The sequence below is a fragment of the Paenibacillus sp. USHLN196 genome, from assembly GCF_037144955.1.
Taxonomy (GTDB): Bacteria; Bacillota; Bacilli; order Paenibacillales; family Paenibacillaceae; genus Paenibacillus; species Paenibacillus xylanexedens_C.
The window spans coordinates 1-57,671 of the sequence record NZ_JBBCYH010000015.1 but is presented as its reverse complement, the minus strand read 5'-3'; the positions used below and the strand labels follow the sequence as shown (position 1 = coordinate 57,671).

The window sequence follows — 57,671 nt, the reverse complement described above, 5'->3', positions numbered from 1 at the left end:
GTGGGAACGATGCCGGAATGGACTTCTTTTCGTTACGAAGGCAACGATCTTGGCTTAACATATACTCGTGCAGCAAGTACTTTTAAATTGTGGGCACCTACGGCACAACAGGTTTATATATTGGTTTTTGAAGATGAAGGGCATTACAACGATAGTGGCAAAGTACAGGATCACGAAGGTGGGCAGGAATATTCTCTGACGCGCGATGCGGACGGGATATGGAGTTTGGAGCTTAACGGCGATTGGGCAGGACATTTTTATATGTACCGTATTATACATGATGATCAGCGGATTGAAGTAGTTGTTGATCCTTATGCCAGAGCGGTAACGGCTAATGGGCAACGAACGGCTATTATAGATCCGGAGACCACCAATCCGGTCGATTGGGACCTGGATGTCAAACCTGCTTTTCTGCGTCCGGTGGATGCTGTCCTATATGAGTTGCATGTACGTGATTTCTCCTCCGACCCCCATGCGGACATTCCGTATAAGGGAAAATATTTGGCGTTCACAGCATCTGGACTCACTGATAGAGCGGGGAATAGCATTGGGGTAGACCATCTTGCCGAACTGGGAGTTACTCATGTGCATCTTTTGCCTGTAGCGGATTATCAGACAGTGAATGAACTCGCTGCGGCGGATGTGGGTTCAAATGTCAGAGTACCATACAACTGGGGGTATGATCCCCAGCATTATAACGTTCCCGAGGGTTCGTATGCGACTGATCCTCGTGATCCTGCGGTTCGCATTCGGGAGTTCAAATCACTTGTTCTATCACTGCACAGACAAGGCATTCGTGTTGTGCTTGACGTTGTCTATAATCATACGTATAGCGTGGAAGAAGGACCTTTTAATCGAATTGTACCCGGGTATTATTACCGTTATCGGGCGGATGGCACCCTCAGTAATGGTTCTGGTGTAGGCAATGAATTGGCGACAGAACGCCCAATGGTGCGAAAATATATTCTCGATTCTCTCCGATACTGGGCAGAAGAATATCATGTGGACGGATTTCGATTTGACCTCATGGCCCTGATTGATACGGAAACGATGAATGAATTAACGCGCGAACTACGGGAACAGATCGATCCGGCGTTTCTGGTCTATGGGGAACCCTGGACGGGTGGAGAATCGCCATTGGACCGCAAAACGTTAAAAGGAACACAGCGAGGTCAGGGATTTGCTGTATTTAATGATCATTTTCGCAGTGCAATTAAGGGAGACAGTGATGGTGGTGGAAAAGGGTTTGTCACAGGTGCCGGGGGGCAGGAATATGAGATCTCTAGGGGATTAGCGGGGGCACTGGATGATTTTACATCTTCACCTGTGGAAACCGTCAATTATGTAACTGCCCATGACAATCTGAATCTGTGGGATAAAATCGCAACAACGATGAACCTCAGACATGAATTAGGTTTTCCCGTATGGAAGGACGGACAGCCGGTGGGAGGCGGGAGTGCTGAGTCGGCGGTAAAAGCAGCAGATCCATATCGGTATGTGGATGCAGATGATGTACTGGATCATGAGATGGTTCGTCGTTCGTTACTGTCTTCCGGCATTCTGCTCACCTCCCAGGGCATTCCGTTTCTGCATGCAGGAGATGAGATGCTCCGATCCAAAGCCGGTGATCATAACAGCTATCGGAGCGGAGATGCGGTGAATACCATCACATGGGCCAACAAATCGCGGTTCAGACCGGTGTTTGACTACTATCGTGGTCTGATCCATCTGCGACGTACACATCCCGCCTTTCGTATGATAGATGCCGAACAGGTACGGAATCACCTTCGTATAATTCGTGCTGACGGCAATGTAGTTGTATTTATGCTTCAGGATGGCGCGAATCAGGACACCTGGAATCAGATTATGGTGATCTATAACGGAACCGAACATCAGCAACATGTGGACCTGGGGGAAGGTGACTGGCATGTCGTGGTCAATGATCATCAGGCAGGTACGGATCTGATTGAGACCGTTCGTGGCACTGTTCGGGTAGAACGGTGGTCATTGATGGTTTTGTACGATACAGAGCGTGCTGGAGGCGCTGATCCGGCCACTCTGGAGATTAGTTTTCCAAGACAGGTATATAGTCCGAAAGAGACCGTTCAACTGCGAGCGATCGTAAGGGACAGCATTGGCAATGTCGTAGAGAATGCCCCTGTTACCTGGACTTCTTCTGAGCCGGATATTATTCGGATACAGCCTGATGGAACAATCCATGCACTGGAACGCGGAGAAGCCTCAATTACAGTCCACTGTGGGGATATAACGGCAACTTGTATATTACAGGTGGATCATCGTCATGCCGAGCGAATTGAAATTGTGGGCGAACCTGTTATGTATATGACTCGAATCAGCCGTTTCCGTGCTTTGGTTCTGGATCAATTCGGTCAGCCGCTTCAGCATTCTACTATACGTTGGAGCTCGTCTCATTCGGAAATGGCAGCCGTAAGTTCAGCGGGGATCGTGCGGGCTATATCACCTGGAGCAACGCAGATCATTGCTGAAGCTGGAGGAATCCGGGCAACACTTGTCGTAACCATTCTTAAACAGGTTTCGCGAACCGTCACGCTTCGATATGAACGGGAGGACCAGCACTATGAAGGCTGGGATGTCTGGGTCTGGGGCACTGGCATGGAAGATGGAGCAGTCCCGCTGGAACAAGTCGGAAATGCCGCTGAAGCCCGCTTCCGTGTTGCTCCGGGTCTGCATCACTTGGGATTGATCATTCGATTGAACGAGTGGGAAGCCAAAGACACATGTGGAGACCGTTACGTGGATATTGTACCTGAAGACGGTGATGTGCACATTATTGTTCGCAGTGGGTCCGATGAGATGCAGGTCATTCGTGAAAGCGATCTGAGAGAGGATCGTAACAGCGCATAATTTATTTTTTTATAATCTCATATAGACGTTCGGTTAAAGCTTAATAAACCAGCAGTTGGAAGAGATTCCGACTGCTTTTTTGGGTCTGATTACATGAAGCGCTGGTTGATTCCAAAAAAGAATTGTCCTGTTGTGTGTTTGAGATCCTCTATCATTGGGGTAAATATAGATATGGCCCACGATTCGGCCACAGAAAAAAAGACCATCATGGTCTATGAGAGAAGCCTTAGTGCTTTCCAACAAATATAATGTAGTGATCCCTTGAAGGAGGATGTTCAATCATGAAATCCAACGGAAAAATGGCTCAACTTACAGCAACGCCAAGAACGGAAAAGAAAGGTGCAGCACTGCGCCTGTTAAGACAAGGCGGACGAGTTCCTGCAGTCGTTTACGGCCCGGGACTTGAAGGTGCTTCAATACATGTAGATGAAAAAGAAATGCTGAAGGTGGCACGCACAGGCCGCTCCGAAATGTTCAACCTGAATGTTGAGGGCGGTAAAACAGTTCCGGTGCTGATCAAGGATCAGCAAGAGCGTAACGGACGTTTGTTGCATGTAGACTTTCTGCAAATTTCCAAGAACAAGCCGATCAGCGTAAGTGTATCGATCGACTTCCAGGGAACAGCAGCCGGTTCGAAAGCTGGCGGTGTATTCCAGACACAGGAAACACAATTGGAAGTAGAAGGATTGCCTGCGGATCTGCCAACTTCCATTGAAGTCGATGTTAGCGGGTTGGACATTGGTGATCGCTTGACGGCTGCGGATATCAAACTGGATAAAGGTTTGACACTCATAACATCACCTGAATCCATCATCGCTTCCGTTATGCCGCCACAAGCGGTTGAGGAAGAGCCAACAGCATCTGCTGAGGAAGCTGAACCGGCTGCTGAAGAAAAATCTGCAGAAGAATAAGCCACGCTCAGGGAGCTGCCAGATCCCGTACTTAACCCAAGCCCAGTCCTTAGGACTGGGCTTTTTTATTTTCAGAGTTCAATAGGCACAATGTTCGCATGTATATGGAAAATGTACTACAATTCATGTTAAAGGAAAAGAAGGTGGGTTAATTTCAATGTTTGATCCGACGGTATATGACAATCTGAAAGTTGGCTTTGAAAATGTTCTATATGATATGGATAACCTGGATGAACGTATTCAGATTACGGGGCGTAAAGATCGGCTGGAGATGGCAGTGATGTCCAGAGAGTTCTTGTTACAATTCTGTCTCAGGGATCGTCCGGAAGTAACAGGCGAGGTCGTGTTAAGCAGTTCCCTTGAGGAGCTCGCAGCGGAGATTCTGGAGACGCCTGGCGCTCATCCAGGTTGCCGTTTGGAAATCCGGTTTGGCATGGGTATGAAAGAGCCTGAGAGGCAGTGCCCAGCTATTCGTGCGATATTGCAACAAAGTTGGCCTGAGCAGCGGATCTGCCAGACTATCCAGTATATCTTTGATGAACAGCCAATCACGTATAACGTTACGGCACACGTATATTTTGACCGCAGTGTGAATGAAGACCAGATGGGAGATATTCCTGAACTCTGTGAGCATATGGCGAATGTGATGAAGCAACTGAATACAGTTCCATAACCAGTAATCCCCAGGAAAAGCCTTGTCTCTTTGAAGAGATTAGGCTTTTTTTGTATTAATTTTAGAAATTTGTATAGGCTTTCAGACTTAGGTACAAGGGATTTATGGTTAATAATTTACGCAAGCAAGTAAGAGAATGTATATTAAAAGAAGGGAGAAAGTGCAATTGAACTATATACAAACGTGAAATTGCGAAAATAATATTGGGACTAAAGATTTAGTTCTGTACTAAAGGAACTAGTTTTCCTTGCCGATAAAATATCGAAGGGGAGAAACTACATGACAGAGAAATTAATTCGTCTGCTGCGTATACTTCAAGCTATACAAGCAAATCCCGGAATTTCGGCCAAGGAGTTGGCGATGAAATGCGGTACGACTGTACGCACAATATATCGTGATCTCCGGATTTTGGACAGGGTCGCCCCTATTATGAACGAAGGATATGGCAAGGGATACCGATTTATTGGTGAGTTTGCGATGTATCCGTTAGACTTTACTGAACAGGAAGCCATGGTCTTCTCCATGCTTCCATCCGTAGTCGATACTTCTAAGTTACCTGCTGAATTTGACTCAGCTTTTGACAAGGTCATGTCGGCTCATACCAAATTAAAATCAAGAAACAGTGACATTGTAGAGAACATTGCGGGAATTATTCGGATGGGTACGCCGGCTTATCGGGAGGAAGGAAAAGACCCCAATTTGCTCATTCCCATCATTGAAGCGATCCTAAGGCGGCAAACGATTCGTACTCAATATCATACGCTGACCAAAAATGAGATCACGGTCCGGGATATTGATCCTTATTATCTCATTCCGCGGGATCAACGTTTTTATCTGATAGGATACTGTCATTTGCTGCAAAAAGTCCGATTGTTTCGGATTAGCCGTTTCCTGGATGTGGAGAGAACACATGTCGAATTCGACAAGGGTGATTTCAACATAACGCAGTACATGAAGAACACATGGTCCATTGACCGTGGCGATGAAAATATCCATTTCAAAGTAAGATTCTCTGAGAAAGTGGCCCCCTACATAAAAGAAGAAGAGATGTTTGTTCGCCCGCGAATGACAGATATGTCGGATGGGGGATTGTTATTTGAAGTGACACTGAATAGCGGCCGAGAATTTTTGAAATGGTTGTATCAATTTGGGCCCGAGGCAGAAGTACTTGAACCTCTTGAGTTTCGCAGAGAGATACGGAAGCAACTCGTGGCGTGGTTGGAGCATTATGACAACAATGAATCTTTGTAATGTTAATCATGGAGAATGCAGGAAAAGGAGCAGGTGATATGAGTACCAAATTATTCGCAGCTATGTATGGGATGGACCATTACCATGGAGTACAGGTTCTACATGTGGGGGATACCGTGTACCTCGTCAAAGATCCAGATAATCGCTTGGATCACCAAGCCATTAAGGTTGTCATTCCCCCCATTGGAGCCGTAGGTTATATCGTTAATGATTCGGTTGTGGTTCCTCATGGCTGTTGGACAGGGGCGGCATTCTATGATGTATTTCATCAACTAACGTGTGCCAAAGTACGATTCATGATGAAAGATATGGTGATTATGGAGTTGATTGAAATGAGCCATATTCCCGTTCCACAGATGGATTCTTTTATTACCGGATGGCAATCTCGTGAAAAAGCTTGATCTTCTTAAATAATATCTCCCTCTATTTGGGGTCAAGATGAATTATCAAAACAGAAGGAGGCTCATTCACGGATGAGCCTGGTATAGGTGGCTTCCAGATGCATGGCTGTTCGGGCCCAACTGAAATGTGCTACTGCGCTATCCCGACCAGCCTTCCCCAATATTTCGGCAGAAGTCGGATTGCTTGCAAGTTTATACAGGCAAGAGGCAAAACGTTGAGGGCGCTTATAAGACGTCACAAGGTATCCGTTGATACCTGATTCAATAATCTCACGAATACCTCCGTTATCAGAAGCAATAACAGGCAATCCCGAAGCCATGGCCTCCACATTAACCAAGCCAAAGGCTTCATGTTCTTGGGATGGACAGACGAGACAATCGACTGCCCGGTATAACTGATCGATATGCTCATGGTTTATCTGGCCCCGAAAAGAGATATGGATTTTTTGTTTTCGGGCAAGTTCGCGAAGTTTACGCACGTAGAGTGGAGGCCCTTTGCCTGCCACAACCAGTTGAACAGGCATCTGTTGCTGAAGGAGAGCAGTTGCCCGAATTAATATGTCTACGCCTTTGCCGGGGATGAGCCTACCGACATATAGAATAGAGAATGGTTTAGTGATTCCAAATTGTGTACGCAGACGAAGCTGTTCTTCACTGGACTCAGCAGGCCTGAAGCGACTCAGATCCGCACCAAGTGGAACAACACTCATCCGGCGTTTTACAAGCGGAAATCTGCGGCCCAGCCTTTGTCTCAAGGATTGGCTGTTGACGGCAATCCAATCGGCCTTTTTCATCAATGCGAGTCTGGATGGTCCGGGTTGCGCGAACGTCAACGAGTGGAGATAGAGTACAACGGGCGTGTGTGGAAAAGCTTGTTTAATGGCAGCCATGCTTCGGGGCCTGTTATCCACTTGAATCACATCGTAAGGTTGTTTGGATAACAGACGTATTACTGCTTTGGTGTACCCGACAGTACTCGATGCAGGAACACGTTGAATGGTGATGCCATCGATCTGCTCTACGGCGGCGAGTCCTGCCATTTGACGACTTATGATGGTCACCTGATGGCGATGGGCAAGTTCGCGAGCGATGCCCAGAATGCAGATTTCCACTGAACCATTACCGGGCAAAGGCAATTTCTCGGGTGCAACCATAGCTATTTTCATGATCAGGCTCCTCCTTGTCCGACATCTGTAACAATCTTCGTCATATATCCTATGAGCAGCTGAAGCATTTGGCTCCTGTGAACAGGCTGGTGAACCACCCATATGAGAGTGCAGGAATAATCTGCTGCATGTATTGGAGCGGAACCTCTGCGGCTTTTGTGATATACTGTACGGGAACTATTGAGTTCGTTACATGTATAGAAGCAGGAGGAAAATGATGTTACATTCTATGCTGGGGCGCTTCCGGCTGATGTTGTGGTTGCAGGGCATTTCGTATGTGTTGCTTCTGTTTGTTGCTTTTCCATTGAGAGATGCCGGGATTATGCCGCAGGCTGTCACATGGTTTGGAAATTTATACGGTTTTTTGTTTTTAATGTATTTGTTGTTTATGGTGAGTTTGTACACTTCACAGAAATGGCGTCTGCGTCGTCCAATCGCTCTGTTCTTCGTTTCCTTCATTCCACTGGGGAATATGATCTACGATGTGGTTGTATTCCGTAAGTTGTCTCGTCAACTAAATAAAGCTTGACTTTATTTAACGTTATGAAATATGATGAGTACAGGTTAAACAACCCGTTCCAACTAAAACTACATATTCCTGTTAAAGGGGAGTAGCTTTTACAGTAAAGTCGTCAATTCGGGATTATATCCCCGGCTTTATTGGCAGCAATTTTGTTGTTAGCGAGACCTTTACCAAGTTTTCATGCTCGGTAAAGGTCTCTTTTTGTGGATATAAAAGGACCTTACCAGTGATGGTAAAGGTCCTTTTTTTTGTACATCATAAGAATATTAAGGAGGAGTCAATGTTGGATGTTTCATTATTATTAGAATATGGGTGGGTGCTGGCTGTCTTAGTGGTCCTTGAAGGATTACTCGCAGCAGATAATGCATTGGTACTCGCAATTATGGTTAAACACTTGCCTGAAGATAAGCGCAAAAAAGCGTTGTTCTATGGTTTGATGGGTGCATTTGTTTTCCGTTTAGGTTCGTTGTTCCTGATCTCTTTCCTGGTCGATGTATGGCAGGTGCAAGCGATCGGTGCCTTGTATCTCCTGTACATTTCGATTAACCACATCGTTAAAAAGATACTGGGTAGTCGCAATAAGACAGATGAAGCAGCTGATTCAACGCCTAAGAAACCGAAAAAACAATCCGGTTTCTGGATGACCGTTTTCAAGGTCGAAGTAGCGGATATCGCATTTGCAGTCGATTCCATTCTGGCTGCTGTTGCTTTGGCTGTGGCGTTGCCACCAAGTGGATTGCCTGCAATTGGCGGACTAGACGGTGGACAGTTTATCGTTATCTTCCTCGGTGGATTCATCGGGCTTGTGATCATGCGTTTTGCAGCCTCATACTTTGTGAAATTGCTTCATTCCCGTCCAGGACTTGAAGTTGCGGCCTTTGTAATCGTAGGTTGGGTAGGGGTTAAGCTGGCAGTTATTACACTCGCACACCCTTCATTGGGTGTTCTGGATGAGCATTTCCCGGAAAATAAAATTTGGAAATTCGGATTCTATATTGTACTGATCACCATTGCGGTATGTGGTTGGTTCCTGTCTTCCAAAGTTCCTGAAAAAGAAGACGAAAATCCGGTTGAAGAATTGGAAAAACAAGCAGGATTGTAATAATCATGTTACGCTAACAACATCATTATTAGCTGCAAAACAGGAGGCTGTCCTAGGACAGTCTCCTGTTTTTGTTTGCATATGAAATATGCGCATGGCCCATTTTCCAAGAAAAGGGTTGACACATGAATTCTAGTCCCCTTAATATAAGACTAACATTAACGAAGGGAGGCCGAGAGACATGATGCTTGGTTATGATTTGATTCAAACAGGGCGCAACGTAGATACAATAGCATATCCGGCTCATCGTTTCATTGGCCTCATACGGTCGACATAGGAGATAGGCATATCGTTTAGCAGGTTTATAATCGATATGCGTTCTTCGCTTATATTATAGCGATGGATGACAGACACAGCATATTCATGCTGCTCTGTTCTCCGTTATTGTCATTCAGTAGAAGTCATGGGCGAATAGCCTATGGCTTTTTTATGTTTATTTTATACAAGGAATCAAGCAAACCGAATTTGCTGAACGTACAGGAAGGAATAAAACACATTTATGAATACAGAGTTTAATTTATTGACCAAGCAGAACGAATTCGCAGGTGACTATCGGCATGAAGTGAAATTGCCTGCAGGCGATCTGACCGTATATGCGGCGCAACAGCTCTTCTCCTCACTGGATTACAAGGTGTTCGAGATGGCGAACAATAATCTGCAGATTCCGGAAATCTCTTATATGAGTTACACACCAGACGTACATGTCGGTGTAGGTACCTGCATTGGAACGACAGCTGTGTGGGATGCGCAGAGTGGATATGTATCTCCCTCGATCGTAGGCAGTGATATTGGCTGTGGTATGCGAGTGCATATGACGAACCTGCACAAAGACGAATTGAAAGATATCAAACTTCGCCGCAAACTCGTTAAGGCCATTGAGAAAGTACTACCGATGGAGGCAAACCAGCGAGGCGATTACTCAGATATCAGACTGGAACATATTGTTCGTAAAGGGCTGCATGGGTTACCGAAAAAGTATATTCCGGACAGCTATACCCCGAAAAAATCAACCTCATTGACACATGTGGAGAGTAGTAAGTTCAGTTACGATGAGGATGTGTTAAACCACATCCCTGATATGACGTGGCATCGTTCACATCGTCAGCTCGGCACACTGGGTGGCGGAAATCATTTTGCCGAGATCCAGGCGATTGAAATTGCAGAAGAGAACCGTGAAATCGCCGAAGCTTGGGGATTGTATGATGGACAGGTCGTGGTCATGATTCATTCCGGCTCTCGTGCATGGGGTGGTTATGTAAGCCAGACGAGTTCCTCAGCGATTGCCAAAGTCATGCAGCGGCTTAACCTGGGTACATCCGATCCCAGACTGGTATTTGCCCCACTTGAGCATGCGGAAGGTCGTCATTATGTGAATATGATGTATTCTGCTTTGAATTACGCCGTTGTCAATCGTCATCTGATTGCGTATGCTATTCGCGAGGCTTTCCGGGATGTGTTTGGCTACAAATGTGAATTTCGTACATTGTACGATCTGATGCACAACTATGCATGGGAGGAATCCCACGCAGACCAGGGTTCCGTTTTTGTGCATCGGAAAGGTGCGACACGTGCGTTGCCAGCAGGGCACCCTGATAATCCGAAGCCTTATCTGGCAACAGGACATCCGGCACTTATTCCCGGTTCCATGGGAACTGCTTCGTATATCATGGTGGGTCAGCCGCAAGGTGCCGATAATTATTATTCAATATGTCACGGTGCGGGTCGGATCCGTTCACGGACAGCAACGAAACGACTGGTTTCGGTGGAAGATTTTGCTTCGGCACTGGGCGTGGGGACAGAAGATGAGATTGTGCTAAACCAGCGTTCACTTGAATCCATTATTGATGAGTCACCTCAGGCTTATAAAAATGTAGATGAAATTATAGACAGTGTTACCGGCGCAGGCCTGGCTCAAGTTGTAGCCAAATGTAAACCGCTTGTAGCGGTCAAGGGAGCGAAATAATGACAATAAACGAAAAACAAACGGATCCAACCCAAGCGATCTATACCTATGACGAACAACATGATACCCGAATTCGAGTGGAAGGGTATGCCATCTATTCAAGGCTGATCCGTGGAATCAGTGAGGCGCTCCATCAGCGCTATGGGGTTGAATACAAGCTCTATGCCAGTTCTGACCCGAACAATGAATATTGGGAGTTGCTCCGGGAAGACTTGCAGAATGGTAGTGACGAAGTGGAGTTGGTAGCCCGCATATTCGAGGATCTGGAGCTTCAGACGTTGCATTACGACGATGATGGAGATGTGCCTACTTATGGTGTGCACTACTCCATTCGTAATAACGTATTTGCCTATCCGAAATGGGGCGTTGCGCTTGTGCGTGTTCCATTTTTCCGAGAGAACGGAATCTACAGTGAAGACTTTGTCTTTGCTGTCGGGGATGAGGAGATGAAGCAGTTTCTGGGAAGTGTCCGCGAACGGGAACGTCAGCAAAATATGAAAAAAGTGACGGTTTACACCGATGCCCGGAATGGCAGCGATCGACATGTCGAATCCATCACTCGTTCCGTGGGAAGAGAAGATGTCGTTCTCTCGGCCCAGATCAAACAGGATATTTTCCGCTCGCTGGATCAGTTCTTCGAAGCGGATCGTTCTTTTTACCGAGATTATGATATCCCGTACAAACGGGGAATTCTATTGTATGGACACCCCGGAAACGGCAAAACCACAATGGTGAAATCCATTGCTGGAAGTATCCCGGGACCGGCTGCGTATTGGCAGATTACGGAGTATACCAATAGTGAATCGGTGCGTGAAGTGTTCGAGGCTGCCAAACGGCTTGCACCGATGGTGCTGATCATTGAGGACATCGATTCGATGCCGGATGAAGTCCGTTCCTTTTTCCTGAATACACTGGATGGCGCAACTTCGAAAGAAGGCATTTTCCTGATCGGGACAACGAATTATCCGGAGAAAATAGACCCAGGCCTGATGAACCGTGCTGGACGGTTCGACCGGGCTTATGAAATCCCGCTGCCAGATGAAGAGCTTCGCCTGCAATATTTGCGGCAACGAGGCTTCACCATATTCGCGGGTGAAGATGGCACGGTAGAGGCAGCTCGCCTGACCGACACCTTCTCTCTTGCGCAGCTGGGGGAGTTGTATGTCAGCGCTGCGCTGGAATGGCATCAGAATGGTCAGACAGACATTGTGAAAGTCATTCAGTCGATGCGTGGCGAATTCGACAAGAGCCACAAACATACCTGGCTGGCGCAGCCGGGTAAGGGACGTGCAGGATTTTATTGATGGGTAAGACCGATTCGTAATCGGAACATGGCCACTGTGACTTACATTAACTTTTAGTATGAGACTATAAATAATCCTACCTCAATTGGTGATACTAACCTTGTCTGCTCTAACATACAATGACTTTCGGGAGGTACATAACGCAGCCCTGAGCTGGTGAGATGCCGGAAAGTGACGCGATCTGTTTCCATACTGGGCCAAGGCCTGTTTTGCAGAGAAGGATGCATAGGGACAAACGGGAATATGCAAAAATTTTTATGCCAATTGTTTAAATGCTTCTGTAGCGGTTAATAGTAGACAGACAACAACAAAAACTTTAATTAGAGGTGAATGATATGGGTTGGTTATGGTCATTAATTATCGGTGGTATCATTGGTTGGTTGGCAGGTCTGATCGTTGGTCGTGACATTCCGGGTGGTGTTATTGGTAACATCATTGCTGGTTTCATCGGTGGATGGTTAGGTGGAGTCATCTTGGGAGATATGGGTCCTGAGATGGGCGGATTCCACATTGTACCTGCATTGATTGGTGCGATTGTTCTTGTAGCGATCGTAAGCTTGATCTTCCGTTCGATGGGTCGTAGTCGCGGGTAACGAATTCAAGATAACTTCTTGAATAAGTTGTCAGCCATATGTATTACAAATGAAGAGGTTGATTGAGAGCCATAACGATGGCTTTCAATCAACCTCTTGTTGTTTTACAATATAAGAAGTATGCGCACATTAGCATCAGTTTCTATAGGTAGTTTCGATAAGAGGGGATGAACGGAATGGAAAAAGCTACATTCGCCGGCGGATGTTTCTGGTGTATGGTTACACCGTTTGAAGAACAACCGGGCATTCATGGTATTGTATCGGGTTATGCCGGCGGTCACGTCGAGAATCCAACATATGAGCAGGTCAAAACCGGAGAGACTGGTCATATCGAAGTCGTTGAAATTACATTTGATCCAGATGTATTCCCTTATGAACGACTGCTGGAGCTGTACTGGCCCCAGATTGATCCGACGGATGACGGAGGCCAGTTCCAGGATCGGGGTACACAGTATCGTACAGCGATCTTTGTACATAATGAACGTCAGCGTGAGCTTGCTGAACAGTCCAAGAAGGACCTTGCAGCTAGTGGACGATTCGATCAACCCATTGTTACGGAAATTCGTGATACTGTCGTATTTTATCCGGCTGAAGACTATCATCAGGATTATCACAAGAAAAACGAGAAACACTATAAGGAAGACCGTGCGTTATCCGGACGGGACGAGTTTATAGAAGAGAATTGGAAATAGGATAAGTATATCCTGACATGTGAAAAGCCGGAGAGTTCTTTATAGAACTTTTCCGGCTTTTTGGCTAGTATATGGAACTAGAATCATTGGCATATGATAAAGAGCCAGAAAGACTCTTTTTTATTTTGCAGGAGTGGGCTTCAGTACATATTTGGACAATGTCTCATTGTTCATGGAATAGATGATATCATCCATATAAGTAGAGATACCTTCTAATGAAGGAACTGAAGCACTGGTGGTGTAGACATGTACGTCCTCCAGCTTCTGTGGATCAAGAATGTATCCTGTTTTGGCAAAATCAAGCTGATACTGTCCATCCTGTGTCTGGTCCACACGCATAAGTGCAGGCTGTGCGTCCTTGAATGTACGCTCGGTCACTTTGCCTTTCATCGTGTACAGTTCCAGCTTCTGTCCTGTCAGGACTGTATAGCTGTTACCAGCTGTCTGAATGTAGGCATCACCAGCAATAGCACGTCCCCAAGCGAGCTTGCCATCGATGCCAAAGCCCATCAGTCGGTTACCCGTGTTCTCGAAATTGGCGCGCATAATAATAGAACCATCGCTCAGAATAGCCAGTGATTCACCGCCGCCATCTCCTAGTGTATTCGCACTGGAAGGGAATTGGTAGAAGGACAGACGATTCAACGTACGATCATAGATCTCCACTTTGGGATTCGCGGCTTGTTGCCAGAAGTTGCCTACCTTGGTTTGTTTACTGGCATCCACTACAATTCGACCATGATCAGCCTTAAGCACAGCACCGTTAATCGTCTTTTCGGTAATCAGCTTGCCCTTCTTGTCATATAACGAGATGGCTGAGCGAACCGAACCATTCGATTGTACACCCTGACTTGAAGAAACCATCAGCGTATCGTTATCCAGTAGAGAAATGCTTGCAGGTGAATTCACCGTTTTGACCCAGTTGGTCTTGCCAGATGTATTGAATGAGTACAATTTTTTGGTTTTGTCAGAATACTCTATATACACATATGCTGTACCGTTGCTTGCATATACCGAATCGGAGTAGGTTGTATAAGGGCCGCTTTTCTCATGGAATATCGTATTCCACTTCAATTGTCCAGTTGTAGCATCGAATGCCTGAAGGGAGTCCAGTTGCCAGTCCAGTGTTGTTTTGCTGCTTGTTTTGGTCACAGGCTGGGCAGCATGCACATATACGAGATTTTTCGAAGGCACGGCATAGATTTCCTTGATCAAAACATCTTTCTCTGTATTGGCCTCAGACAGCAACAGAGAAGATGATGTCCACGCCGGTTTGGGCATGGATTCGGGTGAGGCGGCAGCGTAACTCGTTGTATTCATGGTGAAGAGGAGCATGCCGCTAAGAATGAGGGCAGCCCATGTTTTGGACTTGTGTTTGGTCAATGTATGCAAGTGATAAACCACCTTTCTTCTTCGGTTCAAAATAGAACCGATTGTTGAATTTTACCATTGATGTCACATTGAATTCAACCGAACGTACTGTAACCTTTTATCATTGATATATCGTATTATCTTTGTTTGATGAAGTTGAAGGGTTACAGGGATTTCATCTTCTTTCGATGAAGGTGGAAGTCTGATATATTTAGTGCGGTGACAAGCCATATCTGCATAAGACGTTAGATACAACATCGGAATGAACAAGGAGAAGAGCTATGAATTGGAGTGAAAATGTGACCCTATGGGTCATTGGATGTATAATCATATTGTTGATATTGGCCTGGATCATTCGGCGTGTTATCGGGCGCGGGCAGCGGATCCGAAGTGAAGCCAATCCTCGTAAGATTACGATAAAGGACATTGACAAGATGGAGGACGGTTCGGAATTTGAATTATATCTCTATCATCTATTTGAAGAGCTCGGGTACGATGAGGTTCATAAAACGACAAGCAGCCGGGACTTCGGGGCTGATCTTGTATTTGTTGATCGACTCGGCAGGCGAAGTGTTGTACAAGCAAAGCGATATGGTGCGAACCATCCGGTAGGGTTGAGTGCTGTGCAGGAAATCTATACATCCATGCGTTATTATGAAGCCGACCGATCGATTGTATTGACGTCTGCCCGTTACACCGAAGCCTGCAGGACACTTGCAGCGGTCAATGGAGTGAAGTTGCTGGACCGGGAAGACCTGATGGAGTTAATTCTGTTATTCAAAGCGAAAAGAATGGCAGAAGCACTGGAACTGATTGAGGAAGATGATCACGAACCGATTGAGACGTGGCAGTCCAGGCGAAAGCGGCAATCCCGCTAAGTACTTGGGTGGAAGCCTTTTTAATGGTGTATATGCCCATTTCAGTAGGATGCACCTTCACTTGCGTAGCTGCACATGATATATTGAGTGTATATCAACCAAAGGAGTGTGTGATCCATTATGGCACGTACACAAACACAAAAAGCATTACGCAAAGCAGAACGGTCAGGTAAGTGGTGCACAGAACAGAGTCGGAGAGTCAACGGAGATTATGGTGCACTATCCCAGCATGTACGCCTCATGCCTACAAAGCAGGAAAAATTGCAAAAGGTCAAACACAAGAAGCAGATCATCCAGGATGGTGGTGCTTCTTTTTATTTTGTCTATGAGGTTGCTGGATAAGTAAGACGATACGATAGAATTCTTTCTTTGGTTGGAAAGTAATGATGTGGACTGTTAAAATCAATGTATCGTTATGAATTGGACTATTAATCCTTAGATATATAAATGAAGGGAAGAACCTATACATATGACAACAGCGCTGCACATGAATAAGAAAATCGTTCGGCGTTTTTTGCTGCACACACAAGCTTTACTGGGACGTTGGCCCGCAGTTTCCTCACCTTCGGGACCCGACCAAGTTTTGAGTTTGATTCGCTCCCTTGGTTGCGTACAGATTGATCCTGTGGCTGCTGTAACCGGAAACCAGCATTTGGTGCTGGGGGCTCGTGACCCTGGTTATACTGCTGACAGCTTAAATACACTGCTGAGTGATCACAAGGTGTTTGAATATTTTGCAAATGCCGCCTGTGTCATTCCAATCGAAGACTATGCTCTTTTTGAACCTATGCGTGCTCGGTTAAGGGAGCGTCTGGCTCCGTCCTTACAAGGTCTGGAGAAAACAGTGCAGCATGTGTTACAGCGTTTGAAGGAAGAGGGTCCTTTGCCATCAAGAGCCTTTCGTGCTGTTGAGCGGGTGAGTGGTTATTGGGACAGTGCAGATGTGCCGAAGACCAAGGATACAACCCTTGCTCTGAATCTACTGTTAGACTCCGCTGTGATTCGTGTGGTGGCGAGGCAGGGGAATGAACGTTATTTTCATATTACCGAATCCGAATTGCAGCAACAGGGACTTCCGATAAAAGAAGACATGGATGTGTTTGCCCAGAGACAGGCTCTGCTGGATAAATATATTCATGCATATCGGGTTGTAGATGCCCGTGATCCCCGTCTGGGCTGGCTCAAATCTACAGCGGCTGAACGTCGGGCTGATATCGCTGCTCGTGTGTCAGATGGACGAATGATCCCGCTTGAGGTGGAGGATGTGGCGACGCCTTATTATATTCGTGCTGAAGATGAGGATTTGCTACTGCATATGGAAAGGGAAGAGCCACACTATGATCCGTCAGGTCCGGTACGATTCTTGCCGCCGCTGGACAACCTGTTATGGAGAAGAGAACGAATCGTGGATTTATTTGATTTTCATTATAAATGGGAGATATATACGCCAGAGGTGAAAAGAACCTACGGTTATTACGCCATGCCTATTCTTCACGGTGATCGGTTGATTGGACGTATGGACCCACGACTTGATCGCAAAACTGGAGTACTTACCGTTCGTTTGTTATCTATGGAAGAGACTGCTCCGCCTGTGGAGGAATGGATCACGGATTTTCGGGAGGGACTTCAATTCTTTGCGTCCATGCATGGAGCACGTTCCATTACTACAGAGAAGACGTTACCAAAAGAGCTGAAAAAGCTGCTTAAATCGATTTGATTAGGGGATATACGAAAGAGTGTATGGATACGGAAATTGGAATTGTTAAGGGGGGGGAGGATCTAAAAAAGACAAAAAAAGGGGAGCCATCTGGCTCCTCCTTCATTGATTTTAAAATCATATCCTTACATGATATCCGCAGTTAGCTCTAACGAAAACTTAAGCTCAGGTCCACGCCCAAACTTCTTTAGTTCACCAGATGAGGCACTTCAACGTTCGGATCAACGTCTGCTTCATAATCCACACCATCGGTTTCAAAACCAAACAGTTGGAAGAATTCACGACGGTAACCTTCCAGATCGGACAGATCGTAGATGTTCTCTGTGGTCAACTCATTCCAGAGCTTCGCCACTTCTTCCTGAACGTCAGCTCTCATCTCCCAATCGTCAATGCGAATGCGACCTTCTGCATCGGTTGGAACTTCTCCTCCCGCATACAGGCGATCAGCGAACAGACGTTGCAATTGCTCAATGCAGCCTTCGTGCAGGCCTTTTTCTTTCATGACTTTGTACAGTGCTGAGATGTACAGCGGTACGACTGGTATCGCGGAGCTGGATTGAGTCACCAGCGCTTTGGCTACAGTTACGTATGCACGTCCACCTTTTGCACTCAGACGATCATTCAGCTTGTGTGCAGTCGCTTCCAGATGATTCTTGGCCTGACCGATGGAACCATCACGATAGATGGCATGGGTAAGTTCAGGACCGATGTAGGAAAAAGCAATCGTTGTTGCATCATCAGCGAGCACGCCGCCTTGTTGAAGGGCATCCATCCACAGTTCCCAATCGTCTCCACCCATAACGGTTACCGTCTGACGAATTTCCTCTTCGGTTGCCGGCTCAAGAGTAACAGAGCTGATTTCGCCTGTGTGGAAGTTTACCGTTTTGTTCGTGTAGGATTGTCCGATTGGCTTCAGCACAGAGTTGAATACTTCACCCGTGTTCGGATCGGTACGGCGTGCCGAGGCTACGCTGTAGACAACCAGATCCACTTGACCGAGTTCACTGCGAATCAGTTCAACGGCTTTGTCTCTTGTTTCGTTTGCGAATGCATCACCTGTAATGCTGTACGATTTCAGACCTGCTTCTTCAGCGGCTTTTTCAAATGCAGCGGAGTTGTACCAGCCTGCAGAAGCCGTACGTTTCTCTGTGGAACTGCTTGGACGATAAATGCCGACCGTATTCGCTCCTGCTCCAAAAGCAGAAACAACGCGTGACGCCAGTCCGTATCCGGTGGAAGCACCGATGACGAGCACATTACGGGGGCCTTTCAGCTCCGGCTGGGATTTTACATAATCAATCTGTTCCTGCACTTGCGCAGCGCAACCTACAGGGTGGGAAGTGGTACAAATAAAACCACGTGTTCTTGGTTTAATAATCATTTATTTGCATCCTTTCATATTCAGCTCATGGTTCAGCATTTCGATAAAATGCTCTTACACATACTCTCTTATTGTAAAACAATTATCTGGGAAACGGAAACCGTTTCGGTTGATTTTGCCGGAAGGATGGCGTGATATCTCCAATTTTGCGATGATGTGGGTATAATGTACTCGCTCGTAAGGATAGAAAGGACAGGGATAACATGCTGAAGGAACGCATTGAACTGTTAAGCAAAAGAAAACGGATTTCCCGTAAAGACCTTGTGGAAGGTCTGGTCACACAGGCCCACTTTGCGAATATTCTGGCGGATCGTTATCCGCTTCCTGAGGACTTGGCAGAATCGATTGCCGAGCGTCTTGGGGTAACCCCTTCTTATATTACAACGGCTGCGGCTCAGGACGAGGAAACACTCGAACGGGCGGAGGTTATTTTCGAACAAATGTCTGTTCCAGCATCGGCGATATCAGAAGATACGGTACATGCACTGGCAGACCGCGATGACGCACTGACTGTAGAACTGACAACGGCTTTGATGAAGGCGGTATACTATCAACAATTAAACGATGCAACAGCTCATGAGTATATACATACGTCCTACCTCAATTTTTACCTGGAAAAATACGGTCGTCCAGACGATATTGATTTGCCACGTCCGTTAGTCAAGGCTCTCTTGTTCTATAAAATACAATATTATCGCTCCAAACAGGCCTTTGTGGATGTATTAACTCATGCGACCAGACTAAGTGAACTGGCTCTTCCTGGCAGTGAATTCTGGCTGTCTGTGCAAAATATCAAGATGGAAGCCTACATCCAGGTCAAACAGTATGAAGAGGCAAAACAGGTAGTCGAGCTTACAATGCGTCATGTATATGATCAGCGGATGTTCCATCGGTTGTCCGGGTTATATGTGGCATATAGTGGCTATTGCTTCGCGATGGGGCTGGTTCAGGAGGCACTCTCGGCATTAACCATGGCGGAGGCGAACCTCGTGTATGCGGGCAACCAGGGAGACCTAGTGACGGCGATTGCCAACAATCGGATTGTCATGCTGACGATGACAGGTGAACTGGATCAGTCAGAGGCTGAGATTGAACGATTCGAGTCACTGTTCCAGCAGGAACCGGAAGAAACACAGTTGACGATGCAGCCACTCATCAGTGTGTATCGATGCGAAGTGGCTCTGGCACGTAAGAACTGGGGCATGCTTGCGCAGAGTGTAGAACAACTTTTGAAATGTGCAACAACACAGGATCAGCAGATGAGCGCAACCTTCTACCAGAGCCATCTGGCTCTCGCGCATGGAGATCGCGAAGTTTTCATGGAGCGGGCACTGGCGTGTCTGCTTATTTTGAATCTGCGCAGCATGTCATGCGGCTTGAACCGTTATATGAGGGAATGGCTGTAGTGTCCGAGGATCAGCGAAAATATAAGGAAGCGGCCATGTATTATCGGAAGCTGGTCTATCTGTTACGCAAAAAATAGAGCGAGAAATCGGCTTGGAACAGCTCTAATCTATAAAGTGTTCAATTAATTACCCATGTTGTGTCGTAAGTCCCCAATAGATCCCAGGAACGATAATTCAAGCATACAGTCGGCTAATTAGTCGGCTTTCTTCCGTTTAGCTAACATGAAGGTTACGTGGTAGAGAAGACCATGTATTTGTGTACTTTTGAAAGAAAAAATGACATTGTTTACAAACATAATCTAAATTGATATACTTCAACACATAAAAGCGTCTAAGCGTTTAAGTAATAAATATTATTGGAGAGGTGAAACTAATGAAATTCATCGTTTCGGCTAGTGTGATCGTACTCAATGAAAAAAACGAAATTCTGTTAATGCGGGGTCGTCGTGGTTGGGAGATGCCTCAAGGATGTGTAGAAGAAGGGGAAACTATTAGGGAGGCCGCTATCCGAGAAGTGAAAGAGGAAACAGGAATCGAAGTAGAACTAATTAGTTTCTGTGGGTTGTATCAGAATATAACTCGTGGTGTATGTAACAACATTTTTACAGGCAAGCCAGTGGCCGGTACATTAACAACAAGTATAGAGAGCGATGAGGTAGGTTACTTTTCTTTGGAAGAGGCTAGGAAAATGATAACTTGGGGCAATTTCATAGAAAGAATAGATATGGCACTTAATAATCAAACTCATCCCTTTCTCGTAGAATTTCGAGAATCATAATAAGAAAAGTAAATCATCTGAAATGGTTTCATAATTAGCCTAAGGGGAAACTCTAGTAGAAAAGCCAACCATACAAATTTGTGTTTAACTGCGCGAAGAGCGACAGAGAGAACTTTATCGCCGCTTTTTCAAATTTTATAATTAGATGATATTATGATCAGTGATAGGGGGCTATGATGCGAATATTTGGTTACGGGGTGTAGTTTTCTAAGCGGAAATATCTCAGTAAAAGAAGCCAAAGTAACAGAATATACTTCAAGTGAGTTGCAGGCATTAGTGAAATCAATAGCAGACCATGTTACTTACAATGTGTCAGGGAAAAAACAAAGAGTTTATTACGAATCTGACATTGGAAAAATTGTTGTTCAGTCAGAACTAACGGACAGTGAAGTCGAAGAGCTTAACAAGCAATTTGGTGAAGAGCTAATTAGTTTAAAACCTGTAGATAATGAGGAGTTTGTCGGAATAACTCCGTCACAAGACAATCCTTTCCTCAAGTAAAAATAAGGCATAGAAGAAATCAATGGTTATTTCGGGATTTCGCTAACGGGGAACGTTAGCTTACATAAGCAAAACCCAAGGTTTCGAAGGAGAATATGGATTAGTAAAAAAATTAGAATATTAGAAACAATATTGTGGAAATCGAAATATGAAGCATAAGTTTACTTATGAGTTTTGAAAGCATCAGTGTGTATAGCGGAAAACTTATGGGTTAAATAACACTGTTTTTGGCATGACTATGTTCATTGCTGAAGCATTTGCCACAAAATATAGCCGCCAATTGTGAAATGAAAATCGGATTAGCAGATCTTTTTTTGTGAAATAAGCATAATTCCTTACTGAAGAAACGATCATCCTGTGATTCAATTATGGGATTTTTCGTTTTTTTTGTATGCCGCCAGAAGGGTATTCAAGGACAAGCCGCCGTGATTATAATTTAACTATAAATAAAAATAAAACAAATGAGGTGCTTACTATGGGATGGTTCGGTAAAAAGAACAACCAGGAAGATGCGATTGCCAAAGCGGATAAAATGATGAATAAAGGACTTACTGGCATGATGATGAAAGGCTTCGTATCGAAGGAACACCGGGAGGCCATCAATCAGAGTCTGGATTCGGCGAGGCAGGCACAATTGGCGGCGAGTGGTTCTCTGCCTTTGACAGCAACGGCTACGGTAGTCACCATTACCGATACAGGCAAACTGATCAACTTTGATCCCATTGTTGTGCTGGTCCTTGAGGTGACAGAGACAAACGGCAGCCAGTATCAGCGAACATTGGAGACACTGGTGTCCAAGATGCAGATTCCGCGAGTAAGCGATCGGGTGGGACTAGGGCAAAATCCGACGAATCCATCAGAGTTGATCTACATGGGGTTGTTGTCCGTCTAGAAGGTATTTGGTTAGGAAAAGGTAATATTCCATTTAGATAATTCGACTAACAACCATATTTAGAATAACAGAGAGGGGGGATCATGTGGTGGGTTTCCTAAGATTCATTGGAGTATTAACGGTATTTGGAGTGGGGTTCTCCCCATTCTTGACACAGCAGTTGTGGAATGATCCGTTTATGATTATGCAGGCATGGTGGTACACGCCGGCGATCTTTGCCGGGTTCGCACTGATCTTTGTTCCTGCGATTTTAAGTAATATTTTCGGCGTAGGCTGCGCTGCCTCAGGTGCAGCAAGGGCATGTCATTAACGTTATTTATTCAAGACAGGACCCGACGACATTGGTCCTGGCATTGAATGTACAGGAGGGGCAATTAAGTGATTTGTTCTCCTCCTGATGATGTAGAAAACAGGATAGATTTAATAGTGGAACTCATAGAGTCTCTTAATTCACTAGATCAGATAAGGCTAAAAAGGATGCCCGTACGTCATGCCAATGACATATAGGACATCCTTATTTCATTAGACTTGTACGAAAGAAGCAAGCATCATACTACGTTCAGACAATACCAAGGCGCATGCGATACGAGAACAGTACCTCTCTTGATTGTCCACCAAATACCGTTTGGGCCTGTTCTCTGAAATCGTCTGCCATCTCATTAAATTCCGTTGCTCCGAGCTTCAATGCCGTTTGCAGCCCGCCTTGACTCAAGGCCAGATTGACGTAACGATCGGCCGTGAATGTCTCGTGGTGATGAAACACAATTTCCCGAACATAGCGGAACAAGCCAGATTGCTGAATCTGCTGCAGATGTCCATCCTTGCTCCATTTATGTGCCTGATTCTCTTGGCTAGAAAGTTGTGAAGCACGGTCATCTGCTATAGAGACTAATTGTTGGTAGGCTTGTTCAAGCTGCCAATTCAGCATTGGAGGCCAGTCACAGTCATAAGCGGCGAAGATGCCTCCTGGTCGCAACACACGAGCGAACTCGCGCAGTGTGGGTTGCGGCTCCATCCAGTGAAACGATTGGGAGCAGGTCAACACATCGACACTGCCATCCGGAAGCCCGAGGTCGTGAGACAAGCCGGATACAAACCGGAGGTTATCCGGCTTGCCCGCAGATTCCCACTTGGACTCCGCTACAGACCTCATGTCATCGCTGGGTTCAAATCCGATGATACGCTCAGCTTCATTAAGCCAGATCCACGAGGATAAGCCGGTCCCACAGCCAACATCTGCGACCATACGCGGTGTGTTGCCAAGATATGTCGTTAGAATATCCACCACTTCAGTGGGAGCAGCTGGTCGATTCTGATCGTATAACGTACCGAAACCTTTGAAACGTTCCACATTGTTGCGTCTAATATCCTGCATGGATAAACCTCCTTCGGTCAGATGTGGATTGAGAGTCACCTGAAATCAAAAGTTGTATTGGCCTATATTATATCATTCATTGTCGGGTTGTTTGTTCATGACGTTCTGCAAATGTTCAACGGCTTTGATGTGGCGCCTGAGCAACTCTTGTCCAACATGAGCGGGCTCAATTACGGTCAACTCGGAACCAAACGATAGCAGAAAGGAGTAGAGCCATTCCCCTACATTTAGTTCGAGAGAAACACGGAGCCTGCCATCCGGCTCCTTTGTAATGAGAGACGGTTCAAAAAAATCATGAACTCGGTATGCGATAGTGCTAGAGAATGAGAGTGTCAGAGGCGTCATGGTGGTGGCAGCCTCTGATTCAGGATGGGTTGATTCTGCAGTGACGGGATGATCATGTTTTCGCGTCAGAAAAGTCAACTGGGTGATCCGTTTCATCTTGAATGTCTCGAATTCTCTCCGATCAGGATCATCTTGAATATATCCTTTGAAGTACCATGTACTATTCTTGAATATAAGCTTCTGTGGCTCCACGGTAGGAGAGCTCTTCTCACCATCCGAATTAATGTAGTGAAACGTAATCAGTTGATTCGTTAATATAGCCTGTTTCACCTGATTGAACAGTTCTCTCTCCTGCAGGGGAATACTGCCCCATGGTGAGAAATTGAATTCGATCCAATCCAGTTTGTGATCAAACAAGGCGGTTAACCGTTGCAGCATATGGGCACTGTTCAGATGGGGAATCGCACTGACGCTATAGAGACCCATCAAAATTTCATTTTGGTCTTCTTCCGACAGCAGCGACTTGTCCATGACATAGTTGTCCATCAGATGAATACCCCCATGCTTGCCGGTTGTGGTATAGACGGGAATACCCGCAGCGCTCAGCCGGTCGATATCACGGTATACCGTGCGTACAGAAATCTCGAACAAACGGGCGAGTTCGGGGGCAGTAGCTTTCTTTTTCTCCAATAACAAAAGCAACATTCGAAATAATCGGTTATTTTCCATGCCATGATTATACCATGACAATAGGTGTCAGGGTATGGGTGGTACACTGGTGTAAAAGTCTTACCAAGACATTTTGACTCAGTCTTATAATTTGTTCTTCATTTATTGCGAAGTAGAGAAGGGGGCGATATCGATTCTGAAGAAACGAAGTGTTCGCCTTTATCATCCGATTTTTCCATTTAGAAATGGGGATAAAAGAAATCCGAGGATAACAGCGATCTGAAGAACGATTCGTGACCGGAACGGCTACTCGCATAATATTAAGCACTTTATATTGAAATGAGTTAAATATGAAGGAGGAACTGATCATGACAATGAAAGAAGGCTTCTACTGGGGTGGCGCAACGGCTGCCAATCAATTCGAGGGTGGATGGAATCAAGGTGGCAAGGGGCCAAGCACGTCTGACATGATGACAGGGGGAACCCACACGATCCCACGCCGGATTACGCCTGTATTGGAAGAGGGCACATATTATCCGAGCCATGAAGCGGTTGATTTTTACGGACATTACAAAGAAGATATTGCCATGATGGCAGAGATGGGTTTCAAAATGTTCCGCATGTCCATCAACTGGTCCCGTATCTATCCAAATGGTTACGATCTGGAACCAAATGAAGAGGGATTGCAGTTCTACGACAACGTCTTTGCCGAGTTGAAAAAGTATAATATTGAGCCGCTCGTAACGATCTCCCATTATGAAACGCCATTCGGTCTGACACAGAAGTATAACGGCTGGGCTTCCCGTGAAGTTATCGATTGTTATATCCGCTATTGTACAACCCTGTTCAACCGTTACAAGAATCAGGTCAAATACTGGCTGACGTTCAACGAAATCAACATCCTGACGATGCCAATGGGCGCTTATATGGGTGCAGGTATCTTGTTCGAAGGCAAAGAGTCATTGACGGATGGTATCGATGATCCACAGACTCGTTTCCAGGCATTGCATCACCAATTCGTCGCAAGTGCCAAAGCGGTGAAGCTGGGACATGAGATCAACCCTGAGTTCAAAATTGGCTGTATGGTTGCATTCATGACAACCTACCCCAATACATGTAATCCGGACGACATGCTGCTTGCACAGAAGAAAGATCAGCTGTCCAACATGATCTGTGGTGATGTACAGGTTCGTGGAGCGTATCCTGGATTCGCCAAACGTTTCTTCGCCGAAGAAGGTATCCAGATCGAGATGCAACCGGGAGACGAGCAGACCCTGCGTGAAGGCTGCGTAGACTTCTACTCCTTCAGTTATTATATGTCTTTGGTTGAAAGTGCGGACGAGTCCCTCGAGAGAGCAGAAGGTAATCTGCTGGGCGGTATCAAAAATCCATATCTCGAAGCCTCCGACTGGGGTTGGCAGATTGATCCAAAAGGACTGCGTTATACACTGAATCATCTGTATGATCGTTATCAGATTCCACTGATGGTGGTTGAGAACGGTCTGGGTGCTATCGATGTGGTAGAGGAAGATGGCTCCATTCAGGATGACTATCGCATTGATTATCTGAAAGGTCACATTGAACAGATGAAAGAAGCGGTAGCTGACGGCGTAGATCTCATTGCCTACACGATGTGGGGATGTATCGACCTGGTTAGTGCTTCCACTGGAGAGATGAAGAAGCGTTATGGCTTCATTCATGTCAATAAAGACAACGACGGTAACGGAGACTTGAGCAGAACACCGAAGAAGAGTTTCCACTGGTACAAAAAAGTTATCGAATCCAATGGTGAAGAGTTATAATTTGGCATAAATCAATACCCGCTTGTTCCTATACATGGGACAGGCGGTTTTTTGTATTTTGGTGCATAAAATGCAGATTTATTTACATACTGAACTAAAGTGACTAACTTAACTATGATATTTTAAATCTACTTTACGGACACTGTGGAATCGTTGATAACTGATTTTAGAAAGGTGAGATTTCTGTGGACGCGTCTGGGAACCGCTACAATATGTCGCCCATTCATATATTTTTTGTGTTATATGTCAGTTTGGTCAGTGTTGGTTTGATGAATTTTCAATATAAGATGCTTCACGGGGCAGAGAACGACGGTTGGATCAGCATTGTGATTGCCTCTTTTATTGTAGCCGGAGTTATTAAAATGATGTATGTTTTGCTGGGACGCCAATCCCCGACCCAAGCTACGCTTGTACACATCAATCAACGCTATTGGGGCAGGTACGCAGGCTTCATCATCAACTGGATTTTTATGTTGTACTTTGTGCTGGGTTCTTCTGTGGCCTTCCTTTCCTATGTTCATATTGTTCAATTATGGGTTCTGCCTACCCAAAATACCTGGTTAATCAGTCTGGCAATATTGGTAATAGCCTACTATTGCGTGGCTGGCGGGATACAGTCGGTAACAGGTATGTGTCTTTGGGGAACCCTGTTCATTCTTGTGCTTGTTTTTCCACAAATTTTTCTGGTGTCATCCTATTTACATCCTCGCAATTTGCTGCCGATTTTGGATCATGATGCCTCCTCCATCTGGCTTTCAACACGGGATATGCTCCACGAATTTATCGGCTGCGGTATTCTGCTGGTCGTTTATCCCTTTATCCGAACACCCGAACGTTCGATTAAATGGGCTTATGCTGCAGTCATTACCGCCACAGTGGTGTACTTGGTTTTTTTCACATTTGCCTTTATGTTCTTCAGTCACGGACAAATGAAAGAGCATCTGTGGCCCACACTCAATCTGATCAGTATTATCGAAATGCCCTTGATCCAACGCATGGAGTATCTGGTCTTGTCTTTCTGGTTATTGAAAATGTTAGCGATTATTACGCTGGGACTCTGGGCGGCCTGTCATTGTCTGAAATTAGAGAGGTCGATCAGACCCACCCTGGGTCTGAAGTTCGCTGTGGTAATCTTCGTGATTTTAATCTTGATCATTAGAGATACCAACCAGATTGAGATGATGACAGAGGTGTATATGCGAATCGGAGAAGTGTTGATCTATATGTATCTTCCGCTTCTTTTTCTATTCTCCTTGTTCCGAATCAATCAGGGTCAGTTCTGCCCCACGAAGGACACCACAAATAGCGCGGACAAAGGAGATGAAGAATGAACTTATCTGCCCATACTCAAAAGCAAAGATTGGAGTCCGTTACGGATGTGCTTGCAGCCTGTGGTCGTTCCGATGATTTCATGACCCGTGATATAACCATTGGCAATTTGCCACTCGAATTTTGCTATTATAAAACGCTGGTAGACAGTCATTTGCTGGAAATTGTAATTCATGCGTTGCAAGAGCACACTGCTATTGACACAGTAGTGAGTTTGCACGATCTGATAACTCATATCCCTCTGGAGGAACTGAAAGTTTCGGATCAGAGTGATGAAGTGTTGCAAGCTCTTCTTCAGGGCAATCTGCTGATTCGAGGCCATATTCATGAACAGGAGACCATTCTCGTTCCTATGGCAGGCAAGGAAGGAATCCGAAGTAATAATGATACCGAGAATGAGTTCAGTGTAATAGGTCCCAAAGTTGGCTTCGTGGAATCATTGGCAGTTAATCTGCATTTGATTCGCATGCAGCTGCGCACAACCAATCTGATTGTAAAGGAAATAACGGTAGGGTCCTTGTCCCAGTCCAAAGTGGCCATTCTCTATGTGGAAGGCATCGTCAATCCTGACAACGTGACGAGGATGGAAGAGAGACTGAAGGCTATTGATTTTGATGTTGTATTTGATACCTCACAATTGGATCAATTGATTGCAGATAATTCGTTCACGCCTTTTCCGCTGTTTACCACAACGGAACGCAGGGACAGAGTTATCTATGCACTCATAACAGGCCAAGTGGCGGTGATTAGTGATGGCTCTCCCTCTTTTATAACAGGCCCGTCGACGTTGTTTGATTTCTTTGTCTCTCCGGAGGATTATTATCTACCTTGGGCGCTGGGGTCCTTTTTTCGCCTGATCCGCATCTTTGGGGTAATCTTCTCCCTATTCGCCTCGGCGCTATATGTTGCCTTAATGACATTTCACTACGAAGTTGTGCCTAAAGAGCTTTTGGGCAAATTGATTTCTACCAGGCAAAGTGTACCTTTTCCGCCTCTTTTTGAAGCAATATTTCTGGAAACGACGATTGAATTTTTGCGGGAAGCCGGCGCGAGATTACCCAATCGTATCGGACAAACGCTAGGCGTAGTGGGTGGCATTATTCTGGGACAAGCTGCTGTAGAAGCTGCTCTTACAAGTAATGTGCTGATTATTATTGTATCCTTGTCTGCGCTTGCTTCATTTGTCACACCGATCTATAAAATGTCGAATGCCATTCGCTTTTTACGCTTTCCGATTATTCTGTTAGCTTCACTTTGGGGAGCATTTGGCATTGCGATTGGACTTTGTTTTCTGCTGGTTCATCTGTCGCGTTTGAAATCCCTGGGTTCGCCATACATGTCGCCTTTTTTCCCCATGCGGTTTAACGATCTCAAAGACAGCCTGATTCGAGCATCCTATGAACAGACGACTACCCGTCCGAGTTATTTGAGGCCACTCTCTTTCATTCGTTATAAGCCAGGTAAAATGCATCGAACAAATCGTCTGGACGAGGAGTGATTAGGTATGAACCGTATAGGCAGAATCCTGTTGATTTTAATGGTCATATTTCTTCTCAGTTCCTGTAAAGATACCAGTATCATTAACAAGATCAGTCTTGTTCTGACTTCCGCATACGATCTGCAAGACAACCACATCCATAACAGTGTGCTGGTTGGGGAGTATAGCGACAAAGACAAAAGTGATGTTAGATTGATGGAGATCGATTCATCGAATAACTTTGACGTTGTGTCAAGGATGAATATGCAGTCGAAGGAACCTATTGAATACGGCCAGTTAAGAGTGATGGTACTCGGGGAAATATATGCACGTCATGGGATTGGGAATATTTTGCATATTCTGTCTCACAATACAAAGGTGTCCAGACGGATGCAGCTTGCGGTTGCTGAAGGCAAGGCGCTTGATATTATTAAAGCATCCATGCCTTTTCACGATCCGTTATATCTGATGAAATTAATCGAGCAAAATGCCAATTATGCAAATCTCCCTCATTCAAGCTTGCATCAGACGTTGTTCCAGTATTTCAGCAAGGGGCAGGATATTTATCTTCCAAGGCTCACCCTTAATGAGCAACAGAAAATTGAACTGGATGGGTTGGTCATATTTAGAGGTGAACTCGCAACGCTTCAGATCAATGAGGATGAGGGATTATGTTTGAAATTGTTGACAGAGAACGCTAAAAACGGCAAGTTTCTGGTGCCTGTCACAGATGTTCCTAACTTGACACAATCCATTCCGAAAGAACCTCACTATGCATTGCTTAAAATTTTGTCTTCATCCGTAAAGCATCGGTCTTCTGATCCACAGTCCGAGACTTTGGATACGAGCATTCGGATCAGTGCTTCCGTCATTAAAGACTCACAAAATGACTTTCTCTTATCGGGCAACGATATGAAAGCTCTGGAGCGTGAGATCCAACAACATATGGAAGAGAAAATCAATCGACTGGTTCAGAAATTTCAGTCCGAACATGTGGACCCTGTAGGCTTCGGAGATTATGTGAAAAGCCGTACCCATCACTGGAATAGCCAGACATTCTACAAGAGTTATTCTGCCATGGATATTCGCTTACATGTGGATCTGAGCCTCGTACAGGATGGAATTCAGGAATAAGATTAAAGAAATAAGACAAAGGAATCCTCGGCTATTGAGATAGCCGAGGATTCCTTTGTCTGCTACAATAGCGAGCCGTCTATGCCAGTCTTCTGCTTTGCAGTTGGGACATGCGCTCCAAATGTCGCCGGTAAAACCATATGCATGTGGAGAGCCAGCAACCACTTAAGAAGTATCCGCCAACGATATCACTTGGATAGTGCACACCCAAGTAGATACGACTTATCCCGATGGTCAGTATAAAGACGGCACTGGCAATGATCATCAGCACACGTCCTGTGACGGTAGGTACATGTTTCCAGATCAGAAAGGCCAGTCCACCATATAGGCTGAACGCTGCCATGGAATGTCCGCTGGGGAAACTGTATCCACTCACTTCGATAATCCGGTTAATGGTAGGTCTTGCACGTTGAAATACCAGCTTGAGCAATGCATTTAACAGGGTTGAACCGACGAGTACGCAAGCCAGGAAAAGCAGTTCGCGTTTGTGTCGAAGGCACACGTATAACACAATCATGGCGATGATTGTAATGATGACCACGGGCTTCCCGCCGCCAATCCAGGTGAACAACTGCATGAATTGCGTCATACTGGCGGATTCCAACCCCTGAATCCATCCAATTAGGGTATCATCAAATCGATGAATCTGGTTATCACTGATGGACAGGGCGATGCTTACAAAAGCGATCATGCATAACGCTGCCACGAGCAGCGGAAATGAGATGTTCCTTTTCCAGTTTTGCATCAAATGTTCAGTTCCTCCGCGATGTTTGATTTTATAGGTTGTGTCTGCGAATGCGATCATAGCCATATTGGTATTGTGCTATAATTTTACAATAAATATTGCAGCAATAAAAATATATAACCTTAACACGGTTGTTCGAGCAGAGAATCTAATAGGGGAGTGGGCGGAATGAAACGACGGTTGATGATGTGCATGTTGGTCTTACTGTTGGTTATGTCAGGGCTAGCTCTATTTCCCGGAGAGAAAGTGTATGCTTGCAGTTGTGTCGAGAGTGATGTTCAAGAGAGATTGGAAACGTATACCACGGTATTTACAGGAGAAGTGGTGAAGAAAGGCCGATCGCAAATATACCGGTATAATGGGGTAAGAGAGTATACCTTTGATGTAGATACTGCATGGAAGGGAGTCAGTGCCAAAAAGATGAAAATTGTGGGGAAGGACGGAGGGTCTGACTCCTGTGGCATTCAATTTGAAAAGAATCAGTCCTACCTGATCTTTGCCAGTCTGGATGAACGAGACAACAGGCTGCATACGAATCTGTGCAGTGGCAATGTTCTAATTGAACAAGCCGAAGACGATTTGAAATTGCTGGGTGCGGGCAAGGTTGTAAGTAGAGAAGATTTTGGGGAACCCGACGAAGGGCGAAGTGGGACTTTCTATCTCATCTTATACGGTGCAGTCGTTTTATTGGTAGGGTCGGCAGTAGTGTGGGTCTGGAGACGAAAGAAAAGAATCTGATTGCACAACGAAAAAAGAAGCCAATCCCCGTACAGAGCGTTAAGGTACATTAACGTTCTGTACGGGGATTTTCAGTAGTGGCGTCAAAATTTATCCACTTGGAGTCGAGATTATCGATCCGATGGAACTAGTTTAGCTGCAACATGTATTCATAAGCCGTGATACCAAATACCCGTTTGAAATGTCGGTTCAGATGGGTCAGATCGACAAATCCGCAATCGGCAACAGCGACATAGACGTCCTTCTGCTTTTCGATAGATTGACGGGCACGCTCAACCTTGCAGTTCAAGAAAAACTGGTAGGGGGATATGCCCGCATGTGACTTGAATTCACGGATAAATTGAAACTTGGACATGCCAAACTCGGAGCTCAGGTTGTCCAGCTTGAGCACATCTTCGGTACTGCAAAACATGATTTCCTTCGCTTTTCTAACCAGGCTGTCCTGGGGCAACCAAAGCTTGGTATCCATCTCCTTCTGAGCCAGAAGATGAACCAGATCGAAGAGCCGTTCGCTGCACTCGGCTTCGTCCTGTCTGAGTTGAACGGCGTCGTTCAGCATTAGGATCTTACGTGCAAGCTCGGGATCATAGACGATGGGGTTTACAAAACGCAACTCCTTTTTACCTATAATCTCCTCTACCAAATCCGGCTTCAAATACAGCATCACATAGTCAATGCCAGCCTTATCATAGGAGCTTCCATCATGAGACTGTTCACGGTTGAACAACATGACACCATTTTGGTGTGAAGCCTGATATTGTCCGTCCAGGTTGTATTGTTGAATGCCACGCAAGGTTACGCCGACCGCATACTCTTCATGGCAATGTTTTTTGTATGCAAAATCAGTAAAGCTGGCGGATAGTGCCAGCACGTCTTGCGACTTTTTATAGTTAAACCGTTCCATGCAGCACACCTCCCAAGCTTTAGATTAATCCGGATACTATAATGGCTGAGTATAACAAAAAAAGTGCCATGAGAATACTCAGTAATTTTTGGTGCCGATTCAGCAATGTTTTGAAAACCGTGCCAAAAACAACCCAACTGGAATAGGCCAGGAATCCAATGAAGGTAATTAACAGCACGAACAGGAACGAAGAAAATGAACTTTGATAAAAGGGCAATACATAACTTGGAATGACAGTGAAAGTAAACAAGACCACCTTTGGATTCACAAATTGCATGATGAAACCGTTCCAGAATCCGGTAACTTGTTTCGGTGCATCCTCGGTGGTACCCATCTTGTAGATCTGGTACGCCAGATACACCATGTACAGGCCGCCGACAATCTGCATCACCTTCAGGATTCCGGGCAACACTCCGGCAAGAAGCTGATTAAGAAAAGCTGAAGCGGTGAGCAGCAGACCAAATGCCAGCGTAGCTCCCCATACATATTGCATCGTTTGACGTGCTCCAACGTGTTGTACGGAAGAAAGAATTACGATATTGCTGGGGCCGGGGGTGAATGTAACGACGATGCAGTAGATTAAAAAAGATGCAAGATTCATAATGATGATGCTCTCCTCAGGTTGTAGTTTAGTTCCATGATCATACGTCCAGAGGGAGAAACAATATAGTACATTATTGCAGCAGGTACATCGTTAGCAACAGGAGCTTCCTTTTTAAAAGAAGAGGGGGAGTTTTCTTTTTGAATGATTGCGTTTACAATTTAAACAAAGTACAAGGTGATCAGACGACTTGAGGAAGTGAACGGAATGAAAAAAATGCTGCTTGTTTACATTTTGCTAATCTCAGCATTTGCGCTGTATGTGTTGAGATTCGAATACAACAGTCAGGTAAACAGTTCATGGGAGGACCGGGGGCTACGCGGTGATATCGGAGAGACGTATATCATGATTACATTCCAGTCCGGGCTGGAGTATTGGAAGAGCCCGCTCAAAGGCTTCGAGGATGCCGCAGATGCGCTTGGCGTGACCGTAGAATATCGCGGGGCTACCCGGTATGATGCGAAGGAGCAGACCATGGTGATTGAGCAGGCCATCGCTCGCAAACCCGCGGGCATTGCCATATCTGCAATCGATCCTCAATCGTTAGTTCCAGCGATTAACAAGGCAATCGACGCAGATATCCCTGTTGTATTATTTGACGCGGATGCACCTGATAGCCAGGCCTATTCTTTTCTTGGGACAGATAATTACAAGTCGGGTGTAATGGCTGCCGATAAAATGGCTGAACTGCTGGGTCGTGAGGGAGAGGTCGCGGTATTAACCTTGCCCGGACAACAAAATCATGAAGAGCGGACGAAGGGCTTCCGCGATACGATCAAGGAGAGATACCCTTCCATGCAGATTGTTGAAGTTGCAGACGGACACGGTGATGCGATGGTATCCAGAGACGAAACACAGAGAATGATGAAGGAACATCCCGAGCTGGCGGGTATTTTTGTGACTGAAGCCACCGGAGGAGCAGGAGCGGGGGAAGCCGTTCAAACTGCCGGGGACAGACATCCATTGCAGATTATTTCGTTTGATACGAATAAGGCTACATTGGATATGATCAAGAACGGAACGATCTCAGCTACGATTGCACAGGGAACCTGGAACATGGGGTATTGGTCACTCCAATATTTGTTCCATCTGCATCACCAGTTAACGATTCCAGCCCCATCCTCCTCCGGTGAAAATGCACCACTTCCCGTGATGGTGGACACGGGTATCTCTGTGGTGACGCGCTCGGATGTGGATGATTACTATGCCAAATAGCAAGAAGTATTCCAATAGGTCGAGGCGCTGGAGCATGAGAGATTTTCTCTCAACTTTCAAGAACAGGATTCGGCGTTTACGCTTGCGTAATATGCCCCTTCGCTACCAACTGATGCTGCTTTTTCTGCTATTCGCCATTGTGCCTTCCGTAGGACTCGGGTTGCTTGTGAACTGGACGGTGGAGCGGGTAGTTGAGCGGCAGGTTGAAGGGCATACCATGCAACTGATTGGCAAAGTGAATGAAGCTCTGAACAGCAAGATGGAGAATTTGCAAAACATGACGTACCTGATTGCATTTGACCCGGAAGTTGATGCTTTTATGGACGACAAAATGCCGCCGAATGATGGTGCAGGCATCCAGCCGATGACCATGGACGCAAATGCCGAAACGGAGCAAAACCGGTTATATGGCATCAAACAAACCTTGCAGGGATTCACAACGTTGTATCCTGAAATCGCCGGAATTGTTCTCGTCAATGGAAATGGTGATTATATTAGCAACGAGATGTATCCCCGAGATGAACAGAGTCTTATCCAGGAAAGTTGGTACCAAACAGCTTCGGCCAACCCGGGCATTTTCATGGTATTGGGTCAGCCGAAAGAGCGTAATCTCACGACACATGTACGTTACAAGGATGATGAGATTGTATCGGTTGCGCGTTCCATAACGGATGAAGCGTCAGGACGTGTGCGTGGCGTTATTATGATTGATCTTAAACTAAGGTCTGTCTCTCAGGCTGCTCGTAATGTAACCTTGGGGAAATCTGGTTATGTCATGGTGACAGATGCAGAGGGCCAAAGTGTATACAAGCCGGAACATCCGCTAATAGAACACATTCCCACAGACTGGTTCCCCTCCGGTGAGCGTGGAACGTTTACCGCCGAAACAGAGAGTGGAGCGTTATTATTCATGTACCAGTCTTCTACGTTTACGGGGTGGAGAACGGTAGGGGTATTTCCCACAAGAGAATCGATATCCGAAGTACGCCAAATCCAGTTTTACGTGGTTAGCTTTGTATTTGTGGTGTGTTTGTTCGGCCTGAGTGCTTCTTTATGGTTCTCGCGTTCCATTGCTCAGCCCATTTTCCGGCTCATGTCCTATATGCGCAGGGCGGAGACTGGTAATCTCAGAGCAGGCCGATGGAGTGATCGCGCTGATGAGATTGGCATGCTTGGCAACAGTTATAACCGAATGCTTGCACAGATTCGACAGTTGATATCACTAAATGAATTACGGGAGCGGCAGAAGCGCGACGCTGAAATGCGAAGTTTGCAGGAGCATATCAAACCTCACTTTTTGTACAACACCCTGGATACGATTCATTGGATGGCACGCAAAGAGGGTGCAGAAGATGTATCCGGCATGGTTAGTGCGTTATCTCGATTATTTCGCATAGGGCTTAGTAAAGGACAGGATTACATTCCGCTGCACTCCGAGATTGAGCATATGACCAGCTATCTGCAAATTCAGCAGACACGATACCGTGATCGTCTTCAGTATACATTGAATATTCCAGAGGAGCTGCGGGATCTTTTCGTGTTAAAGCTGCTGCTTCAGCCTCTGGTAGAGAATGCAATCTATCATGGAATCAAGGGCAGGCGTGGGCCGGGACACATTCGCGTGGAGGCCAGATTAGAACATAACAGACTGCTGCTGATCGTTCAGGATGATGGAGCGGGGATGTCCAAAGAACGGCTTGCCGAGATGCAGCATCTGCTCGAAGCTCCTTTGGCAAGTCTGGAAGCGTCTTCGCCTGGTATAACAGGCAAAAGTTATGGAATGTTGAACGTGCAGGCCCGTATCCGACTGTCCTTTGGCGATGAGTACGGTATTGTGCTGGAGAGCGACGAAGGTGAAGGAACTAGTGTAACCGTCATTCATCCGTTGATGCGAGAGCTTCCGCCAACGCAGCAAGTCAATAACGAAGAGAGACAGGAGGAGAGTGAATGGAAAAATTCATAAAACCGACAGCGATGACGTTCACTGAAACAGATGATATATCCGCATCAACCAAAGTAATTGAAATTTCTCCTGATAGCCACATGGCAAAGAAGTACCGCGTACTCATCGCCGATGATGAGCCGATCATTCGTGAGGGAATTCGGGATGCAATCGACTGGGAGGCACTTGGGATGGAGGTTGCGGGTGAAGCAGAAGATGGTGAAGAAGCACTGGAACGGGCTGCTGACTTGGGTGTGGATATTGTTCTCGTCGATATGAATATGCCATTCCTGAACGGAATTGAACTAATTCGTGCTCTGCAGCAGAAGTGCCCGGGCTGTCGTTACCTGATCATTTCGGGACATGATGAATTTGCATATGCGCAGGAGGCGGTTCGTCTTGGCGTAGAAGATTACATCTTAAAGCCTGTACAAGCAGATCAATTATATGCTGCGCTTGAACGATTGCATCAGCGGCTTACTGAAGAGCATCAGAGGATGTCATATGTACAACAGGCTGCCCATCAGATTGAGCGCAATATCCCGCTGCTTCGCCAGCGATTTATGCTGGAGTGGCTGGAAGGGCAGGCTGAGGGGAGAAATCTGACGGAGCAACTTGTGTTTTTGCGCTTGCCCGCCGTTCCACCTGTGCAAATTGGAGTCGTGCGCTGGCCTGCCGCTGAAGCGCGTCAGACGATTATGAGAGAGAATGATCGTCAATTATTTCTGTTTGCAGTGGAAAATATAATCAGTGAACTGCTGGGAGACCTGCCGCATGTCCTGTTTCGGGACGGAAGCGGATTGATTGGCATGTGTCTGTGGCAGGAAGCCCCCGAAGAAATAGCGTCCCTTCTGGAACAGCAGATCAGTTCTTGCCTGAATATTGCCATTCATGCTCATGTGGAGACACATGCGGGAACACTGGAGGAAACGCCGGATACGTACCGTCATTGTCGTGAACGGGTATACGGGGAAGTGCAGTTGTCCCCTCTGGTTCGGCGGGCAAGACAACTTATTCACGAAGAGTATACCGAGCGGGAACTCACCTTGGAATCGCTCGCTTCCCGTCTACAAGTATCTGCCGTATACCTTAGCCGTGTACTGAAGAAGGAGCTGAACGATTCCTTCGTCACGCTGGTCACACATGCTCGTATTCGAAAGGCTATACAGTTGCTGGACTCAACAACACTGCCAATTCACACCATATCCGAGCGTGTAGGTTATGACACCCAGCATTATTTCAGCACCGCGTTCAAAAAAAAAATGGGCATTTCGCCTGCGCAGTATCGAAAGAACGGGGGGACGGCTCATCATCCTTCAGCGAATCGAATATAGTATTACACTTGATTATTAAGACGTGTGATGAATGAGATGGATGTGTTCTACTTCGTGTGAAGCGAAGCGGAGCATGTCCTTTTTTTGTCCTGAAATGATCCATTATGGATTACCCTCATAATTAACGTTTCCATCAAAAGTTAAATTTTTATAAAAAAGGTTCAAAACGTGCAAAGACCTTGCGGCATCTCGAATGCTACCATTGGTCTCAGATAGGAAAGGCAAACAACAGGATGCACTACATGCATTGTAAGCGTTATCTTAAAACTCATTCAGAACCGTATGACGTGAGGAAAGGGGAACTTCATATGAAAAAAGGAGCAATGCTCATCTTATTTCTGGTGATGACTTTGATGCTCTCGGCCTGCAATCTGGCAGAGAGTGGTCCAGGCAGCAAGGAGAAGGGATATGTCGGTATCTCGATGCCAACCAAATCATCAGAGCGATGGGTAGGCGACGGGGAGAACATGGTCCGTCTGTTTCAGGAGCAGGGGTACAAAACCGATCTTCAATATGCTGAGGATGTGGTCGAAAATCAGATTTCCCAGATTGAGAACATGATTACTAAAGGCGTGGATGTGATGGTCATTGCATCCGTGGATGGCAACACACTAACGGATGTAATCGAGAAGGCGCATGATGAAGGGATACAAGTGATCTCGTATGATCGGCTCATTCGCAATACGCCTTACTTGACCTATTACGCCACGTTCGACAACTTTAAGGTGGGTGTGCTTCAAGCTTCCTACATTGAACAAAAGCTCGGGCTCAAGGAAGGAAAGGGACCATATAACATTGAGTTGTTTGGGGGCTCTCCGGATGATAATAACGCCTATTTCTTCTTCGATGGTGCGATGTCTGTCCTGAAGCCGTACATCGATTCCGGCAAGCTGGTCGTACGCAGCAAGCAGATGACGATGGCCCAGATTGCCACCTTGCGCTGGGATGGAGCACTGGCCCAGTCACGGATGGATAACCTGCTTAGTGCCTACTACTCGGGTGATAATCTGGATGCGGTGTTATCTCCTTATGATGGAATCAGTATTGGTATCATCTCATCCTTGAAAGGGATCGGTTACGGTACTTCGAACAAGCCGCTGCCTGTCATTACAGGACAGGATGCCGAACTTGCCTCGATTAAGTCGATTGTTGCCGGGGAACAGACTCAGACGGTGTTCAAGGATACGCGGAAGCTAGCGGAGAAGACGGTAGACATGGCCAATAGTATTTTGCAAGGGAAACAGGCGGAAGTTAATGATACAACATCATATAACAACGGAATTGAGGTTGTTCCGGCGTATCTCTTGGATCCGATCTCCGTGGACCGTACAAATGTGGAGCAGGATATCGTTGGTACCCAGTATTACACGAAGGAAGAAATTGGACTGAAATAATGAATGAAAGGAGCACATCTCATGGGCGGAATCATTCTGGAAATGAAGAACATCACCAAAACCTTTCCTGGGGTCAAAGCGCTGGAAAATGTCAATCTGAAAGTCCGGGAAGGCGAAATTCATTCCATATGTGGTGAAAATGGAGCAGGTAAATCTACGTTGATGAAGGTGCTGAGCGGTGTATATCCACATGGCACATATGAAGGCGACATTTTGTTTCAGGGCAAAAAGTGTGAGTTCAAGGATATCAAGCAAAGCGAGGATCTGGGAATCGTCATTATCCATCAAGAGCTGGCGCTAATTCCCTATCTTTCAATCGCGGAAAATATATACCTGGGTAATGAACGTGCCAGCAGAGGAATCGTCGACTGGAAGGAAACTTTTGTGGGTACACGGGAGCTACTCATGAAGGTGGGACTGAGCGAAAATCCGAACACGCTGGTATCCAGCATCGGGGTAGGCAAGCAGCAATTGGTCGAAATTGCGAAAGCGCTCTCCAAAAAGGTGCGGCTGCTTATTCTGGATGAACCCACCGCTGCGCTGAACGAGGACGACAGTGAAAATCTGCTGCAATTGATGCTGGAATTCAAGAAACAGGGCATCGCCTGTATCCTGATCTCGCACAAGCTGAATGAGGTATCCAAGGTATCCGATTCCGTGACCATTTTACGGGACGGCAAGACGATTGAGACGTTGGATATGAAAAAGGAAAAAGTGACGGAGGACCGAATTATTAGCGGAATGGTAGGACGTGATCTCACCAGCCGTTATCCGGAGCGTCATGCCACCATCGGGGAAGTCATCCTTGAGGTAAAGGACTGGACGGTATATCACGAACATCATGCCGAGCGAAAAGTACTGGATCAGATCCACATGAATATCAGACGTGGTGAGATCGTAGGCATTGCCGGGCTGATGGGCGCTGGGCGTACCGAGCTTGCCATGAGTATCTTTGGCAAATCCTATGGCCGGAATATCTCGGGACAGCTCATCAAGGATGGTAAACCGATCCACAACAATACCGTCACAGAGGCTATTCAGAATGGGTTTGCTTATGTGACGGAAGACCGCAAGGAATACGGACTCATTCTGATGGATGACATCAAGCGCAATATTTCCTTAACGGGTCTGAGCAAGCTGACGCGAAATGCAGTAGTGAACGAGCGCGAAGAAGTGCTGGTAGCGGAAGAGATGAAGAAAAGCATGAATATCAAAGCACCAAGTATTTTGCAGAAGACCGGCAATCTGAGTGGGGGTAACCAGCAAAAAGTGGTGCTCAGCAAATGGATTTTTGCCGGACCGGATATTCTTATCCTGGATGAACCCACCCGCGGTATTGATGTGGGAGCGAAATTCGAAATCTATACGATCATTCATCGGCTTGCTGCTGAGGGCAAGGGCGTACTGGTAATCTCATCCGAGCTTCCGGAGGTTCTTGGCCTGTGTGACCGGATCTATGTGATGAATGCCGGCCGAATCACCGGTGAAGTCAGCCGGGAGCAAGCATCGCAGGAAACGTTGATGAGATATATGACCAAGTCTGGAGGCGGCAAGCATGGAAATGATAACAAAACTGTTCAAAAATAATATCCGTCAATACGGCATGATTATTGCCTTGGTAGTGATTATGCTCTTGTTCGAGGTACTGACAGGCGGGCTGTTGCTCAAGCCGATTAATATTACGAATCTGATCTTGCAGAACAGCTACATTTTGGTGCTGGCGATCGGAATGGTGCTGGTCATCATTACCGGGCATATTGACCTGTCTGTTGGTTCCATTGCAGCCTTTGTCGGTGCCGTTGCCGCGATTATGATGGTTGATTGGCAGCTTCCGGCTTGGCTTGCGGTTATCGCTTCCTTGCTGGTTGGCGCTTTGATCGGTGCATGGCAAGGCTTCTGGATTGCGTATGTGCGAATTCCGGCATTTATCGTGACGCTGGCAGGTATGCTGCTGTTCCGCGGCTTAACGATGATCGTGCTGGAGGGGCAATCGATCTCTCCTTTCCCGGGTGGTTTCCAGAAGATAAGCTCTGGCTTCCTGGCGGACATTCAATTCTCAGGCTTCGGTCTGGTATCCATCATTGTGGGTCTTGTGCTCACCGTCTGGTACATCGTCAATGAACTGCGGGAACGCCGTTCCCAGCGAAAATATGGATTCGAGGTTGTGTCACAGGCACTGTTCTTGCTCAAGTTGATTGTGGTGGCTGTTGTGACAAATCTGTTTACGTTTGTACTCGCAAGTTATGCAGGTATTCCGAATATCCTGGTCCTGCTGTTTGTCCTGATCGTTGTGTACTCCTTCGTAATGAATCGAACTGTCATGGGACGGCATGTGTATGCGCTTGGAGGTAATGAGAAGGCCGCAGGTCTGTCCGGGGTCAAAACAAAAAAGGTAACCTTCTGGGTTTTCGTAAACATGGGTACACTTGCCGCGGTATCCGGGTTGATCTTCGCCGCACGTCTGAATGCGGCTACGCCAAGGGCGGGTACCAACTTCGAGCTGGATGCCATTGCGGCCTGCTTCATCGGTGGTGCTTCCGCTTCAGGGGGCATAGGTACGGTATTTGGTGCCATTATCGGTGGTTTGGTTATGGGTGTGCTGAATAACGGGATGTCCCTGATTGGTCTCGGTATTGACTGGCAGCAGGGGATTAAAGGATTGGTACTACTGCTCGCTGTAGCGTTTGATATCTATAATAAAAATAAAAGATCTGCGTAGCACTTGATAAAATGAAAAAACAGACCTTGATCTCAGGATCAGGTCTGTTTTGCTGTATGCCCAACTTATTTACATCAAGGCATCGAGGAAACGTGTGGCGATTCCAAAATAGATAAACAGAGACAAGATATCATTCAATGTGGTGATTAATGGGCCAGAGGCGACAGCAGGGTCGACTTTGAAACGACTAAGTAGAAGCGGGATGCATGTACCGGTCAGTGTACCAATGACGAGAGTGAGGAACAGAGACACCCCAATAATGGCGCCCAGCAGCCAGTCCCCTTTCCAGAAATAAGCAATGACGGTGATCAGTAATCCGCATACCAAGCCAATCATCGTACCTACTTTGATCTCCCGACCAATCAGTGCGAGTACAGTGGCTTTGTCGAGCTTGCGTCCGATTAATCCACGTACCACAACAGCCAGAGACTGCGTTCCTGTGTTACCCGTCATACCCGCAATCATCGGCATGAAGAATGCCAGTGCTACAACCTGATTCAATGTATCTTCGAAAAAATCCACGATACTTCCCGAGATTAATCCAATCAATAGAAGCAATATGAGCCAGGGAAGCCTGCATCTGACGGCAACGAGTGGTTTGGTATCAAAGTCGATATCTTTACCGCCACCACCCATCTTGGCCAAATCTTCACTGGCTTCATCCATAATAATATCAATGACATCATCCATCTGAATGATACCGCATAGCCTGTGATTCTCATCCACTACCGGAAGCGCAATGAACTCATAACGCTGCAGAAGCTGTGCCGCTTCTTCCTGGTCCATATCCACTGTTGCATGGATTACCCGTCGGGTCATCAGTTCTTCAACCTGGGTCTTGTCGTCAGCCAAGGCAAGAGATCGATAACTCACGACACCGACCAGTTTGCCTTCATCATCGGTCACATAGAGGTAACTGGAGGGGGAGATATGCATGGTGCCTTGCGATTGCCGTAAGGCTTCCTTCGCTGTCTCGTGGGAGAGCAGGGTCCGGTACCGATCTGTCATGATGCGCCCTGCTGTCTCCGGTGGATAACTAAGCACGGATCGGATAATGGCGGAGTGATCCAGGTTCATATTGGACAGCAATTCTTCTCTGCGTTTGGCAGGCAAATCGTGCATGAAGCGGATCAGATCACTTTTGTCCATCTGCTGCATGACTTCAAGTGTTCGTTCTGGCCCGAGTCGTTCAAACAGCTGAATCTGTTCGTGCAGCTTCAGGGTTTCGGCGAGATCTGCAAGGGCATCGGGTTTGAACAGGAGCAGAAACCGATTGGTCTCTTCTTCAGGGAATTTTTTATATACAAGTGATAGGTCGTAGGGATGCAGTTCTTTCACCAATTTATAGAAATCGGGCAGGTTCCGCGATTGCACATGTTGTACGAGTTGTTCGGTGATCTCCTCCACGGAGAAATCTTTCTTGGTATGAGGTCCGTTCATATTGACACTCCTTTCTAAACGGTTAGCTTCATATTTTTAAACGGAATGGGTTGGCGGTTAAACAACGAAGGGGCAAAGAGAGTACCAAAAATTGATATTGTAATCTTGCTCAAACATTCGATATGGGCTTACAAACAGTCGCTGCAAGGATATACTTGTTGTACAGCAACAAACGAGGAGGACATGTGCGAGTGGAAGCAGATATCAGATCACAATTGCTCAGCCTGGCTGAGCCGGAATATCAGAAATTCTCAGCTGCGCTCATTCCCAATATCACCAATGTACTAGGTGTGAGATTGCCAGCTTTACGGAAGATTGCCAAACAGATTGCTGCCGGGGACTGGCGCACGTATCTGGAGACGGCAGACGATGAATACTTTGAAGAAGTGATGCTGCAAGCGATGGTGATTGGACATGTACAGGCCGATCTGGACGAGCTGCTGAAGGCCATTGAAGCATTTGTACCGAAGATCGACAATTGGTCGGTGTGCGACAGCTTCTGTGCAGGACTGAAATATACGAAGGTGCATTCGGAGTCAATGTGGGCATTTTTGCAGCCCTATCTGAGATCCGATCAGGAATATGAAATCCGGTTTGGCGTGGTGATGCTGTTGAATTTTTATCTGGATGAGCGATATATCGATCAGGTTCTAACTGCATTGGATCAGATCCGGCACGAGGCGTATTATGTGAAAATGGCAGTCGCCTGGGCCATCTCGATGGCTTATGTGAAACAACCTGAAGTGACCATGCGTTATCTGAAGCATAATACCCTGGACGATTTTACGTATAATAAGGCACTTCAGAAAATCACGGAATCTTATCGCGTGGATCTGGAGAACAAGCAGATCATCCGCAGTATGAAACGAAAGGTGAAGAAGCGGGCTACATCCTAGCATTAAGCATTCCACCGGGGAGAGGGCGATAAACGGATGAGAAAAAAGTTGATGTACACCACGATGCAGTTGGACGGTCGTCCATGGGTGCTGCTCGCTACGGAACAAGGATTGTGCCGAGTGGTCATGCCCAATGAAACGATGGAGGACTGGAGCAGTTGGATACAAAAAGTTGCACCTGGTGTGGAACTGGAAGAGAACGAGGATGCTCTGAAACGAACAGGCATTATGGACTGGCTGCACTCCTATTTTGCAAGAGAACCCATGGCTTATACAGATGCAATCCCACTGGACTTGATCGGAACAAACTTCCAGCAGGAGGTATGGAGAGAGTTAGGGCGTGTGCCTTACGGTGAAATTCGGACCTATGGTGACATCGCCGCTGCGATTGGAAGACCTTCGGCTGTGCGAGCAGTTGGTGCTGCAAATGGAGCCAATCCGATTCCGGTTCTGTTACCATGCCACCGTATTATCGGAGCCAATCGCAAGCTGACCGGATTCCGTGGAGGCCTGGAGATGAAGCGCAGACTACTGGATATCGAACAGATTGAAGGCGTGACCGATGGAGGGCATGCGCGATTTCGTTTTTAATGCAGGCACTTCATTGTGCCTGTTTTTTGCATTTATTAAAGAAGAGTAATGTAAACGATCCGCGTATGGAACACCAACGTTTTACATATTTTTGCACGGTGAAACCGTATGGTACCATATGGATCATAGATCAATTGGTATCCGGGAGACGTAATGCCGGGTGAGAAAAGAGGGATGACACATGAAGCAGGCCTACTGGTTAACCAATGTGACTTTGGAACGGAGTTATGTTCGAGAAGGGGACCAGGTGACGGGGACACGGACAAGCCCTGCTCATCTACGGATTAAAGATGGAGTGATCGCGGCGATTGTGGAAGGAAACGAACCGCTGTCTAGCGATCTACCACAAGTAAATGGCAAGGGACTTTTGCTGCTGCCTTCGTTCGATGAGGCACATATTCATCTGGATAAAACCTACTACGATGGGCCGTGGACAGCCGTTAAGCGAATCTCTAGCATTTTCGAACGTATTGAAGAAGAAAAGGTTCTGTTGCCCAAGTTGCTACCAGATGCCCAGCGTCAAGCGGAGAGTATTCTGACCTTGATCCAGGGGTACGGCTCCACTCATGTACGTAGTCATTGCAATATTGAACCCGTCAGTGGCTTGAAAAGACTGGAAGCGACAAGGCAGGCTCTGGATTCATTTTCGGGTAAAACCTCTTCGGAGATCGTGGCTTTTCCGCAGCATGGACTGCTTCGCTCGAATTCAGTTGAGCTTATGGGCCAAGCTATGCAGGAAGGTGCAACGCATGTGGGCGGACTTGATCCTCATACGGTGGATGAACAGATTGAGAAATCACTGAACGCCATGGTTGAACTGGCTGTTCAGCACCAGGCGGGTATAGACATACATCTGCATGATGGAGGGCAGGCTGGCAAACAAACGCTGCTGGAACTCGCGAATCTGACCGAAGCAGCAGGGCTTCAGGGCAAAGTTACCGTGAGTCATGCGTTCTGGTTCGCCCGCGCAGAGCAGCAGGAAGCAGAAGATATGGCGCAGCGAATGGCTTCGCTCGGGATGAGCATTGCTTCCACGGTGCCCATGGGCAGAACGATGATGCCTCTTCCCATGCTCCACCGCATGGGCGTGAACGTGAAGCTAGCAACAGACAGCCTGACAGATCATTGGTCTCCTTTCGGCAATGGGGATATGTTAGAGAAAGCAGGACGCTTCGCAGAACTGTACGGATATAGTGACGAATTGTCCTTGTCTCAATCTTTGGCATGGGTAACAGGTGGTATCACACCGCTGGATTCACAAGGGCAGCAGGTATGGCCGAAGGTAGGAGATACCGCGAACTTTGTATTGGTGCATGCGAGATGTTCAGCGGAAGCCGTTGCGAGACGATCTGCGCGGCAGGCCGTATGGTACAAGGGGCAATTGGTCAGCGGATCGACAGCGGATTGAGGAAAATAGAGCGGGTGCAGCCACGGGAAACCGTGGTTTTTTGGCATGGAGAAAAAGAGGAAAGAACTGTTCGCATATACCACATTTTGGGTTATGATGGGCGTAGTTAATGAAGGGAGTATTACAAATGAAGATTGAGTATGCAACGGAAGCTGACTACGACTACATCATTGAAAGAGATCGGCATATCCATCAGCCACTTGTGAAAACGAAGATTAGTGAGAAAGAAATATTCATCCTATGGGACGAGGACGAGGGATCAAGAGTTGGATGGATGAGGTACGGTTACTTTTGGGACAATCTTCCCTTCATGAATATGATCTGGATTGATGAACCCTATCGAAACGGCGGATATGGCAAAAAAGTCGTGCATCACTGGGAAAATTTAATGAAGCAACAAGGCTTTGATACAGTGATTACTTCAACGCAATCAGACGAACATGCCCAACATTTCTATCGAAAGCTGGGGTATGTTGATGCAGGGGCTCTGTTGCTGGATACACAACCTTTGGAGATTATATTGATGAAGAAAATCTAGTGGATAAACCTCAAGGAGGGGGAGTTTGATGATAAGAGAAGCGGAAGCTAGAGATGCAGCAGTTATTGAAAGGCTGTATAAAGAATTACTGCCGAACAACTTAAACACGAAGGTACTGGCAGAGCGGATTGAAGAAGTTCGTAATAATCCAGACAGTTTCTTGTTTGTGTATGAAATGGGCGATCAGGTGATCGGCACGGCTCATTTACATATTTGTCTGGATGCTCTGGTGGAGAATAGACCCTTTGGCGTAGTTGAGCGGGTTATCATTACAGAACATGTGCAGAGCAAGGGATACGGATCAGAATTGATGAAACATATAGAGCATGTGTGTGTGCAGAAAAATTGTATAAAGGTGTTTCTAACCAGTGGATCATCCAGAAACGAAGCACATCACTTTTATACGAAACTGGGGTATAACGGAGAATCGAGCAAGGCCTTTAAAAAGTATTTATAACATTCATCAGGGAAAAGGAAGTAGAAGCAAAGAAATGAAAGATAACAAACATCCGGTTCAAGATCTCCGACTCATCGTTACCTTGCTCGTGGCTACTTTATGTTGTTTAGGTGTTGTGATGTATTTACGGGGCCAAACAGATACGAATATGTATCGCTTTTTAAGCTGGGATATGTTCCTGGCATGGGTACCATTCATCATCTCATCCGGCATTAGATACATATTCAATAAGAAAGTAACAACAACGAGCGTTATATGTATCGGGCTGATGTGTGGAGTATGGCTCTTTTTTCTGCCCAATGCGGCCTATCTTTTTACGGAGATTCTGCATTCATTCAGATATTTTGATGCTCAAGGGGAAACCAGATTCTGGGTCAATATTGATTTTTGGTATGGACTCACTCTGACGTTTGTCGTTGCCAACCTTGGCTTGCTGCTCTCGACTTGTTCGATCATTCAGATCCACGAAATGTTAAACAAATTAATAAATAAGTACATTAGTATGATGGTTGTCGGTGTTATTTTGCTATTGAGCAGTATAGGGGTCTACATTGGTAGATTTAATCGGTGGAATTCGTGGGATGTATTATCCCGACCTGGGAAGATCTTCGTGGATCTGTTGAATGATTTTAATGCAGCGAACAGCATAATGGTTGAGTTTGTCGTCATTGTATTTACGGTTCAACTTTTTGGATACGTTATTATATCCTTGCTAACCGCAAGGTCGGGCAACTAATTATTCCATTTAAAAGGGTAAAGGAACAGCCATTGCCTATTTAATTATAAAAATGACATCAAGGAGGCATATCACACGATGGGTAATCTCAATTTTATCGATAAACTTCCTCACATTAGTGAATGCAAACAGATTCTAAAGGCAGCAGCTATGTTGGATGCCATTTTGATGCCGGAATGGGAGTACAGGTATTACTCGTATAATTCCCAGTGGGACACGAATGAGCAAATGGCATCCATGAGAGATGGGCAAGGAGATCATTATTTTGCAATATTCAGTCCGAATGGGCTGATTATTAAAGGCTTTGATAAAGAGTATACACTTCAGCATAAGGTTGATAGGAGCGAGGTGGTAAAAAGCGTTCCAGAAGCATTTAATACTTTTGTGGTAGAGCCGGCATTTGTAATGGATCAGACGACGTTCTGTATCTGGAGTGTGGCGGATCAGGAAGGGTGGTCTGCGGGCACAGAGCGTGGGGATCATGAATACGAACTGTTAGAGATTTTGGTAGGCGGCGCGAAATATTATCATGCTTGGGCACAGGATTACTACGAGATAGCGTTGGATATCAAACTGGTTGAACAGGTATTTGATATGAAGCCGATCGATGAGGTCTTACTACAGCAATTAAATGATGAACTGAAATTAAGTGATATCGAAGGTGAAATTGCAGAAATTGGATACCCGGATAAGGATATGAAGGTATGAAGGCGATAACCCAGGAAATCACGGAAGAATTATTGGCTGTGATGGATATGTACCAAAGAATTGCGCGGCAATTGATTGACAAAATGATACTGGAAACCGATCAGCCTGATCGGACGGAAATTCTCGCAGGTGCGTACCATCTGCTGACCAATGCGGATGTAATCCACGGAGAAGAAGAATTAACGGGAAATTGGTATTTTGATGTTCACGGCGAGCACTGTATGTTCCGGAATACTGAAACAGGGCAGACACGGAGACACAGAAAGTGCTAATGCATGTTCACGGGGTGGAGTATAGAAAGGTTCTATAATTGCTGTACATTTAATTAAAATTGAGGAGGAATGACGTATGGGTTTAACAGAATGGTCCACAGATATTCTTCAATATGATCTTTCGGATGAATATTCGATTCGCAAAGCTGATTTTTCCGAATGGGGATTATATTGCTCTGTTTATTATGATATGCGTTATGTCGGATTTTTCAGGGAAGAAGAGTTTAGTTCATCCAAGATCAGTGCGTACTGGATTTACAAGGGAGAAAGCAAAATAGGTGGCGTGAGGATGGAGCCTAACCGGATGTATCATTTGTTTTTTATCCCGCCATTCCAGCAGCTCTTTGAGGTATTGAAGCTTCTGAAGCATGAACTAATACAATGGTCGGATCGTACCAAACGTATTCTGACTTTTGAGATTCTTCCAGACCAAGTGGATCTATACGCAAGAGCAGGATTCTGGCCGGTGGAGTTCAGATGTCGCTGGATGCAGCGGCCTACAGATCATTTTGAGATCGAGTGGGACAGCAGGGTAACTGTAAAGAGTCTGGAAATTATCGAAGATGGAGCGGGTACCCGAAAGTATGTGAATGAGGCTGAAATTGCTCAATGTGATCTGGATAGTTTTGAAGGAAGTCTTGAAGCTACACGAAGAAATAAGACCTCACTTGCGGATTTTATACCTGACGAAGATCCCAATTATACGAATGAGATTCTTACTCAGGCATCTACACTTATATACGATAAGGAAACGGGGCAGCTTATTGCCAACTGTCGTCTATGTCTGCAAGATAATCAGGCTGCTGTATATAGCATAGGTGTTCGCCCGGCATATAGAGGAAGAGGGCTTGCTACACAGATGTTACAGAGAGCATTGAATGCGCTTAAGGGTAAGTATCCCGTTCTACGATTGTATGTGATGCAAGGAAATGATGCCGAGTCCGTATATCTGAATATGGGATTTATTCCGGGCGTACAGGAGATTCAGACAATGTATATTCCAGAGGAGGAATCACAATGAAGATTGCCATCTTAACCGATATTCATGGGAATGTTCCTGCGCTTCAAGCGGTATTGGCTGATATCGATTCCAGAGTGGATGTTGAGCATACATTTTGTTTGGGGGATATGATCGGTATTGGCCCGTACTCCAATGAAGTGATCGAGATGTTATATAGCCGTGAAAATATGATAGCGATTTCAGGGAATCACGAAGAGGCCGTATTAAGTTTGCTTCATAATAAGGGTCCATTAGAAGGGCACAAAGGCATGGCCGAGCATCACGAATGGATTGGTCAGCATTTGAGTGCAGAATCGATTAAGAGAATACAAGCTCTACCAAAATTCGTTGAAAAAGAGGTCGAAGGACGTCAGTTCCTTTTGACTCATTATCATATGAACAACGACAAGCTGGATGTCATCGATAAAGAATCATCCGGAACCAAATTGGATGCAAGGTATCAGGATACGAACTATGATTTGGTTTGTTTTGGTCATCATCACATTCTTCATTATTATAAGACAGATCAACGAATCTATCTGAATCCGGGAGCTTTAGGCTGTAACGATCTTGCCATTGCCAGATATGGGATCGTGGATCTCCAAGAGGGTAAAGTGGACGTGAAATTCATTGGCGTTCCATATGACAACAGGGAGTATCTGAAATCGTATGAACGGTTGAACGTTCCGGATCGGACTTTTATTTTGAAGGCATTCCATGGAAATCAGTTGGAGAGAGAGTAAGGGGATAGTAAACGTTCGTAGCAACGTGTTGCTACTTCGTAAAGGAGAGATGTATGTGGGGATGATCATTATGTTGGTGGTGTATCTGTTTCTCGGTATTTATGTTGTGAAAGTTGGAATAGATAACTCAAAAAATAGCCAACACACAAAAGAAATATTATCAGAGTTAAGAGAAATTAAGGACCTGTTGAAAGAGCAAAGATGAAGAGGAGGATGACTATGATTCACGATCTACAAGGTGAAGCCAACATGTCACCAGTTGTGGGAATGTTATTTTCCGCAGTAACAGAGAACGGCCAACGACTTAAATCGATTACAGAGGGGATGTCGCTAGAAGAGGTGGATTACAAAGGGGAAAAGAACCACTTTAATAGTACGGCTCAATTAATACGACATATTACGTTCGTTGATTTGAACTGGGTTTATAGAATAAAGGGAGCTGTCCTTCCTCACTCATTGATAGAGCAATATGGTCCCATGATCGATGAAAATAATAGACTACCGCTGGTTGAAAGCTTGTCACGTGACACACTTATTTCTCAATATGAGGTTGTATTAACACATCTAAAAGAAACATGCACACATTTAGCAGATTCTGATCTAGATCGATTAGTTACTTTTGGACATCAGAACGAGAAACAAGCTACCATACGTTGGGGATTATGGCATATGGCTGACCATAACCGTTATCATCAAGCTCATATTAATCAGCTAAGAAAGTGGTTCCAGACACAAAATGATTGCTAACACAAAAATGGGGGCTGAGACTAAGCGCTTGGAAAATAAAATGGTAAATGTCGTTAAAGGACTGATTGAGAATGAAGGCAGAGTGTTGATTGTAAAGCGCTCATTAGTGGATGATGTGGGCGCAGGAAGTTGGGAAACCGTAGGGGGAAAGGTTCACTTTGGGGAAAAGTTGGAAGAGGCCTTGGTTCGTGAAGTTAGAGAAGAGGCCGGAATTAAGATTCAGATAGATGAATTACTGTTTGCAAATACGTTCTTTACTGATTCGCATCGACAGGTCATTCTTCTAATGTATTTGTGCAGAACCAAAGATCATCAAGTGAACCTTTCAGAAGAACATAGTGAGTACATGTGGGCAACCAGATCTGAATTATATCACCATCTACCCTTTGCAGTTACTTCAGATCTGGAGAAATATAATGTTTTTGAGAAAATCGAGTTAATCGATTAGATGAGAAAATTAACTCAGTACACGAATGATAATATCCTGATCATGGTTACCGAAACCGGCACCATAGATCGTTAATCCCCCAACGTTGGGGCTTTCCCCGTCAACTGTGAAACGTAGCGTCCAGAACGGCTCGCTAAGCTTAATATCCGCGAGTGTGATGTCCGACATCCGCTCACCATCCATATAGGTACCGGACGCATCAATACGGATGGTCTTCAATAATCCATACTGATTCACATTGCGATGCCACCATTCTGGTGTATATTTGCCGCGCGCTGCTCTGCCAAAGTCGGCAGGGCTTGTCCACGTTCCGAGAGAAACGCCATTGAAAGTGAAACGAATATCGGAAGGCCAATGATCTCTCAATCCCGGAGCTTCAGACGCCAGTTCCATCGAAATTTCAATAGCATCGGTTGTCTGATCCGGTAGTACAAAGTTAGGTGTTTTATATTCAACGTAGCCCTTTCCAAACCACAAGATAGCGGCGTGTACACGCTCGGGATCAAGAAAGTAACGCGGATCGTCCCAGACGCCGATTTCTTTCTCAAGTGTTCCTAGCCCACAGGTAGGGTGAATATCAAAAGCAGTGTAGTGTCCAACGGCTATCGTCTGTTCTCTGGTTCGTGAAGTTTGGCTTGCGGATGGCAGCTCGATCTCAATCTGATTTTGCTTGAGGTAACATAATTTGTGCGTCCCTCCGTTGATCCGAACTCGCTTACTCCCAATTAGACCCGCATCCTCCAGTTTGCGAATATGCATCGTGACAATGGAGGGGCTAAGCTCTAATACTGCCGCAATATCCTTCACATTCATTTCGCGATCTGCAATCATATCCATGATTCTCCATCTGACTTCGCTTGCCAGCGCCTCATACAAAGGAAGGAACTGAGGTTCTCCATTTGCTTTGATCATCTGTACAACTCCCTACCCTGAATCTTCTAAAATCACCTATATACTAATTTAATAAAATTTACTCCAAGATGCAATCCATATTCATTGCAAGTTTATGCCCGATGGTGTTTAATCTTTGTAGTTGTTACGAAGTTGAATTCTTATATATGTGAATTTTATAATAAGAGATGGAGTGGAGTAATGAAATACAATAACCCTGTTGTAAAAGGTTTTTATCCAGACCCTAGTGTGATCAAAGTCAATGATACGTACTATATGGTGTGCAGTTCTTTTCAATACTTTCCCGGCGTACCGCTCTTTGAAAGCAAGGATCTGCTGAATTGGAAGCAGATTGGTCATTGCCTCACTCGTAAAAGTCAGATTGATTTGGAAACCGTGAATAGTTCCGGGGGTGTATTTGCCCCCACTATCAGGCACAATGACGGACGTTTTTATATGGTGACAACGAATGATACGACACATCAGAATTTCTATGTATGGACGGACAATATCTACGGAGAATGGTCTGAGCCTATCTACGTGGATCAAGGCGGGATTGATCCCGATTTGTATTTTGAAGATGGAAAGACCTTGTTTATGAGTAACGGGGTGGATGATGAAGGCGTTGGCGGAATCGTACAGTGTGAGCTTGAAATTGAAACTGGCCGCAAACTGACCCCGAGTCGTTCGATATGGAACGGAACAGGTGGACGATATCTCGAAAGCCCGCATCTTTATAAAATGAACGGTTATTATTACCTGCTTGCAGCCGAAGGCGGCACCGAGTACGGTCACATGGTAACGTATGCCCGGGGAACTTCATCTTCAGGTCCGTTCGAAGCCTATGCACACAATCCAGTTCTGACCAACCGCAATCTGGGTGGATATGAGTTACAGGGTGTGGGTCATGGTGACCTGGTTGAGGATGATCTGGGGAACTGGTGGCTCTTTCACTTGGGATTCCGACAGATTGGCAGATGGGCTACGTACCATCATCTGGGTCGAGAAGTATTTCTTACTCCAATTACGTTTGGTGAAGACGGATGGTTTACAGCTGGGCATGAAGGCACGACTTTGACGAGTTTTGAGACCAATCGTATACCGGACACGGTGATCCAGCAGGATAAGAAGAATTATACGTTTGAAAATGCCGACTGGAACCTCGACTGGTGTTATCTTCGTCATCCAAATACAGAGCACTATCAGCTCGAATCAGACAAGCTTACGCTAACAGGGACCGATGTAACGCTGGACGTTCCAGCATCCCCAACGTTCATCGGGTTACGTCAAAAAGACTTTAATGCAACAATTTCAGTTGATGTCAGTCTGACGAGTGGAGAAGCCGGGATCACGATCTACATGGATGAGAATCATCATTATGAAGTGGCTATTCGTCAGGAGCAGGACGGTTATAAGGTGATCGAGCGTCTGAATATCGGTGATATCAAATCGATTGAACATGAAGTGGATCTGGGAAATAAACAGCATGCAACGCTAGTCATCCGTTCAAATCAGGAACGCTACAGCTTCCTGCTTCAAGCAGATGGTGAAGAGATTCTGCTGGGCACGGCACAGACGAGATACCTTTCCTCGGAGGTGGCAGGAGGTTTTACAGGCGTACTTATTGGTTTGTACGCGAGTGGGCAAGATGCTTCCGCTGAGTTTACAAATTTCAAATGTGAATATCATTAAGAAGTGAAGGGGAGGACCTAATGGTCCTTCTCTTTTTTTTGATTTGTGTCAAAATATAGATATATTAAACACGCCAATAGAAGAGAGGTATTTAGATTTGGAAGAAGCTCCTGTTATCTTTATGGCATCCACTAAATAATCTATATGTAACAAAAGGTTAAAAGAACTTGTTATTAATTATATAGCTTGATTGAATAACCAAGGAGGAGTTGCATGGAGGATCAATGGAGAATCGCAAAGTATGATCCGGCATGGCCTATTTTGTTTCTGGAAACGGGTTCGAAATTAAGAGAAGCGTTGGGAGAAAAGGCCGTGCGGATTGATCATGTCGGGTCCACTTCAATTGTGGGAATAGACGCTAAACCCATCATAGATATACAAATATCTGTTTCCCATCCTGAAAATTTATTGGACTACAAGCATGAAATCGAAACAGTCGGTTTTGTATTCAGAGCAGAAAATCCAGATAAGACTAAACGTTACTTTCGGGAAGAACCCGGAAACAGAAGGATACATATACACGTTAGACAGGCAGGCAGTTTCTCCGAGCAGATGACCTTGCTGTTCAGAGACTATTTGAGGGGACATCCAGAAGACTGTATGAGATATGCAGAAGAAAAGCACAGACTCATGTCATTGTATAAGGATCAGCGTTCCAAGTATGTTGAAGGAAAAGGACCGACGGTGTGGAGCATATTACAGAGAGCACATAGTTGGTCTCAAGAAATCGGATGGCAACCGGTAAAATCTGACGCATAAGAACATCCAATGAATAGAGATACCTTTATTGGAGTGATGAGATGAACATGGGAAGAAAGCTGATGACGACCCTTCTAACCATCATTTGTTTTACTTTGGCTGCAAGTATCATATCGATGAATGAATCCTACAGTTTTGATTTTTATATTGTTATTTATCTGGTATACGCGACTCCCCTGATCGTATTGATCGGGCTACCTTTATCGATACTGCTGGACTATCTGCTCAGCCGAATACAATTCGACAATCATGTATTGTATCTAAGTACTAGGATATTGAGTTATGCATGTGCTGGAGTTTTAGGCATGTACATCTATTATCTGGTCATGGGCGCAGGAGAAGCAATCTTGGATTTCAAAGAGACGTTAGTTCTGACCTTATTTGGCGTTCTTGCTGCTATTCTATTTGTATTGATTGATATGGGAATGGAAGTTTTGTTAAAAATGCAAAGAAGAAAGAGTTGAATTAAATTGATTTGTCAGGAGAAAAGCAAGATGACAACGCATTGTGCACTTCTAATCATTGATGTACAGGTAGCAATGTTTGATGAAGCAGATCCCGTATATCAAGGGGAACGATTGCTTCAAAAGATCCAGATGTTAATGGCCAAGGCCCGTGAAGCAGGCCATTCCATCATATATATCCAGCACAGCGAAGGGGCAGGTAGTCCTCTGGAACGAGGAACTCCGGGGTGGGCCATTCATCCGTCCATCACACCGATTACTGGTGACCTTGTGATTGAGAAGGAGACACCGGATTCGTTTCATAAAACTGATCTACATCTGATATTGCAAGAAAACGGCGTGACGGAGCTGATCCTCACGGGTATGCAGACCGAAGTATGTGTAGATACGACTTGCCGCAGAGCGTTCAGTCTGGGATATACGGTCAATCTGGTTCGAGATGCACACAGCACTTGGCATTCAAACGCGCTTCAAGCGGAGCAGATTATTGAACATCACAATACGGTGCTGAGACTGTTTGCCAACGTGGTGGATACGGAGAATGCCCTGTAATGCTAGGAAAACGTAGGCGATTCTGGTTTTTCATAGGTGCGGCAATCATGTTTCTGTATTTTCTAATCACGAGTAACCCTGATCCAAATAAGCCGATTTCGAGAAATCAAGTGATAAGCACAGAGATGAGCATAGTCGTGTACACTAGGACAGGCGACGGTGGAGGACACGTTAGTATTGACAATGTTACGTTAAGTAAAGAAGACATTAGCCGTATAGTCGGCTGGCTGAATGCAGCCCCGGAATCAACCAAAATACCAGTAGATGATGTCACAGGAAGCATTAGTGCAGGCATTGCTTTGAAATTAAAGCATAATGCTGAAGTTACAATCCAATCCAATACAATCGGAAACAGATTATTGTATCCAGAAAAAGCAGATTTAATAGAGATTCGAAATATATACTTGATCAGAAGGACTTAAGAGACTTTATGGATCAAAAGTTGAAAGGGACGTATTTTGGTAAAGATACCGTTAGTGTTGAATAAGGGGGAGATGTATTGACGATAAACAAAAGAATAATGAATCTATCAGCCTGGCTTGCGGTGTTAGCCATCATATGTGTTCCTGGAACTTTACATACTGAAGATGGACCGCTCCGAACAGCGTATGGTTTCCCGATCCGATTCTTTACGGATTATCATTATGCCAACTCTGATGGAACAATCTGGTTTATATCTGGCATCCATTTAAACGTACTTCTATACTTGTTCAATGTTCTGTTTATTTATGCAGGGATTCATGTGATCTTGTATATAAAAAAGAAATTAACTAAATAAATTGAACTGAATATTTACACGAAACGGAGAGGACAGAAAAAACCTGAAGAAGCGAAGTGTTCGCCTTTATCCCCGGATTTTCCCATTATAAAATGAATCAAAAAAATCTGGGGATAACAGCGATCGGAAGGTTGTTCTGTCATCGGAGTGGTAAGTGTATATATTCAATAGTTTAATTTATTTAGAATATCAAGATGGAGTGATTACGATGAAACAACTTCCAGTAGAATGGAAGTAAGACCGACTTATTATCTCAAATGTGGAAGAATCCGATATTCCTGAACTTGAGTCCATATATGAGACCAGTCGTTACTTGCATCAATGGGATGGACAAGAGCATGATCGGAACTATGTGAAAGAATGTTTTGAAGAAGGCCACCTTCCGCCGTGAAGTGCTCCCTGTCAAGTAGACAGACTAAAAAAACAAAATCATTAGTATTCAATATCCCCTCGGTTATATTGAGGGGATTATTTTCTTAATTAAACTGCTCGTCGATAT

At 45.5% G+C, this 57,671-nt stretch carries 58 protein-coding genes; 48 read left to right on the top strand and 10 right to left on the bottom strand.

Translation table 11 applies throughout. From position 1 onward, the window contains the following. Positions 1 to 9: 9 nt before the first annotated feature. From pulA to WFI24_RS27830, 5 genes are all read left to right on the top strand, one after another. The gene (gene pulA / locus WFI24_RS27850; protein WP_336765191.1) at positions 10 to 2,886 is read left to right on the top strand and encodes a type I pullulanase; all 2,877 of its coding nucleotides are present in this window, start codon (positions 10 to 12) and stop codon (positions 2,884 to 2,886) included. Positions 2,887 to 3,167: 281 nt separating this feature from the next. After that, on the top strand, positions 3,168 to 3,797 hold the full coding sequence (locus WFI24_RS27845; protein WP_336765190.1) for a 50S ribosomal protein L25: 630 nt from the start codon (positions 3,168 to 3,170) through the stop codon (positions 3,795 to 3,797). Positions 3,798 to 3,954: 157 nt separating this feature from the next. Next, the gene (locus WFI24_RS27840) at positions 3,955 to 4,470 is read left to right on the top strand and encodes a hypothetical protein (protein WP_336765189.1); all 516 of its coding nucleotides are present in this window, start codon (positions 3,955 to 3,957) and stop codon (positions 4,468 to 4,470) included. Positions 4,471 to 4,749: 279 nt separating this feature from the next. Then, positions 4,750 to 5,721 (top strand): helix-turn-helix transcriptional regulator, encoded by a 972-nt coding sequence (locus tag WFI24_RS27835; RefSeq protein WP_336765188.1) that lies wholly within the window; start codon positions 4,750 to 4,752, stop codon positions 5,719 to 5,721. Positions 5,722 to 5,759: 38 nt separating this feature from the next. After that, positions 5,760 to 6,122: an HIRAN domain-containing protein gene (locus WFI24_RS27830; RefSeq protein ID WP_336765187.1), complete on the top strand. Its 363-nt coding sequence runs from the start codon at positions 5,760 to 5,762 to the stop codon at positions 6,120 to 6,122. Between the two features lie 62 nt (positions 6,123 to 6,184). Here WFI24_RS27830 and WFI24_RS27825 read toward each other — a convergent pair whose 3' ends face one another. Continuing rightward, entirely contained in the window at positions 6,185 to 7,288 is a 1,104-nt protein-coding gene (locus WFI24_RS27825; RefSeq protein WP_336765186.1) for a glycosyltransferase family 4 protein, read from the bottom strand. Between the two features lie 214 nt (positions 7,289 to 7,502). Between WFI24_RS27825 and WFI24_RS27820 the strand changes: the two genes are divergently transcribed. The 6 genes from WFI24_RS27820 to msrA all read left to right on the top strand — a co-directional run bounded on the left by WFI24_RS27820 (position 7,503) and on the right by msrA (position 13,465). Then, positions 7,503 to 7,817, top strand: coding sequence for a DUF3817 domain-containing protein (locus tag WFI24_RS27820; protein ID WP_336765185.1), 315 nt, complete (start codon positions 7,503 to 7,505; stop codon positions 7,815 to 7,817). A 274-nt stretch (positions 7,818 to 8,091) separates the two neighbouring features. Further along, positions 8,092 to 8,913, top strand: coding sequence for a TerC family protein (locus WFI24_RS27815; RefSeq protein ID WP_083657153.1), 822 nt, complete (start codon positions 8,092 to 8,094; stop codon positions 8,911 to 8,913). 499 nt (positions 8,914 to 9,412) lie between these two features. Beyond that, on the top strand, positions 9,413 to 10,876 hold the full coding sequence (locus tag WFI24_RS27810) for an RtcB family protein (RefSeq protein ID WP_336765184.1): 1,464 nt from the start codon (positions 9,413 to 9,415) through the stop codon (positions 10,874 to 10,876). After that, positions 10,876 to 12,180 carry an AAA family ATPase gene (locus WFI24_RS27805; protein WP_336765183.1) on the top strand — a complete coding sequence of 435 codons (1,305 nt, stop codon included), beginning with the start codon at positions 10,876 to 10,878 and terminating at the stop codon, positions 12,178 to 12,180. Before WFI24_RS27810 ends, WFI24_RS27805 begins: the two co-directional genes overlap by 1 nt. Before the next feature lie 335 nt (positions 12,181 to 12,515). Continuing rightward, positions 12,516 to 12,773: a GlsB/YeaQ/YmgE family stress response membrane protein gene (locus WFI24_RS27800; protein ID WP_062835823.1), complete on the top strand. Its 258-nt coding sequence runs from the start codon at positions 12,516 to 12,518 to the stop codon at positions 12,771 to 12,773. A gap of 176 nt (positions 12,774 to 12,949) precedes the next feature. Further along, positions 12,950 to 13,465 carry a peptide-methionine (S)-S-oxide reductase MsrA gene (gene msrA / locus WFI24_RS27795; RefSeq protein WP_336765182.1) on the top strand — a complete coding sequence of 172 codons (516 nt, stop codon included), beginning with the start codon at positions 12,950 to 12,952 and terminating at the stop codon, positions 13,463 to 13,465. A 120-nt stretch (positions 13,466 to 13,585) separates the two neighbouring features. Here msrA and WFI24_RS27790 read toward each other — a convergent pair whose 3' ends face one another. Beyond that, positions 13,586 to 14,857: a hypothetical protein gene (locus WFI24_RS27790; protein WP_336765181.1), complete on the bottom strand. Its 1,272-nt coding sequence runs from the start codon at positions 14,855 to 14,857 to the stop codon at positions 13,586 to 13,588. A 260-nt stretch (positions 14,858 to 15,117) separates the two neighbouring features. Between WFI24_RS27790 and WFI24_RS27785 the strand changes: the two genes are divergently transcribed. The 3 genes from WFI24_RS27785 to WFI24_RS27775 all read left to right on the top strand — a co-directional run bounded on the left by WFI24_RS27785 (position 15,118) and on the right by WFI24_RS27775 (position 17,431). After that, positions 15,118 to 15,714, top strand: coding sequence for a restriction endonuclease (locus tag WFI24_RS27785; protein WP_336765180.1), 597 nt, complete (start codon positions 15,118 to 15,120; stop codon positions 15,712 to 15,714). A gap of 120 nt (positions 15,715 to 15,834) precedes the next feature. After that, positions 15,835 to 16,056, top strand: coding sequence for a hypothetical protein (locus WFI24_RS27780; protein WP_145323877.1), 222 nt, complete (start codon positions 15,835 to 15,837; stop codon positions 16,054 to 16,056). A 127-nt stretch (positions 16,057 to 16,183) separates the two neighbouring features. After that, positions 16,184 to 17,431, top strand: a complete 1,248-nt coding sequence (locus tag WFI24_RS27775) for a DNA glycosylase AlkZ-like family protein (RefSeq protein ID WP_336765179.1) — start codon at positions 16,184 to 16,186, stop codon at positions 17,429 to 17,431. Between the two features lie 187 nt (positions 17,432 to 17,618). Here WFI24_RS27775 and fabV read toward each other — a convergent pair whose 3' ends face one another. Beyond that, positions 17,619 to 18,812: an enoyl-ACP reductase FabV gene (gene fabV, locus WFI24_RS27770; protein ID WP_310337503.1), complete on the bottom strand. Its 1,194-nt coding sequence runs from the start codon at positions 18,810 to 18,812 to the stop codon at positions 17,619 to 17,621. Positions 18,813 to 19,015: 203 nt separating this feature from the next. Between fabV and WFI24_RS27765 the strand changes: the two genes are divergently transcribed. From WFI24_RS27765 to WFI24_RS27745, 5 genes are all read left to right on the top strand, one after another. Then, positions 19,016 to 20,218, top strand: a complete 1,203-nt coding sequence (locus WFI24_RS27765) for a helix-turn-helix domain-containing protein (RefSeq protein ID WP_336765178.1) — start codon at positions 19,016 to 19,018, stop codon at positions 20,216 to 20,218. Between the two features lie 373 nt (positions 20,219 to 20,591). Then, the gene (locus WFI24_RS27760; RefSeq protein WP_336765177.1) at positions 20,592 to 20,996 is read left to right on the top strand and encodes an NUDIX hydrolase; all 405 of its coding nucleotides are present in this window, start codon (positions 20,592 to 20,594) and stop codon (positions 20,994 to 20,996) included. A 186-nt stretch (positions 20,997 to 21,182) separates the two neighbouring features. After that, complete coding sequence (locus WFI24_RS27755) at positions 21,183 to 21,497, top strand: hypothetical protein (RefSeq protein WP_336765176.1); 315 nt, start codon at positions 21,183 to 21,185, stop codon at positions 21,495 to 21,497. 475 nt (positions 21,498 to 21,972) lie between these two features. Next, positions 21,973 to 22,389, top strand: coding sequence for a hypothetical protein (locus WFI24_RS27750; protein WP_336765175.1), 417 nt, complete (start codon positions 21,973 to 21,975; stop codon positions 22,387 to 22,389). Positions 22,390 to 22,477: 88 nt separating this feature from the next. After that, positions 22,478 to 22,699, top strand: coding sequence for a hypothetical protein (locus tag WFI24_RS27745; RefSeq protein WP_336765174.1), 222 nt, complete (start codon positions 22,478 to 22,480; stop codon positions 22,697 to 22,699). A 249-nt stretch (positions 22,700 to 22,948) separates the two neighbouring features. Here WFI24_RS27745 and WFI24_RS27740 read toward each other — a convergent pair whose 3' ends face one another. After that, positions 22,949 to 23,764: a class I SAM-dependent methyltransferase gene (locus WFI24_RS27740; protein WP_336765173.1), complete on the bottom strand. Its 816-nt coding sequence runs from the start codon at positions 23,762 to 23,764 to the stop codon at positions 22,949 to 22,951. A gap of 72 nt (positions 23,765 to 23,836) precedes the next feature. After that, on the bottom strand, positions 23,837 to 24,778 hold the full coding sequence (locus WFI24_RS27735) for a helix-turn-helix transcriptional regulator (protein ID WP_336765172.1): 942 nt from the start codon (positions 24,776 to 24,778) through the stop codon (positions 23,837 to 23,839). 308 nt (positions 24,779 to 25,086) lie between these two features. Here WFI24_RS27735 and WFI24_RS27730 point away from each other — a divergent pair, with 308 nt between their 5' ends. From WFI24_RS27730 to WFI24_RS27715, 4 genes are all read left to right on the top strand, one after another. Further along, the gene (locus WFI24_RS27730; protein ID WP_336765171.1) at positions 25,087 to 26,520 is read left to right on the top strand and encodes a glycoside hydrolase family 1 protein; all 1,434 of its coding nucleotides are present in this window, start codon (positions 25,087 to 25,089) and stop codon (positions 26,518 to 26,520) included. Positions 26,521 to 26,705: 185 nt separating this feature from the next. Further along, a complete protein-coding gene (locus WFI24_RS27725; protein ID WP_336765170.1) occupies positions 26,706 to 27,851 on the top strand; it encodes a GerAB/ArcD/ProY family transporter in 1,146 nt (381 codons plus the stop codon). Beyond that, positions 27,848 to 29,347, top strand: a complete 1,500-nt coding sequence (locus WFI24_RS27720) for a spore germination protein (protein ID WP_336765169.1) — start codon at positions 27,848 to 27,850, stop codon at positions 29,345 to 29,347. The genes WFI24_RS27725 and WFI24_RS27720 overlap by 4 nt, the downstream gene beginning before the upstream one ends. Before the next feature lie 6 nt (positions 29,348 to 29,353). Continuing rightward, positions 29,354 to 30,460, top strand: a complete 1,107-nt coding sequence (locus tag WFI24_RS27715; protein WP_336765168.1) for a Ger(x)C family spore germination protein — start codon at positions 29,354 to 29,356, stop codon at positions 30,458 to 30,460. 79 nt (positions 30,461 to 30,539) lie between these two features. Here WFI24_RS27715 and WFI24_RS27710 read toward each other — a convergent pair whose 3' ends face one another. Continuing rightward, positions 30,540 to 31,205 (bottom strand): phosphatase PAP2 family protein, encoded by a 666-nt coding sequence (locus WFI24_RS27710; RefSeq protein ID WP_336765285.1) that lies wholly within the window; start codon positions 31,203 to 31,205, stop codon positions 30,540 to 30,542. Positions 31,206 to 31,373: 168 nt separating this feature from the next. Here WFI24_RS27710 and WFI24_RS27705 point away from each other — a divergent pair, with 168 nt between their 5' ends. Then, on the top strand, positions 31,374 to 31,943 hold the full coding sequence (locus WFI24_RS27705; RefSeq protein ID WP_336765167.1) for a hypothetical protein: 570 nt from the start codon (positions 31,374 to 31,376) through the stop codon (positions 31,941 to 31,943). A gap of 127 nt (positions 31,944 to 32,070) precedes the next feature. Here WFI24_RS27705 and WFI24_RS27700 read toward each other — a convergent pair whose 3' ends face one another. Together WFI24_RS27700 and WFI24_RS27695 are read right to left on the bottom strand one after the other, a co-directional pair. Then, entirely contained in the window at positions 32,071 to 32,847 is a 777-nt protein-coding gene (locus WFI24_RS27700) for an AraC family transcriptional regulator (protein ID WP_336765166.1), read from the bottom strand. 19 nt (positions 32,848 to 32,866) lie between these two features. Then, a complete protein-coding gene (locus tag WFI24_RS27695) occupies positions 32,867 to 33,448 on the bottom strand; it encodes a LysE family translocator (RefSeq protein WP_336765165.1) in 582 nt (193 codons plus the stop codon). 207 nt (positions 33,449 to 33,655) lie between these two features. Here WFI24_RS27695 and WFI24_RS27690 point away from each other — a divergent pair, with 207 nt between their 5' ends. The 6 genes from WFI24_RS27690 to mmsB all read left to right on the top strand — a co-directional run bounded on the left by WFI24_RS27690 (position 33,656) and on the right by mmsB (position 42,052). Further along, positions 33,656 to 34,663, top strand: a complete 1,008-nt coding sequence (locus WFI24_RS27690; protein ID WP_336765164.1) for a substrate-binding domain-containing protein — start codon at positions 33,656 to 33,658, stop codon at positions 34,661 to 34,663. A gap of 34 nt (positions 34,664 to 34,697) precedes the next feature. Continuing rightward, positions 34,698 to 36,626: a cache domain-containing sensor histidine kinase gene (locus WFI24_RS27685; RefSeq protein WP_336765163.1), complete on the top strand. Its 1,929-nt coding sequence runs from the start codon at positions 34,698 to 34,700 to the stop codon at positions 36,624 to 36,626. A gap of 80 nt (positions 36,627 to 36,706) precedes the next feature. After that, positions 36,707 to 37,939, top strand: coding sequence for a response regulator transcription factor (locus WFI24_RS27680; RefSeq protein WP_442956274.1), 1,233 nt, complete (start codon positions 36,707 to 36,709; stop codon positions 37,937 to 37,939). A gap of 308 nt (positions 37,940 to 38,247) precedes the next feature. Beyond that, positions 38,248 to 39,333, top strand: a complete 1,086-nt coding sequence (chvE, locus tag WFI24_RS27675; protein WP_336765162.1) for a multiple monosaccharide ABC transporter substrate-binding protein — start codon at positions 38,248 to 38,250, stop codon at positions 39,331 to 39,333. Between the two features lie 21 nt (positions 39,334 to 39,354). Beyond that, positions 39,355 to 40,920 (top strand): multiple monosaccharide ABC transporter ATP-binding protein, encoded by a 1,566-nt coding sequence (gene mmsA, locus WFI24_RS27670; protein WP_336765161.1) that lies wholly within the window; start codon positions 39,355 to 39,357, stop codon positions 40,918 to 40,920. Continuing rightward, complete coding sequence (gene mmsB, locus WFI24_RS27665; RefSeq protein ID WP_336765160.1) at positions 40,889 to 42,052, top strand: multiple monosaccharide ABC transporter permease; 1,164 nt, start codon at positions 40,889 to 40,891, stop codon at positions 42,050 to 42,052. The genes mmsA and mmsB overlap by 32 nt, the downstream gene beginning before the upstream one ends. A 69-nt stretch (positions 42,053 to 42,121) precedes the next feature. Here the strand turns inward: mmsB and mgtE are convergent, their stop codons facing one another. Then, a complete protein-coding gene (gene mgtE / locus WFI24_RS27660; protein ID WP_336765159.1) occupies positions 42,122 to 43,492 on the bottom strand; it encodes a magnesium transporter in 1,371 nt (456 codons plus the stop codon). A gap of 191 nt (positions 43,493 to 43,683) precedes the next feature. Here mgtE and WFI24_RS27655 point away from each other — a divergent pair, with 191 nt between their 5' ends. The 13 genes from WFI24_RS27655 (at position 43,684) to WFI24_RS27595 (ending at position 52,036) form a co-directional block, all read left to right on the top strand. After that, complete coding sequence (locus WFI24_RS27655; RefSeq protein ID WP_336765158.1) at positions 43,684 to 44,388, top strand: DNA alkylation repair protein; 705 nt, start codon at positions 43,684 to 43,686, stop codon at positions 44,386 to 44,388. 36 nt (positions 44,389 to 44,424) lie between these two features. Further along, entirely contained in the window at positions 44,425 to 44,979 is a 555-nt protein-coding gene (locus WFI24_RS27650) for a methylated-DNA--[protein]-cysteine S-methyltransferase (protein ID WP_336765157.1), read from the top strand. 181 nt (positions 44,980 to 45,160) lie between these two features. Then, the gene (locus tag WFI24_RS27645) at positions 45,161 to 46,387 is read left to right on the top strand and encodes an amidohydrolase (protein ID WP_336765156.1); all 1,227 of its coding nucleotides are present in this window, start codon (positions 45,161 to 45,163) and stop codon (positions 46,385 to 46,387) included. Between the two features lie 127 nt (positions 46,388 to 46,514). Next, entirely contained in the window at positions 46,515 to 46,925 is a 411-nt protein-coding gene (locus WFI24_RS27640; RefSeq protein ID WP_336765155.1) for a GNAT family N-acetyltransferase, read from the top strand. Between the two features lie 28 nt (positions 46,926 to 46,953). Then, on the top strand, positions 46,954 to 47,382 hold the full coding sequence (locus tag WFI24_RS27635) for a GNAT family N-acetyltransferase (RefSeq protein WP_336765154.1): 429 nt from the start codon (positions 46,954 to 46,956) through the stop codon (positions 47,380 to 47,382). Positions 47,383 to 47,416: 34 nt separating this feature from the next. Further along, complete coding sequence (locus WFI24_RS27630) at positions 47,417 to 48,118, top strand: DUF1361 domain-containing protein (RefSeq protein ID WP_336765153.1); 702 nt, start codon at positions 47,417 to 47,419, stop codon at positions 48,116 to 48,118. Positions 48,119 to 48,196: 78 nt separating this feature from the next. Beyond that, complete coding sequence (locus WFI24_RS27625; protein WP_336765152.1) at positions 48,197 to 48,826, top strand: hypothetical protein; 630 nt, start codon at positions 48,197 to 48,199, stop codon at positions 48,824 to 48,826. Continuing rightward, positions 48,823 to 49,098, top strand: coding sequence for a hypothetical protein (locus WFI24_RS27620; RefSeq protein ID WP_336765151.1), 276 nt, complete (start codon positions 48,823 to 48,825; stop codon positions 49,096 to 49,098). The genes WFI24_RS27625 and WFI24_RS27620 overlap by 4 nt, the downstream gene beginning before the upstream one ends. Before the next feature lie 76 nt (positions 49,099 to 49,174). Beyond that, a complete protein-coding gene (locus WFI24_RS27615; RefSeq protein WP_336765150.1) occupies positions 49,175 to 50,119 on the top strand; it encodes a GNAT family N-acetyltransferase in 945 nt (314 codons plus the stop codon). Then, a complete protein-coding gene (locus WFI24_RS27610) occupies positions 50,116 to 50,841 on the top strand; it encodes a metallophosphoesterase family protein (protein ID WP_336765149.1) in 726 nt (241 codons plus the stop codon). The genes WFI24_RS27615 and WFI24_RS27610 overlap by 4 nt, the downstream gene beginning before the upstream one ends. Before the next feature lie 55 nt (positions 50,842 to 50,896). Continuing rightward, positions 50,897 to 51,046 (top strand): hypothetical protein, encoded by a 150-nt coding sequence (locus WFI24_RS27605; RefSeq protein ID WP_310337469.1) that lies wholly within the window; start codon positions 50,897 to 50,899, stop codon positions 51,044 to 51,046. Between the two features lie 14 nt (positions 51,047 to 51,060). Next, positions 51,061 to 51,588, top strand: a complete 528-nt coding sequence (locus tag WFI24_RS27600; protein WP_336765148.1) for a DinB family protein — start codon at positions 51,061 to 51,063, stop codon at positions 51,586 to 51,588. Continuing rightward, on the top strand, positions 51,578 to 52,036 hold the full coding sequence (locus WFI24_RS27595) for an NUDIX hydrolase (RefSeq protein WP_336765147.1): 459 nt from the start codon (positions 51,578 to 51,580) through the stop codon (positions 52,034 to 52,036). Before WFI24_RS27600 ends, WFI24_RS27595 begins: the two co-directional genes overlap by 11 nt. Positions 52,037 to 52,045: 9 nt before the next feature. On the opposite strand, the gene WFI24_RS27590 is transcribed toward WFI24_RS27595, so the two are convergent. Then, positions 52,046 to 52,948, bottom strand: a complete 903-nt coding sequence (locus WFI24_RS27590; protein WP_336765146.1) for an ArsR/SmtB family transcription factor — start codon at positions 52,946 to 52,948, stop codon at positions 52,046 to 52,048. 180 nt (positions 52,949 to 53,128) lie between these two features. Here WFI24_RS27590 and WFI24_RS27585 point away from each other — a divergent pair, with 180 nt between their 5' ends. The 5 genes from WFI24_RS27585 (at position 53,129) to WFI24_RS27565 (ending at position 56,816) form a co-directional block, all read left to right on the top strand. After that, entirely contained in the window at positions 53,129 to 54,619 is a 1,491-nt protein-coding gene (locus WFI24_RS27585) for a glycoside hydrolase family 43 protein (RefSeq protein ID WP_336765145.1), read from the top strand. A gap of 213 nt (positions 54,620 to 54,832) precedes the next feature. Beyond that, positions 54,833 to 55,378 carry a GrpB family protein gene (locus WFI24_RS27580; RefSeq protein ID WP_336765144.1) on the top strand — a complete coding sequence of 182 codons (546 nt, stop codon included), beginning with the start codon at positions 54,833 to 54,835 and terminating at the stop codon, positions 55,376 to 55,378. A gap of 41 nt (positions 55,379 to 55,419) precedes the next feature. Beyond that, positions 55,420 to 55,842: a hypothetical protein gene (locus WFI24_RS27575; protein WP_336765143.1), complete on the top strand. Its 423-nt coding sequence runs from the start codon at positions 55,420 to 55,422 to the stop codon at positions 55,840 to 55,842. Positions 55,843 to 55,872: 30 nt separating this feature from the next. Beyond that, a complete protein-coding gene (locus tag WFI24_RS27570) occupies positions 55,873 to 56,394 on the top strand; it encodes a cysteine hydrolase family protein (protein WP_336765142.1) in 522 nt (173 codons plus the stop codon). After that, the gene (locus tag WFI24_RS27565; RefSeq protein WP_336765141.1) at positions 56,394 to 56,816 is read left to right on the top strand and encodes a hypothetical protein; all 423 of its coding nucleotides are present in this window, start codon (positions 56,394 to 56,396) and stop codon (positions 56,814 to 56,816) included. The genes WFI24_RS27570 and WFI24_RS27565 overlap by 1 nt, the downstream gene beginning before the upstream one ends. Positions 56,817 to 57,671: the final 855 nt, after the last annotated feature.

Coding starts and splice junctions, on each gene's coding strand:
- pulA (WP_336765191.1), top strand. CDS start 10: ATGCCGGAATGGACTTCTTTTCGTTACGAAGGCAACGATCTTGGCTTA.
- WFI24_RS27845 (WP_336765190.1), top strand. CDS start 3,168: ATGAAATCCAACGGAAAAATGGCTCAACTTACAGCAACGCCAAGAACG.
- WFI24_RS27840 (WP_336765189.1), top strand. CDS start 3,955: ATGTTTGATCCGACGGTATATGACAATCTGAAAGTTGGCTTTGAAAAT.
- WFI24_RS27835 (WP_336765188.1), top strand. CDS start 4,750: ATGACAGAGAAATTAATTCGTCTGCTGCGTATACTTCAAGCTATACAA.
- WFI24_RS27830 (WP_336765187.1), top strand. CDS start 5,760: ATGAGTACCAAATTATTCGCAGCTATGTATGGGATGGACCATTACCAT.
- WFI24_RS27825 (WP_336765186.1), bottom strand. CDS start 7,288: ATGAAAATAGCTATGGTTGCACCCGAGAAATTGCCTTTGCCCGGTAAT.
- WFI24_RS27820 (WP_336765185.1), top strand. CDS start 7,503: ATGATGTTACATTCTATGCTGGGGCGCTTCCGGCTGATGTTGTGGTTG.
- WFI24_RS27815 (WP_083657153.1), top strand. CDS start 8,092: ATGTTGGATGTTTCATTATTATTAGAATATGGGTGGGTGCTGGCTGTC.
- WFI24_RS27810 (WP_336765184.1), top strand. CDS start 9,413: ATGAATACAGAGTTTAATTTATTGACCAAGCAGAACGAATTCGCAGGT.
- WFI24_RS27805 (WP_336765183.1), top strand. CDS start 10,876: ATGACAATAAACGAAAAACAAACGGATCCAACCCAAGCGATCTATACC.
- WFI24_RS27800 (WP_062835823.1), top strand. CDS start 12,516: ATGGGTTGGTTATGGTCATTAATTATCGGTGGTATCATTGGTTGGTTG.
- msrA (WP_336765182.1), top strand. CDS start 12,950: ATGGAAAAAGCTACATTCGCCGGCGGATGTTTCTGGTGTATGGTTACA.
- WFI24_RS27785 (WP_336765180.1), top strand. CDS start 15,118: ATGAATTGGAGTGAAAATGTGACCCTATGGGTCATTGGATGTATAATC.
- WFI24_RS27780 (WP_145323877.1), top strand. CDS start 15,835: ATGGCACGTACACAAACACAAAAAGCATTACGCAAAGCAGAACGGTCA.
- WFI24_RS27775 (WP_336765179.1), top strand. CDS start 16,184: ATGACAACAGCGCTGCACATGAATAAGAAAATCGTTCGGCGTTTTTTG.
- fabV (WP_310337503.1), bottom strand. CDS start 18,812: ATGATTATTAAACCAAGAACACGTGGTTTTATTTGTACCACTTCCCAC.
- WFI24_RS27765 (WP_336765178.1), top strand. CDS start 19,016: ATGCTGAAGGAACGCATTGAACTGTTAAGCAAAAGAAAACGGATTTCC.
- WFI24_RS27760 (WP_336765177.1), top strand. CDS start 20,592: ATGAAATTCATCGTTTCGGCTAGTGTGATCGTACTCAATGAAAAAAAC.
- WFI24_RS27750 (WP_336765175.1), top strand. CDS start 21,973: ATGGGATGGTTCGGTAAAAAGAACAACCAGGAAGATGCGATTGCCAAA.
- WFI24_RS27740 (WP_336765173.1), bottom strand. CDS start 23,764: ATGCAGGATATTAGACGCAACAATGTGGAACGTTTCAAAGGTTTCGGT.
- WFI24_RS27735 (WP_336765172.1), bottom strand. CDS start 24,778: ATGGAAAATAACCGATTATTTCGAATGTTGCTTTTGTTATTGGAGAAA.
- WFI24_RS27730 (WP_336765171.1), top strand. CDS start 25,087: ATGACAATGAAAGAAGGCTTCTACTGGGGTGGCGCAACGGCTGCCAAT.
- WFI24_RS27720 (WP_336765169.1), top strand. CDS start 27,848: ATGAACTTATCTGCCCATACTCAAAAGCAAAGATTGGAGTCCGTTACG.
- WFI24_RS27715 (WP_336765168.1), top strand. CDS start 29,354: ATGAACCGTATAGGCAGAATCCTGTTGATTTTAATGGTCATATTTCTT.
- WFI24_RS27710 (WP_336765285.1), bottom strand. CDS start 31,205: ATGCAAAACTGGAAAAGGAACATCTCATTTCCGCTGCTCGTGGCAGCG.
- WFI24_RS27705 (WP_336765167.1), top strand. CDS start 31,374: ATGAAACGACGGTTGATGATGTGCATGTTGGTCTTACTGTTGGTTATG.
- WFI24_RS27700 (WP_336765166.1), bottom strand. CDS start 32,847: ATGGAACGGTTTAACTATAAAAAGTCGCAAGACGTGCTGGCACTATCC.
- WFI24_RS27695 (WP_336765165.1), bottom strand. CDS start 33,448: ATGAATCTTGCATCTTTTTTAATCTACTGCATCGTCGTTACATTCACC.
- WFI24_RS27690 (WP_336765164.1), top strand. CDS start 33,656: ATGAAAAAAATGCTGCTTGTTTACATTTTGCTAATCTCAGCATTTGCG.
- WFI24_RS27685 (WP_336765163.1), top strand. CDS start 34,698: ATGAGAGATTTTCTCTCAACTTTCAAGAACAGGATTCGGCGTTTACGC.
- WFI24_RS27680 (WP_442956274.1), top strand. CDS start 36,707: ATGGCAAAGAAGTACCGCGTACTCATCGCCGATGATGAGCCGATCATT.
- chvE (WP_336765162.1), top strand. CDS start 38,248: ATGAAAAAAGGAGCAATGCTCATCTTATTTCTGGTGATGACTTTGATG.
- mmsA (WP_336765161.1), top strand. CDS start 39,355: ATGGGCGGAATCATTCTGGAAATGAAGAACATCACCAAAACCTTTCCT.
- mmsB (WP_336765160.1), top strand. CDS start 40,889: ATGGAAATGATAACAAAACTGTTCAAAAATAATATCCGTCAATACGGC.
- mgtE (WP_336765159.1), bottom strand. CDS start 43,492: ATGAACGGACCTCATACCAAGAAAGATTTCTCCGTGGAGGAGATCACC.
- WFI24_RS27650 (WP_336765157.1), top strand. CDS start 44,425: ATGAGAAAAAAGTTGATGTACACCACGATGCAGTTGGACGGTCGTCCA.
- WFI24_RS27645 (WP_336765156.1), top strand. CDS start 45,161: ATGAAGCAGGCCTACTGGTTAACCAATGTGACTTTGGAACGGAGTTAT.
- WFI24_RS27640 (WP_336765155.1), top strand. CDS start 46,515: ATGAAGATTGAGTATGCAACGGAAGCTGACTACGACTACATCATTGAA.
- WFI24_RS27635 (WP_336765154.1), top strand. CDS start 46,954: ATGATAAGAGAAGCGGAAGCTAGAGATGCAGCAGTTATTGAAAGGCTG.
- WFI24_RS27630 (WP_336765153.1), top strand. CDS start 47,417: ATGAAAGATAACAAACATCCGGTTCAAGATCTCCGACTCATCGTTACC.
- WFI24_RS27625 (WP_336765152.1), top strand. CDS start 48,197: ATGGGTAATCTCAATTTTATCGATAAACTTCCTCACATTAGTGAATGC.
- WFI24_RS27620 (WP_336765151.1), top strand. CDS start 48,823: ATGAAGGCGATAACCCAGGAAATCACGGAAGAATTATTGGCTGTGATG.
- WFI24_RS27615 (WP_336765150.1), top strand. CDS start 49,175: ATGGGTTTAACAGAATGGTCCACAGATATTCTTCAATATGATCTTTCG.
- WFI24_RS27610 (WP_336765149.1), top strand. CDS start 50,116: ATGAAGATTGCCATCTTAACCGATATTCATGGGAATGTTCCTGCGCTT.
- WFI24_RS27600 (WP_336765148.1), top strand. CDS start 51,061: ATGATTCACGATCTACAAGGTGAAGCCAACATGTCACCAGTTGTGGGA.
- WFI24_RS27595 (WP_336765147.1), top strand. CDS start 51,578: ATGATTGCTAACACAAAAATGGGGGCTGAGACTAAGCGCTTGGAAAAT.
- WFI24_RS27590 (WP_336765146.1), bottom strand. CDS start 52,948: ATGATCAAAGCAAATGGAGAACCTCAGTTCCTTCCTTTGTATGAGGCG.
- WFI24_RS27585 (WP_336765145.1), top strand. CDS start 53,129: ATGAAATACAATAACCCTGTTGTAAAAGGTTTTTATCCAGACCCTAGT.
- WFI24_RS27580 (WP_336765144.1), top strand. CDS start 54,833: ATGGAGGATCAATGGAGAATCGCAAAGTATGATCCGGCATGGCCTATT.
- WFI24_RS27575 (WP_336765143.1), top strand. CDS start 55,420: ATGAACATGGGAAGAAAGCTGATGACGACCCTTCTAACCATCATTTGT.
- WFI24_RS27570 (WP_336765142.1), top strand. CDS start 55,873: ATGACAACGCATTGTGCACTTCTAATCATTGATGTACAGGTAGCAATG.
- WFI24_RS27565 (WP_336765141.1), top strand. CDS start 56,394: ATGCTAGGAAAACGTAGGCGATTCTGGTTTTTCATAGGTGCGGCAATC.